Here is a 51,876-nt window from a genome sequence, read left to right as displayed (position 1 = left end):
TGCCCCCAACCCCGACACTCCAAGCGCGCGGCCTCGGTCCCCAAAGACTGGGGCCGTACCTTTTGGGGTGACCGCGGTGTCCAGTGATCGCGCCGGTGCACGGGGGTGCTTCACAGCAGTGCCTTGCATGCAACGCGCGGTTGCCAATCGATCTTGGAACACAACTTCATTCTTTCAAAAGCGCGAGCATTCGCACATGCTCAATGAGCCTTCCGGGGGTAAGGGGCTTTCATCTCGAAATCATTTCATTTCCCGGACGAGAGGCCGCGCGGATCAAACCGGCGGCCTTTCCGATTCCTGGAAGAGAAGAGGAGCCGCCCACGGGGCTGGGGCTAGGCGGCTCCTCTCTGACACGAGACCGCAGTTGCCCCCACGCGGCCCCGTCCCGGTATCAGGATGAGCACGAGATGCGGGGCGGTTAGGGCAGCAATCGCAGGCGCCCGAGTTATCCACCGCTCGATCGGGCCAACTCACCAGCGGCCCGGCGAAAGTCACGGCGGGGCATCCGAGCGGGCCTGCGGAGGAGTCGACCGAGGCAGGCTTACACGCGCCGAATTCTCTCTTTCAGCTTGCGGTTGATCAGCATCTCGGCGCGGCGCCTTGCCAATTCGAGCAACCTCGTGCGCACGGTGCTTCGTATCGATTGATCATCCAACAGGATGATAATCTCGAACTGATCATCGTATTTGCGGGTCACGCTGAACGTGACGCCTTTATGGGTGAAGATCTCGGGCATGCGCGAGCGATATCAAATCGCTCGCTACGGTTGCACCGGGAAGGTACGGAAGATCGTCCCGCTTTCGGAATGGCTCTATGTCGCCCGGAACACCGTTCTTTCCCGGGGTAGGCTGTGCATAACCTCAGCATGAGAACGACGGCTCCAAACGACCCCCGGCGCTGGGGATAGGAAAGCGCCGAAGGTCGCCAACCCGTAGGGGGTTTTCTCTCGGTTAGGCTTTGGGGGCTGGGACCGAGAGCGAGGATTCGACTCTTGCAGTCACCGTCGGTTCCTCACTCTCCCAATTACTTTCGCCGCGAACTCAGATCCGTCGATATGTGTTGGGATCGATAGTGCTCGACGCCGAGGTGAACGCTCCAGACGCCGAAGAACAGCGCGCCTGCGATACATGCGGCCACAAAGGCCAAATCACGTTTTTTCATCTGGACGAACGGCCGGGCCTACATGCCAGCAGAAATGTCGATTCCATATCGCGCAAAGGCGACGGAGATCGTCAGGCCTACGAGGCTGAAGATCACGACAATTGCCAAGCTCGAGGCCGGAGAAACAGCGCGGGCCTCTGCGGCGGCCTTCAAAGCTGCAATCATTTGAAACCTCCCCGAGGTGATGAAACGCAGTAAGCGTAACGCGCAATCGTTGCGGGCGGATTTCGCGAATTGTTTCCGCTCTGCTTCACAGGAACCCGGCTTGAACGCACGCTCGGGATGCCTGAAGCGATAGCCGGCGCTGCTGCCTAGGTGGTAGGAAGGTGGGAAGCTGCACGCCTCAAGCAAGCAGCTAGAGGCACCCCACCCGGGATTGAACGCGAGAGAATGATCCGCCGGGCACGGCAGGCTGAGACTGCCTCTCAGATTAGTGAATGGCTTTCCTCGCCCCGCCTAAGGGCTCCGACGTGATGCACACATTCAGCGATAACTACACCTTGGGCAAGTTCAACCCGCCCTCCTACGCGAGCTGGCTCGCCGAACTTCGCGCCCTGTTTCCGGTCCCGGATGAATTCCTTCTGGCGGATGCGATCTTCAGTTTCGAAAGCGCATTCAAGGAAGGAAAGACGCCGCAACAGGCTTACGAGGTGTTCGATATTTTCGTCAGCGCGGAGGCTTGAACATAACGGCAACAGCCGTAGGCCGCCTCGTCATCGCCTCGGCGATCTCGGATGTCGCTCGCGCGGACCGGCGCGAACTGTTCAGGAAGAGGGCCTGCCAACGTGCGAGCGCAGAGCGAGCGCGCTCCAGGTTGGTGGTCAGTGCTGGCATGATCGCGACGATGGTTGCGGCGGCATCAGGAACTTGTGCCCACGCCACCCGTTGGGCTCGGGTAAATCATAAATTTCGGGAGGAAATGATGTTGAAGCTGGCCGCGGCGCTAGTGCTGCTCTCATCGTCGGCATTTGCGCAAGACAAAGTTGTTGACCCCACTGCACTTCAGGACTGCGCTCCGATCGGGCAATCCGCGAAGGCTGAATTGATCTACGGAATGGATTGCAAGGCACTCAAGCCGGAGAACCGGATGGAAGTGCTAGCGACCATGCCACCAACAAATATGAAGGACACCGTCATTCCAAAGTCTGGCGGGGTACAAAATCCGGATACGACGCCGACGAAAGGCGAGACGAAGTAGTCCTCGCCAGAAGCCACTTCCTGGGAGTTTAAGTGCCAGGCACCGATGAAACGCTAGGAGGCCTAACATGGCGTACCGGGTCGGAACGGTGCACCTCTCCGTGCGCTGGTCGGCGCGACATTGGCGTTGATGATGAGCCCGGCTGCAATATTCGCGGCAGCTCGTCACTTCGTGTGAATGCAGGTGCGGGTGCGCTCGCTGCACTTTTGATTGCGACGGCGTAAGGGTCCGAAGAGACGCGACCCGCGGTATGGCCGGCCGCCTCAGGCGGCCGGCCACGTAGGGGTCACTCTACAATTTGGACGATCCGGTGTGTGCGAGGATCGACCAGCACCGTCCGCCCGTTGACCACGGTGTAACGATAATCATGCGTGCCATATTCCGGCGGCACGTCGTAATAGGTCACGCCGTCGCCCGGAAGATCGGCGCCAACCCTCACTTCGCCGTCGTATGTATAGGAGGGGTGGTGACGCTCGACCACATAACTGTGGAAGCGAGGCCGCTGGTCGATGCCCAGCACTCCGTTCACGCCTCCAACGACCCCTCCGATTGTGCCGCCAACGATCGCGCCGACCGGCCCCGCAGCCCGTTCGCCTTCCCGAGATCCGCGTTCAATGCCGCCGGGTACGCCTTGCGCGGTGGCAGCAGCGGGGAGCAAAGCAACAGTAGCAAACGCTGCCGCGAGCAGGTAACTTCTCTTCATTGAAAAACCTCGTTGTTGGAGAGCCCACAACAAGCCGAGGGATGCTCAATAGTTCCTGAATGGATTCACGGGGCGCAGGTCGAGTGCCGCAGGCTCACTTGACACGGCGCCCTTTGAAAAACCCTGCGTTGGTCGTGTTCTGCTTGATGTTGGCCGTTTCACCCTGTTCAGCTGAATTCTGGATGTCGTGATGACCTTTTGACGTGTCTCGCTCGTCCTCGGCGTTCTGCTTCGGGCCTTTGGTGCTCTGATTGCCCTTTGGGATGGGTGGCATTTTGCTCATGTTGAAGACCCTCGTTTGAGTTCAATCACGCGGAGCATAGGGAGTTTCTCGTGTCGCAGTGAGGGAAACATTTCCGTGTGATGCTTGGTTGCGGCGGAACCCATGGCGTCATGGCCGACTTGGTTCGCGCTGGGAGCGAATGACAAGGAACCGACCATGGCACGAGACGAGCACAACAAGGCTGCTGAGCATCACGAGACTGCAGCCAAGGCACACCGTTCCGCTGCGGAACATCACGGCAAGGGCGATCACGCCAAGGGCAAGGAGCACGCCTCCGCTGCAAAGCAACATTCTCAGACCGCCAATCAGCACAGCGATCAGGCGCACTCGAAGAGCCAGCAGCAGAAGTAACTGCATCAAGGAGGCTTGGCGGAAGCTGGGCCTCGCGTCACGCCTTTGAATGACACTCGAAGGCACGCCTCGCATTTGTGCACACGGACCCGGAACGAGATCAGGTCTGTTTCATTGAATCGTTGCGGTGACGGAATCTACGCGAGGAGCGGGACAGTCCCACCAAAGGCCATGAGGAGTAACGCCCACATGGCCTTTGTTCTGTCTGAGCGAAAGCAGCACTTTGCCATAAAAAAGCCCCGGGCGATGCCGGGGCTTTGAGTACGCTGGAGAGAGACCTCAGTATTTCGCGACCAGCGGTCCGTCCCAGTGGAATTTGTAGTTGATGCCGAACTGGACGGTTTCCGCAGTCTGCTTCACGTTCAGGACCTCGCCGATCGCTGTGCCCGGGGCTACGAAATGCTGGCCCGAGGTGTCTTCGATCCACATGTAGTTCCATTCCAGGAATGCCGACCAATTCGGCGCGAACATATACTCGCCACCAACGCCGACGGTCATGCCGGGCAGCGTGAAGCTTGCCGATTCGAGCAGCGCGCCGCCGGGGGTGAAGACTTCGTTCTTGTTGCGCAGGAACGCCATGCCGCCCTTCACGTAGCCGAGGAATTGCGGCGTCCAGAGGTAGCCGATCCTGCCGGTCGCGGTGCCGACCGATCGGAAATTGTTGGTTTCCGAGAAGGTCGGGAAGTCCGTCAGCGCGTGTTGGCCCTTGACGCTGCCGAAATCGAACATGCCCTGCACGCCGAACACCAGATCCCTGCCTGCCAAGAAGTCGCAGCCGGCCTGAGCGCCGCCGATAAAGCCGCTATCGTTTTCTCGGCCGTAGTTTCCGGTGGCGGGGATGCCTGGATCGATCACCGACTGAGTCGTCGTCATCCGGCTCCAGCCGCCGCCGACGTTGCCGCCGATGTAGCAGCCCTGCCAATTGTAGATCGGGGCTACGACCGGCCGGGCCTTGACGGCCATGTCGGCCGCCGAGGCGACGCCGGCAGCTCCGGATGTCCACGCAATACAAGCAGCCAAAATCAATTTCATCTGTCGACGCATGTCATCCCCCTGCGCGGCCGCGCTGCCACGATTTCATCAACCTGAAACAAAACTAGTTTGAAGAAAAAATTTGTGCGACTGCGAATTGCGGCTCGGCGCTGTTGCAAGAGCATTTTCCAATCGCGCGTTGCGCGTCTGCGGCATCGAAAAGCTTTTCGAAAAATAGCGAAAGAATATCCACGCTTCGATTGAAGCGATCGGACGAGGTTGGGCGTTTTGCAACGTTGATCGATGCGACGGACAATGAAATTGCCGTTTTGCGAGGCTGCTTGGCAGGCTGATCGATCGCATCGGCTGCATATTTCTGCGTTAGATCAGCAAAAAGCCCGTCCGAAGCTGGAATTCGGACGGGCTCACTTAGCGCTCACGTGGAGTAAACACGAAGCCTTGTTCAAGGGCGTCGCAAGCCAATGCTAACACCACCGCAGCGCAAACCGCGTCTTCTAAAATTATGCAGGTGGCGATTACGCGGAGGGCGTTGTGCCCGATTGTTGCGCGGGCCGTCGAAGGCAATGGCTGACAAAATGACGGTCAACATCGGGTTTTGCCGCTGAAAGCGATCAAACTGAAATCATCGGTGAGGACCTGCATTGACCCCAAAGTTCCATAATTTGTGCAGAGTGCGGATTTTCGAGACCGAAGTATATTATTTCGCAACCATCGGTCAGCGGCAGCCGATCGCGGCGCGGCGAGCCGGTTTGAACGTTACCCGTACGAGCCGGTCTCAAGGCGGGAGTGCAGGCGATAGCCGACACCCGGTTCGGTGACCAGAAGCCGGGGGGTGTTCGGATCGGTTTCGATCTTCTGACGGAGCTTGCGAACCAGGGTTCGCAGATACTGGATATTGTCGCGCTGGTTGCCGCTCCATATTTCCGCGAGCAACTGGTCGTGCGTCACGACCAGGCCGACATGCGTCGCCAGGATGTGGAGCAGGCGATACTCCTTTCGCGTCAGTCGGATCTTGGTCTGGTTGAGGGAAACGGTTCGGCTGGCGAGTTCGATCGACAGCGGTCCGGCCACGATCACGGAGTTCTCGGTCGCACGCCTGAAATAGCGCCGCAAGGCGGCTTCGCCACGCGCGAGCAGTTCGGCGATGCCGAACGGCTTGACCACGTAATCGTCGGCGCCTGCCTGCAGCAGCCGGACCTTTTCGTCCTCGTTCGATGTGACGGATAGAATGATCACCGGAACGTTTGACCACGAGCGGAGCCGCTCGAGCACCTCCACCCCGTGCATATCAGGCAGAGCCAGATCAAGGATGATGAGATCCGGCGGGTTGAACGTTGCGGTTTTCAATCCGGCCGCGGCGCTTTCGGCCTCGAGCACGGAGAAGCCGTGAATCTCGAAGCCTGCGCGAAGAAACCGTCTGATTTTCGCCTCGTCCTCGATCAGCAGAACGACATTGCCTGGTTTACTCATCGATCAGGGCGGTCAGTTCGGAAGGCTTCATGGGATCAGGCTGAAGTTGAGATCCCGCTCAAACAGGAGAGGGCCGCGGTGACCAGCCGGACGCGCTGCGGTTGAATGACCGAAGAGTTTCAGGTTTGCGGCACCATCCCGCGCGCGGCGGTTGACCTGCACCTTTGCCTCACGATGCGCGAACAAATCTGTTCAATGCGTAAGCATAGCGAGGTGCGGCATATATCTTCGATGCACAAGGTAGGCCGCGTTCATAAAAAAAATGTAGTCGCGCGTCCGTGCGATGTTTGTTGGCCGGAATGAATCGGCTGTAAGCCTCGCGTCATGTAGCGGAAAAGACACATCACGACACAAACAGCAGCGGTTTGTTCGCGTTTTTCTTGGAATTGTCGTGTTTCTCGCCGGATCTTTGAGCAAATCGACGTGCAATTGGCGCTTCCGAATGCAGACGACGTGAAAGATTTCGATTCAGCTATTTTTTTTCTATGGAAACGCGCGGCAAGCCGTATCGATTTTTACCAGCCTCACAACGAAAGATCGCTCCGAGGGTTAACGCTGCATCGCGAAAGCGAATGTACCTGTGACCGCAATGTGGGGCAAGATTATGAAAAGAATTCTTCTGGCGGGCGTCTCATTGGCCGCATTCGGTCTGAGCAGTGCAGCCCAAGCGGCAGATCAATCGAAGGGGCCATGCCCGTACGGCGGCGATCCCTACAAGAATTACAGCTGTCTCGACCCGTATCTCGGCAGCGACTTCTTCTCTCGCTTCATCAATTACTATCGCCTCGAGTGGGGACACGATGCCGCGCCGGCTGATCCGAAGGCGCCTGCGTCACGCCGCCCTGAATATCCGCCCGCGCCTGCGTCCACGCCGCCTTATCCGTTCACCGAATGGCCGTATGGCGGCACGACCAGCCTTGGCGTGACGCGGCCGAGTTCGATCGACAGCCCCCTGATGGTTGCGCTCGGGAATACGCCGGCCGGCCAGTGGCTGAACGATGCGCACATCCAGATTTACGGCTGGGTCGATCCCGGCGGCAACCTCTCGACCAACACGGTGCGCGGCGGCAACGCGCCGGCCGCCTACAGCTACAATCCGAACACGGTGCAGCTCGATCAGGCCGTGCTCTACATTGAGCGCCTTCCGGACACGGTCCAGAAGGATCACGTCGACTGGGGCTTCCGCATCGCGCCGATCTACGGCGAGAATTACCGTTACACGACGGCGTTCGGACTCTGGAGCTACCAGCTCCTGAACCAGAACAAGAACAACGGCTACGACATGCCGATGGCCTATGGCGAAGTGTTCATTCCGCAGGTGCTGGACGGCTTGATGGTCCGGTTCGGACGGTTCATCTCGATCCCGGATATCGAAGCCCAGCTTGCGCCGAACAATTACATGTACTCGCACTCGATGACCTACACGTTCGACAACTATACCAACACCGGTGTTCAGGCGTCCCTCGCGCTGAGCAAGAACTGGATCTTGCAGACCGGCTTGGTTGCCGGCACCGAAGCAATGCCCTGGCATGTTGGCGCCACGATCCCGAATCCACTCCCGAACGCGCTCTATCCCGGAACCACCATGCCGAAGGATCCGGGCGCGACGCCGAGCGTCACCCTCGGCATCCGCTGGACCAGCGATAGCGGAAACGACGACGTCAACCTCGTCGCCGACGGTATCAACGGCGGCCAGTTTGGTTACAACAACCTGCAATGGTACGGCTTCACGTACTATCACAAGTTCAACGATCAGTGGCACATCTCGATCGAGTCCTATAACGAGCACCAGAACAACGTTCCGAACCTGCTCAACCCGACGACGCTCGCGATCATCGCGGCCGGCGGCACGCCGTTCTCGCCGCAATACATGCCGTTCAACGCTCCCGGCGGCGCGATCTGCAAGAGCGCGACCCCGCTGTCGTGCACCGCGGAGTTCCAGACGGCCTTGATGTACCTGAACTACAAGGCATCGCCGCTCGACAATATCTCGTACCGCCTGGAGTACGTTAACGACTTCCAGGGACAGCGGACCGGCGTCAAGACGCAGTACGTCGAGACGGGTATCGGCTGGCAGCACTGGTTCTCGCCCCAGATCGAGATCAGGCCTGAGGTTTCGTACTACAGGTCGCTGGATGCGAATGCCTTCAACGGCAATGCGAACCTGGGCATCGCGCCGAACAAGAATTACGCGATCATCGGCTCGGCGGACATCATCATTCACTTCTGAGGCGGGGAAGGTCGTGGCGGCGTATGCCGCCCGACATTCGATCAGATAAATTCGACAGGGGCTAACAATGAAGCGAATTCTTTTCACCGCGGTCTCGCTTGGGGTGCTTGGGCTGGTGTCACCGGCGCTCGCGGCGGATTTGCCGGCCTACACCAAGGCTCCGGCGCTCGCCTCGCCAACGTATGACTGGTCCGGCTTCTACGTCGGCGTCTACGGCGGCGGCGGCTACGGCAATCACAATCTCAACAACGCGCTCGGGCCGGCCGGCTTCGCCGACTATACGATCAACTATAGTTCGACGGGCGGCGTCGCCGGCGGCGAGGCCGGCTACAACGTCCAAAGCGGCAACATGGTCGGTGGTATCGAAGTCGGCGGGTTCTGGTCCGGCATCAAGGGCAGCGATATCTCCCAGTTCAACGCCGGCACGCTCCCGATTGCCTCGATTGACGCAACCAGTCTTCGGAGCGGTGTGACGGTTCTTGCGCGAGGCGGTATCGCCGTCGATCGCTTGCTGCTGTTCTTCACCGGTGGCTGGGCTTACGGCAATCTCCAGCATACCAACACCGATCCGGTGTTTGGCGTCGACCAGTTCAGCGCGAACCGAAGCGGCCTCGCGGCCGGTGGCGGCATCGCCTACGCAATCACCAATAACCTGATCGGCAAGTTCGAATATCGCTATTACGACTTCGGCAGGTACGAGCGTCTCGCTCCGACCAACGGCCAGATTCCCTACACCGTGGACAATACCTATTCGGTCGTGACGATCGGCCTGGATTACAAGTTCGGCGGGCCGGTCGTCGCCAAATACTGATGAAGTACTGACGCAACGCAGGCGGAACGGCGTTGCCGCAAGCGCGGCGCGCCGGTCTGCAGAACAGGAGCGGCAGTGAGCGGTTTTGCACTGGTCCAAAGAATCCGGGTCGTGGTCGCCGTTGCAGTGCTCTGTGCGGGCAGTGCCGGATGCGCCGTCGATCTCGGAAACACCAGGTCCGAGCCAGCCGATGGCAATGCGCAGATGAGATACTACGGAGGCCCGAAGTCTCCGATGTGGTCAGGCCAGTAGTTTAACCGGGATTGATTGGAGGCTGATGATGACCGGCATTGTTGCCAGGATTGCGCGGTGGGGCTTTGCGATTCTGTTCGGCGCGCTGCTGACATCAGTTGTCAGCGGCGAGGCGTCTGCAAGGCACCGCAACGGGCATCTGCATGCTCACCTTCACGCGCACCACGCGTTCGCCAACAGCCACGCGGAGCTTGTCTCACCGCAGCCGGCCCAGCTTGGGGCGATGCGTTATTATGGCGGACCGAAATCCCCGATGTGGCGCGGTCCGGCCGACAATGAGGCCTCACGAGGTAGCGTGCAGGGATCGTCAAAGGCGGCGATGCTTGTGCGGCAGCAGCCGGCTCAGCTTGGACCGATGCGCTATTACGGCGGTCCGAAATCCCCGATGTGGCGCGGGCCAGCCGAAAACTAGACGACCGGAAGCTGGCCGGTATGCGCTGAGAAGCCGAGTCAGGTTGCGTCCGATCATCGAGAACAGGAACGCAGATGATGGGACGAGCGAAAGCGATCAAGACGCTGGCGGTTGCGGTCACGATCATTTCATCGTTGATCGTTCCGGCAGATGCTCAGATCGGCCAGAAGGGCGGGGGATACCGCGGTCCTCCCACTGAAGACCATCCGAAGATCGACGAAAAGGCCTACAAGGCCGCTCTCGATCGCATCCCTGAGCCGAGCAAGAAGTACGATCCGTGGGGCGTCGCCCGCCCAACGGAGCCCGCCAAGAGCGCGAAGTAAGACCCTCCGAACGGAAGGGATGATGGCGGAGCGGATGCGGCGCCGAATCTCGTGTGGCAGTGCGAGATAGAGTCTTTCATTACGTGAATCTGACGAGCTGCTGCTTCTTTCACCGCTCAGAGGGTTTTGCTGATCTTTCGCCCAACGCCTGACGGTTCCTTGCGCTTTGTTGGCATCGGGATCATCATCGCTTGAAGGGACGACAAGACGCCGAACGGGGCCGTCGACAGGAAACGTTTGGGCTCGTTCGGTTTGAGTTGTCTCGAACCGAATGGAGGCTGTCATGCCCAAACTCGTTGCCACCATTTCTGGAACACTCGCGGCGGCTGCCGTCGCACTGCTGGTAAGCCAACCGGCCCAGGCTGGAGCGTCGGCCAGTGCGGCCTCAAAATACTCTGCCACCAGGCCGCGACCTCGCACGTCACGCGGATGGCGCGCAATCGTGACGTCGGGATTACGGAATATTCGTCGTCGGCGGCGAAGAATCCATCGCGGACGCACGGTTATCGCTAGCCGGCCCCGACGACCCCGTGGTTTGCGCGGTGGTTGACTGAAGCAACGCGCCGGTCTTGCCGCGCACGCCGGATGGTTGTTGGTTTTCCGGGGCGTGTGCCGGATTGACGTTGCTGATCCATGTCCGCACCGCCGGCAGGACCTCGGGCAGGACACCCGCGACCTCTTCCTTGGTCATCCCGGCGCGAATGCGCGGGTCGTAGAGGATGTTGAGAAGATACTGATCGTAAACGTCGAAGAAGCCCATCTGGACGTCGTCGTTGAACATGGTCCAGGGGATGGAAGCGTCGTCATTGATCGCGCCGAGTGCTTGCAGCAATTCCTCATACGCACAATCGTAGAAGGTGAACTCGCCGGCATCGACCGGCACGATCACTTCGGCGCGCCTGATACGATAGAGCTTGTCCTTGCCGATGCCCGACAGGCATTCGGGATTGAGCGATTGCTGGATGCGCGTTGCCTTGCGGCTGCCGTAGCGCGAGCGAATGGTCCGCTTCAGATCGCGCTCGGAGACAAGGACGACCGTGAAGTTGGCAGCCTGACGGTCGTTCGTCACCGCCACATCGAGATTGTTCACACGGGAACGGATGTCGGCGACGATTGTCGAAATTTCCGAACGGCGATCGGGGAGACCATTGCTGTCTACGAAGATCCTGACCGGTTCATCGAACTTGCGGACGCGGTTGACAGGGCCGTCCAGTTGCAGTTCGGCCTTCAGCGCGATCTTGAAGAAGCCGTCCTTGATCTCGTCATTGGTGAACTCCGTGCGCTCGGAAGCCCGCCGGCTGCTGATGTCGGGGTTCTCCGCATTCGCAGCGCTGCTGCCGATGAACGCCAGCATCATCGCGAATAGAATTCGGATTCCGGGCATCTTGCGAAACATCATCGGAGTCCTCGGCTGGGCTTTTGCCCCACTCGCGGTGTCACGGATTTTCAAGCAAGACTCGTACCGATACCGCGCGCGGGGTGCCGCTCACGCGCGAACCCGCAGCTCGCCTGTGCATCTGCCGCAAGCGCAAACATAGCCCTCCCGGCATAGGAATTCGGCCGGGCCGGAGAGGGCTTGTTATAGGGATTTCGTAAAGGGCCGGAGTTCCGCGAAAGGCGGACTAATCAATGAAACCTGTCTCGCGGCCGCTCGACCGGGCCTTGGGGGCCCTTTGGCGCGTTTGCCGCTTTCATTTCGTCGCCGGTGACGCGACAGTCACCGTTGCGGTCGAAGCGCAGGATGAATGCGTTCGGCTTCTCGACGAACTCCTTGCGCGTGATCTTGCCGTCCTGGTTCTCGTCGAAATAGCCGAAATCGGCGTCCGCCAGACTGGGATCGATTTTCTGGACGATGGCGAATTCGGATGGGTCGAGCTTGCCGTCGCGGTTGCGATCTGCCGAGGTAAAGATCCGGTCGGCAAAACTCTTCCATTCATCGCAGGTGTAGACGCCGTCGTGATTTGCGTCCCAGGCTGGCGGCCCGCTTTTGAGCATGCCGTCCTGGGCGGGCTGAGGCGTGGATTGGGCGAGAGCAGAAGCGGTGCTCGTCAGAAGCAGTCCGACAGCCGCCGCGATCCTGCAAATCGACTTTCTGCGAGACAAATCCTTCTCCTGTTTCCGGCCCGCGGCCAAGGCTGGCCGCCGGAATTGGTTCGGATCATCTGCTGAAATTGGCGTAACAAATCGATGTGGATCTGCGGTGCCTTTCATAGCAAAATAATAGTGGCTACGGCCGTCACATGGCCAGCCGGGGGGGGCGCTATCGGAGTCCCGGCTTACAGTCGCGGCCTCAAAGAGTGTAATTCAGCGCGACCGTCAGACACGCCTTTTCGAGGCGGCTGTTGAGCGTGGCGAGCTTGGCCGTGAACGCCGCCAGCTCCTTCTCGCTGAACTCCGAGAAGACGCATGTCCTGAACGACTTGTACTCTTCGGCGAGACTCGCCAAGTGCTTCCTGGTTTTGTCGGTCAGCGCCAACCGGACCACCCTCGCATCGTCAGGCGAGGGCCCGCGGCGCAGCAGCTCTTTCTGCTCCAGGATCTTCGACTGGGTGGTCACGAACGACGGATCGACGTGAAGCAGTTTCGACACCAAGTTGACCGGCACGCCGCCGTCCTTGTCGAGATCGGACACCGCCATCAGGATCATCCATTGCGGACCGGTGATGCCGAGCGTCTTTCCCCAGAACTGGCGGACCTCTTCGAGGTGACAGTTCATGGAGGAAATTTCCAAGGTGAAGCGCTTGATGATGTCGAGATTTTCGATGGCGCGTTGCCGCGTAGCATCCTTCCTGGTCACTGACACAGCTGTCCCTTCCTCGTCGCCGGCAGACAGCTTTGCGCTGATTGATTCTTGTTTGGCTCGCCGCAGGTATAATGTTCTCGTAACTGTGCCACGAACGCAAGTGTACGCAAACAAATTATGATGTTTGCATGACGAACGTACTTTTTCGCCTGCGACAGATTTTCCCGTGCAAGCAATGGGGTACCGGCAGCGTTGCTGGCGAGACACAGTGCGGCCCCATTCGTATAGCTGACTTTATAAACTATTTTGATTAGCAAACCCGCGCATGCATATTGGACCTCGGCGGTAGGGGAATCTCGATCGACCCGTTGCGTTGACTGCTCGCATCCATCGCGCTCCTGCAGATCGTTCTGAGGACCGACTTGGCCAGGCGGTCTTCGAATAAGCGGGGGATCAAGGGACGCGATCGCGGCCTGGACTCTCCGCATATGAGCAACTTGGAGGTTTATTATGAATTTGGTGAAGAGCCTTATCCTGGGCTCGGCGGCTGCGCTCGTCGCGGTCGGCGGAGCTCAGGCGGCCGATCTTCCCGTCAAGGCCAAAGCGGTCGAGTACGTGAAGGTTTGCTCCCTGTATGGTCCCGGCTTCTACTACATCCCCGGCACCGACACCTGCATCAAGCTGGGCGGCTACCTGCGCGCTGACGTGCTGGCGAACACGAACACTGTCTCCGGCCCGAACTACAACGGCGCCAACGGTGCCAACAACCGCTTCACGAACGGCTACACCTGGCGCTCGCGTGAAGACTTCAACATCGACACCCGTACCGCCACCGAATACGGCGTGGTCCGTACCTACTTCGACGCGGTGTTCACCTGGACGTCGGACGCCTACGGCGCCAACACTGCTACTCCGGGCGCGACCATCTACGCGCCGCTCGGCACGTCCTCCGCGCCGGGCAACGCGAGTGGCGGCAACGTCGCCGGCGGTGCGCTCGGCGTCTATTACGCCTTCATCCAGTTCGCTGGCTTCACCATCGGCAAGTCGGTCTCGCAGTTCGCTGCTCCTTGGAACGGCTATCCGGGCAACAACTACGACGGTCTCGTCGGTGGCGTGAACACGACCACCGGTGTGAACCAGTTCAGCTACACTGCGCAGTTCGGTAATGGCTCGACGTTTACTCTGTCCGCGCAGGACCAGACGGCGTACTCGCAGGCTGGCACGAACAACCTCGCCGCTGGTGGTGCTTACGGCTCCAGCGACCTGGCCGGCACGATCGCGCCGGACTTGATCGCTTCGTTCAAGGTCGAGCAGGCCTGGGGTCTGTTCCAGGCGTCGTTCGCGGCGCATGACAACCACGCGGCCTACTACGGCGCCACTGAGGTCTCCGGTCATCCGGACGACAAGTGGGGCTGGGCCGGTGCGCTGGCCTTGTCGATCAAGAACATCCCGACCGGCGCTGGCGACACGATCAACGTCCAGGGCGTCTATACGGATGGTGCAACCCGTTACAACATCCAGGACCTCGCCAGCCAGGCCAGCTCGATCGCGATCTACAGCGGTTCGAGCCTGCCGGGCGTCTATGGCAGCGTCGGCTTCGGTACGGCACCTGACACGGTGTTCATCGCCGGCGGTCAGCAGCAGACCATCAGGACCTGGGGTATGCGCGGTGCGTTCACCCACAACTGGAATCCCTACTGGAACACCAGCCTCTACGGTGCTTATGCCGCGATCATGTATAACGACACGGCTAAGTCCTACATCTGCGGCGTTGGTGGTGTGGGCGGCACGTTCCGTACCGCATTCGCCGGCGGCGCTGGCGTGACCTCCTGCAACCCCGACTACAACATTGCGCAGCTCGGTCTGATCACCCGGTGGACCCCGGTCAAGAACCTGACCTTCTCGGCAGACGTGACCTACAGCCACATCGATCAGAAGTACGCGGGCACGATCACCACGTCCGCCGCTGCGATCGGCAAGCCGACCGCGACCTACGAGCTGAAGGATCAGGACACTGTGATGCTGCTCCTCCGCGCTCAGCGCAACTGGTAAACACCGGTTGATCTGATCACGATCCAACAGAACCCCGGCAGGAAACTGCCGGGTTTTTTTTATGGCGAGAATAAGCGGCGATCGCAGGTGCGACGCTTTGATCCACGCGAATGGCGAAGATTAGCCATGCGATTCACTGGTCCGCAAACTTATTTACTTACCTGATTTACTAAACTACATAAGCAGTAGCCAACACATTCAATGATGGCTCTTAGCTTGCTGCTAAGCCTCCCGAACCTCCGGCAATGCCCTGCCGGAGGTTTTTGATTCAGGGATTCGCGGCTTCATTTCCTGTTGGCGGCGGAGAACTGCGAATAGATGATTTTCAGATTCGCAAACGCCGACGGCATCGAGTTGGCGTCGACATACGGCGTGTACTGGTACAGGAACAGCAGATTGTCATCGATGTAGGTGACGACGAACAGCGCAAGCATCGTCGAGAGATCGCCGGCCTTCGTCTTCACCTTCTGCAGCGTCGCGACATAGCAGACCTCGCCCTTGGTTTCGTCGAGCACGCCGAGCGCCTTGGCATCGACGGCGGAATTCCCGTTGGCGTAGTCCTCGGCCGCCTTCGTCAGCTTGACCTTGTCTTCGGCTGAATACTCCCGCGTCTTCAGCTCGTCGCAGGTCTCGGACACGGTCTTTGACGATGACTTTCCGATCGCGGCGGTGGCCGCGGTCACGTAGAACTTGGTCTGCATGAACTGGTTGGTCTTGCGCATTTGCGCCAGCTCCTTGCAGTCGGGAAACGCAGCAATGACGGTGACCCCGGCGGTGTTCATCAGGTTGATCACACTGGTGAGCCAACCGGCGTCGTGCTTGTTGGATTTGTCGACTTCGCAGAACCCGGCCGGTGGCGAGACACTGAGCGTCTTGTCTCCGATCTTGGCCTGCCGTGCTTCGGCGGCCACTGCGGACAGCAAGGTGATGACGACGAATGCGAGGCTCAGGACGCGCATGAATATCCCCCCAAAAGAAAACACTTAACGATCAATTCGCTTCAGCGAGGCTGGAAGCATCGCGCACAGATTGCGTGCGTTTCCTTCGCTTTTCAAGAAACGGACTATTACGGGCCCGACGAGCCGGACGGTGGTCCGAAGACGGAGATAAACGGAAACAGAAACAGAAACAGAACGCCCTTGGCGGGAGCCGGCGGCCGAGATCGTTCGATGGGTCCGCAGCTGCCGCCGCTACCGATTCGACGCCGTCAAGATTTGACGGAATCGATCCGTAATGCATTCTCGCGGTCCATGGGGCGCTTCAGGAACAGCCGCCTGGCTCGTATGAGCAGCGGTCAGTATTGCTTGATACGGGATCTCGGGCTGGTGAAAGGCGGCAAGGGGCTGCGGCACCACGAGGTGGTCCTCGATTTCTCGTGGCGCGGCCTGCTCAGGCTGTTCATTCCGCCGCGCGGACGTCCTGCGGCGATTGCGCGGCGGGTGCCGTTGATGGGCGATGACTCCGTGATGTAGTGTGCATCGGCCAAACGGTTGGGATTGCGATCCGCGCTTCAACCGGAACAAAAACAAGCAGGGAAGAAACGGATCTCAGATGAAGGATTTTGCCGGAAAGATTGCCGTGATCACGGGTGGTGGCACGGGCATGGGGCGTGAACTGGCGCGCCAGCTGGTCGCAGAAGGCTGCAATGTCGCGATGTGCGACGTCTTGGCCGAGGCGATGGCGGAGACCAAGCGGCTCTGCGAGGTCGAGAAGTTGCCGCAGGGCCTGCGCATCACGACCCACATCGCCGACGTCTCGATCGAGGATCACTACAAGCGGTTTCGCGACGAGCTGATCGAGCAGCAGGCCACCGACAAGATCCATCTGTTGTTCAACAATGCCGGCATCGGCGGCGGCGGCAGCCTGTTCACCAACACGCGCGAGCAATGGGAGCGCACCTTCAACATCTGCTGGGGCGGCGTCTATCTCGGCGTCCGCACCTTCCTGCCGCTGCTGGTGAAGGCCGACGAGGCCCACATCGTCAACACCTCGAGCGTCAACGGCTTCTGGGCCTCGGTCGGCATGGGCGTGTCGCACACTGCCTATAGCGCCGCGAAATTCGCGGTGAAGGGCTTTACGGAGGCGCTGATCAACGATCTTCGCCTCAACGCGCCGCACGTCAAATGTTCGGTGGTGATGCCCGGCCATATCGGTACCTCGATCGTGTCGAACTCGCGCAAGGTGCAGCTCGGCACCGAGTCCAACCAGCTCACCGTCGACGAGCTGACCCAGGCACGCCAGCGCCTGAAGGGGCAGGGCATCGACGTCGCAAAGATGTCGGACGCGGAAATCCAGCAGCTTGCGCTCGATCGCGACCGCATCTTCCGCGACGAGGCGCCGACCACGGCGGCGGCCGCCGCTAAAATTATCCTCGACGGCGTCAAGGCCGACCGCTGGCGCATCCTGGTCGGCAACGACGCGCATCTGCTCGACGAGCGCGTGCGCAAGACGCCCGAGCAGGCCTATACGCCGGAGTTCTATCAGAGCATCGTGGCGGCGACCGGCTGGAAGGTCGGCTGATTAACCGCGTGCTGCGCGTTGGCGTGAGCCCGTCTGGTAGGCGAGGCGGGAGTGCCCTGAGCAATAGGGCATGCCACCGAGCGGCGTGTTGCCGCAGAAGCAGAAGTCGTGGGCACCCGGCGTGCTGATCGGCCAGCGGCAGCGCTGCTCGCTCAGTTCGAACAGCGAGCAGCTGTTTGAGCTGACGATCGGCACAGCGCCATGGGGCTGTTCGTAGACGGCCTGCAGCAATTGCAGTTGTTGCTTTGCCCTCGTCTTGGGTGCTGTGGGGACGGTGGACTTCTTCCGCCGGGCTCGGCGCTCGTCGGGCGTCGCGTGCGTGAGGTTCAGTCGGGAGAGCTTGCCGATCACGGCGTTGCGGCTGACGCCGATATTGACGGCGATGTCGCGGCAGGAGAGGCCGGCTTCAAAATAGCTTCTGAGCTGTTCGACGCGCTCGGGCGTCCAGGTTGGTTCGATCATCTGACGGTTCCACGTTCTGTGAACCGCCGCGCCGGTGCGTGCTCCCTCAGGGCGCGCGGCCGTTGTCGCGGATTGCAAGCAACCCGTCCTTGATGGCGAGCCGAATGCCTTCCTCGATCAATGTCCGTGCAACGCCCGGGACGCTCGTGCCGTGGGTGCCCTGTCTCACCAGCCTCTCAAGATATCCGATGGTCGAGAGCGCCAACGTGACCGGTACGCGGTCGGTTTCGGCCTTTTCCGTAGCCATGAGAGAACGCTAACTCTGAACGCGTGTACTGAAAAGTATCTATTTAGAGTCTATTTAGGAATAGGGCACGAAGTCAAGGCGGATGCATCGGGCTGCGCTTCACCGGCCACGCGCGACCATCCCGCCGCTTCGGCGGGGCCTTCGGTGAGCTCAGAATCTCAAATCTGGATAAGGGGTTAGGGGCGTAATTCGACCTTGACCTGGAACTTCTTGAGCAACCGCTCAGCGGTTTCCGCCTTGTCCGGCGTCGCGGTCACGCTGAGGTACAGCCCGCGGGACGGGTCGGTGATCGCCTCCACGCTGACCTCTCCAGACAGCCCCTCCAGCGCCAGCAGCTCGCGCGCGGCTTCGCCGGCGGCGATCTCGCGGAGCTTGGGCTTGAAGATCTTGCCGACGGGGGTGACTGGCATCTCGGCGATGACCGAAACCGCGCGCGGCCGCGCCGGCGGCTCGGGGATGTTGTCCTGGACGAAGGCCGCGAGCGCCTGCGCATCGATGTGGACGCCAGGCTGTGCCGAGACGAACAGCATCGGCACTTCACCGGCATAGGCGTCGGGACGGCCGACCGCGGCGGCGAGCGCGACACCCGGGAATTGCAGCGCCGCGTCCTCGATCGCGCGCGGATCGATATTGTGGCCGCCGCGGATGATGACGTCCTTGGCGCGGCCCAGGATGTAGACGAAGCCATCGGCATCGATCCGGCAGATGTCGCCGGTGTGCAACCAGCCGTCGCGGAAGGCTTCCTCGGTCTGCTGCTTGTCGACGTAGCCCGCGAACACCTGCGGCCCCCTGGTGAGGAGTTCGCCGACCGGCGACGGCCATGGTCCGGTGTGCAATTGGCCACCCTCGAGGATCGCAAGCTCGACCAGAGGATTGCGGGTGCCGACGCTCTCGGCACGCGGCTTCACGCCGTGCACGTCGTGGGTGATGGCGCCGGCGAGCTCGGTCATGCCGTAGAGCTGCTGGATGCAGGGGCCGCCCCAGGCGGCGAGATAACGCCGCTCGATTTCCGGTGGGCAGACCGAGGCGCCGATGGCGGTGACGCGCAGGCTCGAGATGTCGCTGTCGCCGACCGGGACGTCGGCGATCGCGCCGAGCGTGGTCGGCACGCCGCCGGCGATATTGACGCGGTATGTCTCGACAATGTTCCAGAAGTGCCTGATCAGTGTAGGATCGCGCGCGCCGGCCGGGCCGGGGATGAACATGGTCGTGCCGGCCGCGAGAGCATTGGCCGAGGTGCAAAAAAGTCCGCCGACATGGAACAGCGGCATCGTGATCATCGCACGTTCGCCACGATGGAAGTCGAGCGCCATCCGCGAGGAGACGGTGGAGGCGACCATCGCGCGGTTCGTCAGCCGCGCCACCTTGGGATGCCCGGTGGTACCGCCGGTCGGCAGCATCACCGCGACGCGGTCGGCCTCGCTGATGTCCTTTGACTTGCCGTAGTCGTCGCGCCAGGCTGGATCTGATAGCAGCACCTCGCCATCGAATGCGATTGAGCCGTCGAGCGGCACGATCACGATACGCTTGAGGCTCGGCACCTCGCGCTGCAGGCCCTCGATCTTCTCATAGAGCCCGCCCGGCGTGCCCGGCGGCGGCGCCAGCAACAGTTTTGCCTTGATGGCATTGAGCTGCGCTATGATCGCCTCGCGCGTGAACAGCAGATTGAGCGGCTCGGCGATACCGCAGGCGGCCGCACCGAAGATCGCGATCATGGTCGCGGGACAGACCGGCAGCAGGATCGCCACCGCGTCGTCCTTGCCGATGCCGTGCCTACGGAAGTAGGTCTCGGCCGCCTTGATGCAGCCCATCAGATGATCGTTCGAGATCACGACCGGGTTCGGATCGAGCGGCGAGCGTAGATAGATCGCGGCTTCGGCCTCCGGCGCGCCGAGCGGGCCGCGGGCAATCAGGTCGAGAATGCGCGGGCAGGCGGCCAGCGTCTCCCGCATCTCCTTGTCGCGCGCTGCCTCGTCGGCCGGCGAAAGCCTGTCCTTCAGCATGTCCGTCCCTGTCGTTTTTGTTCGTTGGGACAGGGAGTGTACCGAGTGCGTGTCGCCAAGCACAAGTGCGGCGATTTATCACCCGGTCATTCCGGTGCTCGCGTAGCGAGAACCCGGAATCTCGAGATTGGCTTGCACGCTTACCAATCTCGAGATTCCGGGTTCGATGCTGCGCATCGCCCCGGAATGACGCAGGTGGTCGGTCACCCGTGCACGACCGATTTGGCGATCATGCAGTGAATGCCCTTCGAGCCGTTCACGGTCTGCGTCACGCGCAGGTCGGCGGCGAGGCTGCACAGCATGTAGGCGTCCTCGCGGGAGAGATTACGCTTCTCGCCGAGCAGGACGATCATGTCGCGCAGCGCCCGCACCACGCACTGGTCGAGGTCGGGATCCATCGCCATCGTCATGTAGTGATCGGCGGTCTCGGCGCGCGGATAGGCAAGCTTGATGTCCTTGCGCAAGGTGAAGCGGAAGCGGCCGGTCAGCGCGGTCTCGATCGCGGTGACGCAGACTTCGCCGTCGCCCTGCACGCCATGGCCGTCGCCGCAGGAAAACAGCGCGCCCGGCACGAACACCGGCAGATAGAGTTTGGCGCCGGGCCCCAATTCCTTGTTGTCGAGATTGCCGCCCATCGCGCGCGGGATCAGCGAGGAGATGCGGCCCCAGGCCGGCGGCGGCGACACGCCCATCACGCCGAAGAACGGTTTTAACGGCAGGTCGAGGCCCCAGGGCATGCGGCCGACCATGCGTTCGCGATCGAGCGGGATGTTGACGAGGCGCGGCTCATGGAAATCGTCGGGCAGGGTGCCCGACAACGGCTTGATCAGATTGTAGCCCCAGTCCTGCCGGAGCTGGACATCGAGGATGTCGACCTCGAGCACGTCGTCGGGTTCGGCACCCCTTACCGCGATCGGGCCGGTGAGGATGTGCCCCGGCAGCATCCGTTCCACCTTGGCGTGGATGTCGGCCAATTCCGGCGGGACGTGAAACTGTTTCCGATCGGGCACCACGTCGGCACCGCCGCTGATGGTTTCGATCGTGACCTCGTCGCCGCTCGCAATCGTCAGGACCGGCTTCAGCCTGGCTTCAAAAAAACCCCAATGACAGGTTTCGGGACTGGATTTCAGCTGATGATGGGTCATCTGACGTCTTTCGATTGCGCTTCCGGCAGCGTATGACGCTGTGGCAGAACTTCCCAGAGGCTTCCCTTGTTTTTTGTACTCTCCAAAACGCTCGGCATCATGCTGCTGCCGGTGAATCTGTTGATCGGCGTCGGCTTGCTGGGCGCTGCCCTGATGCCGACGCGGTTTGCGGCGCTCGGTCGCAGGTTGGTGGTCGCTGCTTCCGTGCTGCTTGCGGTGATCGCCTTTTCGCCGGTCGGCAACCTCCTGATCTATTCGCTGGAGCAGCGCTTCCCGCCCTGGACTCCCGCGCGCGGCGCGCCTGACGGCATCATCATTCTTGGCGGATCGGTCGATCCGGATATCTCATTCGCGCATAAGATTCCAGTGGTGCGACAGGCTCCGGACCGCGTGATCGTCGCGGCGGAGCTGGCGCGGCAATATCCTGACGCGCGCATCGTGTTTACCGGCGGCAATGCCAACCTGGTTTCGAACGATGCCAAGGAAGGCGACTATGCAGGCGAGGTGCTGGAGGGCCTTGGCGTTGACAAGTCTCGCCTGACGATTGAACGGCAGTCGCGCAACACGGTGGAGAACGCCGAATTCTCCAAGGCGCTGGTCAATCCGAAGCCGGGCGAGCGCTGGCTTTTGATCACGTCGGCCTATCACATGCCGCGCTCGGTCGGGTTGTTCCGCAAGGCGGGATTTGCGGTCGAACCCTATCCGGTCGACTGGCGCGTCGGCCGGCTGGGCGATCTGTTCGTCGCCAATTTCGCGATGGACGGGCTGTCGCGCACCGAGATCGCCGTTCGCGAATGGCTCGGGCTCGTCGCTTACAGGCTGAACGGCAAGACCGATACGCTGTTCCCGGGGCCGTAAGGCGCCCTGACGCGCGACGGGATTGTCGCCTCCGCTCGCTTATCCGGCTAGCATCACAACAGGCGGCACGAAGCCGCCGATCACGGGAGTTCACGCCATGCAACAGCAGACACCGCCGGAACAGTTCGACTTCGCCGCTGTCGTGGCTGATCTCAACAATCTGCTGCGGCTGAAGACCACGGTGATCGGCATCAAGATGTTCCCCCGCGTCGAGGACATGGAGGCGATCCCGAAAATCCGCCGGCCGCAGGCCATCCACACCACCGACCAGATCGTCAGCATGGCGTCGCGGCTCGGCTGGACCGTCGGCATCACCGGCGACGATCTGGTCGGCGCGCAGTGCCGCGCGGTGATCGGGCTCGCTCCGCAGGATGAGAAATGGCTCGCCGGTGAAAATTATGTCGGCGTCTGGCACGGCACAGCGGAGGATGCGCGCAAGCGCCAGGAGGCGCTCGACGTCGTGCCTTATGGCCAGTACCAGGCGATGGCGGTGAGCCCGCTGACCAGCGGCCGGCTCAATCCGCCTGACATCTGCCTCGTCTATGCGACGCCGGGACAGATGATCATCCTGATCAACGGACTGCAGTATGTTGGTTATAAGAAGTTCGAATGGGGCGTTGTCGGCGAGACCGCCTGCGCGGATTCCTGGGGCCGCGCATTGAAGACCGGCGAGCCGAGCCTTTCGCTGCCGTGCTTTGCCGAACGCCGCTATGGCGGCGTGCCCGACGAGGAAATGCTGATGGCGTTGCCACCGGCCTATCTGGTGAAGGCGATTGCGGGCATGAAGCAACTCGCCAAGAACGGCCTGCGCTATCCGATCGCGCCCTATGGCATTCAGGCCGATGTCCGCGCCGGGATGGGCGTGTCGTACGCGAAGAAGTAGCCGGGATTGCTTCCGTCGTCATTGCGAGGAGCGATAGCGACGAAGCAATCCACTGTCCCCGCGGAGGGAGATATGGATTGCTTCGCTGCGCTCGCAATGACAAAAGGGGCCAAATCCGCCCTATAGGAAACCTTGATTATGGCCTCGTCGAAATTCGACATTGTCGTCTATGGTGCTACCGGTTTCACCGGCCAGCTTGTCGCCGAGTATCTTGCCTCGCATTACAGCGACGGCAGCCTGACATGGGCAATGGCCGGACGCAGCAAGGACAAGCTCGCGTCGGTTCGTGATGCGATCGGCGCGCCGGCCGATACGCCGCTGATCGTCGCCGATGCCAGCGACGTTGCCTCGCTAAAGGCGATGGTGGCCCAAACCAAATCGGTGATCTCGACGGTCGGTCCGTATCAGCACTACGGCAATGAGCTGATCGCGGCCTGCGTGGAGACCGGTACTGACTATCTCGATCTCTGCGGTGAGCCGGTCTGGATGCGCCAGATGATCGACAAGCACGAGGCGACCGCGAAGGCGAGCGGCGCGCGCATCGTGTTCTCCTGCGGATTCGACTCGGTGCCGTTCGAGCTCGGCACCCTCTTCGTGCAGGAGGAAGCCAAGCGCGTGTTCGGCGCGCCGGCGCTGCGCGTCAAGGGCCGCGTGCGCGACATGCGCGGCACGCTGTCTGGCGGCACCGCGGCGAGCGCCAAGGCAACCTTCGATGCGATCGCGAAGGATCTCAGCCTTGTCGCGATCCTGAACAATCCGTTCGCGCTCACGCCGGAATTCGAAGGCCCGAAGCAGCCGCGCGGCAACAAGCCGGTCTTCGAGGACGATCTGCAATCCTGGGCCGCGCCGTTCATGATGGCGCTGATCAACACGCGTAACGTCCATCGCTCCAACATGCTGATGGGTTTTCCGTACGGCAAGGAATTCACCTACGACGAGATGGTGCTGACTGGTCCCGGTGAGAAAGGCGAGGAGAACGCGAAACGCGTGATGGCGCTCAATGCCGGCAAGACCGGCCCGAGCGCGCCGAAGCCGGGCGAGGGACCGTCGAAGGAAGAGCGAGAGAACGGACTCTACGATCTGCTCTATGTCGCTATCGCGCCCGACGGTCGCCAGGTCCGTGTCGCGATCAAGGGCGACCGCGATCCCGGCTACGGCTCGACCTCGAAGATGATCTCGGAATGCGCGATCTGCCTGCTGCGTGATACGCCCGAAGTCGCGGCGGGGTTCTGGACGCCGGGAGCCGCGATGCAGAGCAAGCTCATCAAGCGGCTGGTCGACAATGCTGGGTTGATGTTTAAGGTGGAATCGTAGGGTGGGCAAAGGCGCTCTTGCGCCGTGCCCACCATGTTTCCAAGCGTGCTCGCGAAGGTGGGCACGCTTGGCTTTGTCCACCCTGCGCACTCTTTGCGCGGCGCCTACGCCCCCCGCGGATCGTAGGCGTACATGAAATCCATTCCCTTGGCGGATAGCGGCAGCAGCAGCTTGATCATGTGATCGCGGATCCAGGCGCCGGTCGGGCTGAATTCGCGCTTGCTGTTGCCGTTGCGGCGGGCAATCGCCACGATCTTTTCGGCGCGCGGACGCCGCTCGTGCTCGAAGGCCTGGAAGGTCAGGCTGAGCTCCTGGCCGTCAAGCATCAACAGCCCGAGCCGCATTGCGTCTTCCAGCGCCAGCGATGCTCCCTGTCCGGCGTGCGGGCTGGTGGCATGCGCGGCGTCGCCGATCAAAAGCGTCCGCTTGCGTGACCAGGTTGGCAGGGTTGCGACGTCGAGCGTGTCTGTGACCACGATGTTCTCGGCTGCCTCGATGATGTCAGGGATCGGATCGTGCCAGCCGGCATGGAAGTCGCGCAAATGCTGCTTGAGCGCATCCTGGCTCATCATGCGGTAGGCTGCCGCCGTCATGCCGTGCGACGGCTGCGTGCTCCACCACATCGCGCCGTCATCGGGATCGGGGCTGCAGAAGCCGTAGCCGAAGAAGCCGCTTTGCCCGAACGTGGTTTCCAAGCGCTGTCCGATCGGCCGGTTTGCGAACACGGCGCGCGGTACGAAGCCGCCGAAGCCGATCAGCCCGGTATCGAACGGCGTCGGTCCGTCCGGGACCACATGCTGCCGCACCGCGGAATGCACGCCATCGGCGCCGATCACGAAATCGCCTTCGGCAGTCGAGCCGTCGGCGAAGGTGGCGATGACGGGTTGGTCGCCGCGGTCCTCGATCTTCACCAATCGCTTCTCGAAGAACACCCCGACGCTCGCGGACCAGGCCTTGTCGATCAGCGTCTCGCTCAAGGTGGCGCGGCACATGTTAACCGCGGGCTGGCCGAATCGCTCGCGCATGTTGCGATTGAGCGAGCCGAGCTTCTTGCCGGCTTGCGAGTAGAAGTCGAAGGATTCGGCAATCGAGCCGCGGCTGATCAGCTCGTCGGCGAGGCCGAGCTCTGCCAGCACGTGCATGCCGTTCGGAGAGATCTGGAGGCCGCCGCCGATGCCGGTGGCGTAGGGCCAGGCTTCATAGAGTTCGGCTTCGATGCCGGCGCGCCTCAAGAACATCGCGGTGACCGGACCTGCGATGCCGGCGCCGATGATCAGGGCTTTACGAGGACGTTGGGTCATGCCTTGCTCCGTGCATCCGTGTGGGTTAGGAAAGGTCAGTAGCTAATATTCTTAGTTACTAAGATAATCGGGGACTAAGATATGAAATCGGCTTTGTCAAGCCCGACCGCTCGTGATGCCTTGCTTCAGGAACTCGAGGAGGCGATGCGGCGGTCGTCCGCCCAGGGCGTGATGTACGGCCAAGCCGTTGCGAACATGGCCGGAATTTCCAACTCCGACATGGAATGCATGGACTTCCTCAACCTCGAGGGGCGGGTGACTGCCGGGCGTCTCGCCGAGGTGACCGGGCTGACCACGGGCGCCATCACCGGCGTGGTGGATCGTCTGGAGAAGGCGGGCTACGTGCGCCGCGAGCGGGACGAAAGCGATCGCCGCAAGGTCTTCATCTCGGTGGTGGAGGAGAAGGGCGCCGAGATCGGCAAGTTCTACGTGCCGATGCAACAAGCAATGCACAAGCTCTGGAGCCGCTACAGCGACGAGGAGTTGCGGTTGCTGCTGCGCTTCGCCAATGACGGTTACAAAGGCGTGCTGGAAGCAACCGAAGCATTGAAGACGGTGATCGAGATGCCGCCCGAGCAGCGCGCCAGTCTCAAGATGCCGCCGAAGTCCCAGCGCTGACCGGCGGTGCCGAATTGGCGCGGTAGCGCTCGGCCGCGGCGTACATGCCCCACATCGTGCCCAGCATCATCCAGAAGTGCCGCCAGTGGTCGGTATCGATGATGAAGCTTTCGCCGACGGTGCCGAGAAAGGCCGAGAACATCGCCAGATAGCTGCGCTGCCAGGGCACCCGCACGAAGACGTAGCGGAAACCCATGATCACGCTGACGAAGACCAGCGCCGGATAGCAGACGCCCGAGATCCAGCCGCCCGACATGAAGGCGTTGAGGTAGGAATTGTGGGTGTCTTCGGGGAAATAGGTGTGGAATTGCAGCGGCCCGATGCCGAACGGCATCTCGAGCGCCATCTGGGCGCCGAGGATGTGGCGGCCAAACCGGCCGAACCGCCCTTCGTCGTAGCTCTGGTCGAAGCTCGCGCGCTGCTTGAACATCTCCGCGATCGAATCGAATGACAGCAGCACGGCCAGCAGGGCCGCCGCGAGGATCACGGCGATCAGCGCCATCACGATGATGCGCGAGCGCTCTTTCGGCGAACGGCTGGTCAGCACCATCAGCGCCAGCATGAACGCCGCGGTGATCACCAGGCCGCCCCAGGCGGCGCGCGAAAACGCCAGCAGCACCGCGAGCGCCATGATGCAAAAGGCGATTGCGTTGCGGAATGCCTTGCCGAACCGGTCGGAGACGACGCTCTGCAACGCGAACAGCGCCGGCAGAATCAGGAACGCGCCGAGCACGTTCGGATCCTTGAAGGTGCCGCGGGCGCGGTCGTACAGGGTCAGCAGGTCATAGCCGCCGGGTACCAGGTGGAAATAGCCGGCGACACCCGAGATCGAGGCGATCATCGCGCCGACGATCAAGCCGCGGCGCAGCATGTCGAGGCGCGCTTCGGTGTCTTCCGAGATCACCATCGCGAAGAAGATGACGGTGATTGCCATGTACCAGGAGGTGAAGATCCAGTTCATCACCTCCGGCCTGTCGAGGAACGGAATGGCGCCGATGCTGTAGCCGATATTGAGCAGGATCAGCGCGAACAACAGCGGCATGAAGACGAGCCGCATCCGCACGCCCGTTCCGAAGAACACGACGCAGGCAGTCAGCGTGACGAGTTCGTACGGGCTCGGCTCGATGAACACGATGGCACCGGTCGCGCCGGCCAGCCACACCAGCGCCCGCTGCAACGCCAGCACGCCCGGCGGAGCCGTGACCGGCTGATAGGACGTCCCGGCTGCCGCCGCATAGGCCATCGGATACTCACGCAACGCAACACTAAGACACGCTCACTCCCGTCATTGCGAGGAGCGAAGCGACGAAGCAATCCATCTGCTCTTCAGCGCGTCATGGATTGCTTCGCTGCGCTCGCAATGACGGCAATTACTTTCGGCTTTCAGTACGCGTTCTCGTTCTTGGTCAGCAACGCGAACGGCGTCTTCAGGAGAATGTAGAGGTCGAACAGCACGGACCAGTTCTCGATGTAATAGAGATCGAATTCGACGCGCTTCTGGATCTTCTCGTCGGTGTCGACCTCACCGCGCCAGCCGTTGACCTGCGCCCAGCCGGTGATGCCGGGCTTGACGCGGTGACGGGCGAAGTAGCCATCGACGGCCTCGTCGAACAGGCGGTTCTGCAGCTTGCCCTGCACCGCGTGCGGGCGCGGCCCGACCAGCGAGAGATTGCCCTCCAGCACGACGTTGAACAGTTGCGGCAGCTCGTCGAGCGAGGTCTTGCGGATGAAGCGGCCGACGCGGGTGACACGCGGATCGTTCTTCGTGACCACCTTCGAGGCCGTGGGATCGGCCTGATGATGATAGAGCGAGCGGAACTTGTAGACGTCGATCCGCTCGTTGTTGAAGCCGAAGCGCTTCTGCCGGAACAGCACGGGACCCGGGCTGTCGAGCCGGACCGCGAGCGCCACCAGTCCCATCACGGGGAGTGCGGCGAGCAGGATCAGTCCGCCCACCACGTGGTCGAACAGCCATTTCATCACCAGGTCCCAGTCGGTGATCGGCGCCTCGAACACATCGAGCGTCGGTACCTTGCCGAGATAGGAGTAGGAGCGGGGGCGGAAGCGCAGCTTGTTGGTGTGGGCCGAGAGGCGAATGTCGACCGGCAGCACCCACAGCTTCTTCAGCATTTCCAGGATGCGCGTCTCCGCCGAGATCGGCAGCGCGAACAGCACGAGATCGACGCGGGTCCGGCGGGCGAATTCGACGATGTCGTCGACCTTGCCGAGCTTGGGGCTGCCGGCGCAGGTGTCCATGGCGCGGGCGTCATTGCGATCGTCGAACACGCCGAGCATGTGGATGTCGGAATCTTCCTGGATCTTGAGCGCTTCGACGAGCTGTTCGCCGTTCTGGTCGGCGCCGACGATGATGGTGCGGCGGTCGAGACGGCCGTCGCGCGCCCAGGCGCGCACCATCGCGCGGAGCGCGAGCCGTTCGACGATCAGCGCGGCGAGGCCAATGAAGAAGAACGACGACAGCCAGACCCGCGACACCTCGCCGCCAAGCTTGGACAGGAAGGAGACGCCGATGAACAGCAGAAACACGAACGACCATGACGAGATCATCAGCCTCATCTGGCGAAGCTGGCCGCGGAAGACCTGGACCTGATAGATGTCGGCGGCCTGGAAGCAGATCACCGCGGACAGAGCCATGGCGACGATCGCGGCGATGTATTCCCAGTGAAGGTTGGCGTGCGGCACCACATAGGCGAAGTAGATGCCAATGCCGATCAGGCTCAGCAGCAGGAAGTCGGCGAGGCGGACCACGCCCGTGATCACGATCGGCGAATAGGCGCCGCGAACCTTCTGGTTGGCGACGGTGAGCGCGGCCGGCGACAGACGCCGTCGTCGTTCGACCTGCGGCTGTCCGGCCGCCGATTGACCGATCGTTGCCGCCGCGGCGGAATCCAGCATCGAGCGTGCGTTGAGCGGTTCCACGTGTCCACGTCCATTCCTGCGCATGCAGATAGGCATGCGGGCGCAGGGGCGAATATCCCCAAGGCTGACTTAACGGGACAAATCAGAAGAAACGGTTACACGGGTAAGAAATGGTTAACGTTCGGCAAATGCGTCGCGGTAGCCGGACAGCACGCCTTCGACCATCGCGCTTTGCGAGAAATGCTCGGAGATCCGCTCGCGTAGCTTTTGTGCCCGCGCTGCGGTCGCCGAGGGATCGTCGAGTGCGGCCTTGATGGCGTCAGCCATCGCGGCGACGTTGCTGGGGGCGAACAGGGCGTCGGTGTGGCTATCGAAGATCTCCGGGATCCCGCCGACATTGGCCGCGATCATCGGAACGCCGGCCGCGGCGGCCTCGATCACCACATAAGGCATCGAATCGCCGCGCGACGGGACGACCAGCAGGCTGCCCTTGGAGAAGCCGTAACGGGCCTTGACGTGGCCGATGAAGCGGACGGCGTCACCGAGCGACAGCCGCTTGACCTGCGCCTTCAGCGTTTCGGTTTCCTCGCCGTCGCCGCCCAAGGTCAGCGTCACCGGCTTTCCGTCGGCCCGCAGCTTGGCCACCGCGTCGATCAGGAGGTCGGCGCCCTTGATGTGCCTGAACTCGCCGACATAAACGATGTCGGTGGCATCGTCGGCCTTGGGTACCGGCTCGAATTCTTCCGCGGTGACGCCGTTGAACACGCAACGCACCAGCCCAGAAGGCACGCCGACCGTGCGCTGATAGGTGTTGCGGGCAAACGCGCTCTCGAACAGGAACAGGTCGGTGCTGTCCTTCAGCGTGCGCTCGAGCTGGCTGTAGAATTTGCCTTTCAGCGTGTCGAGCGGGTAGTGCAGCGATCCGCCATGCGGCGTGTAGACCCGGATGGTCTTTTTCGAGCGCGGCCGCAGCCGGACATAGGCGCCGGCCTTGGCGCCGTGGCCATGCAGGACATCGGGTTTCAGCTTCCAGATCAGGCCGATGATGCTCGCCCAGACCGTGACATCGGCGAAACGCGGCTCGCGGCGGATTGCGACGCGGTGGACGCCGAGCTTGAGGCGGGGCGCGATTTCGGCGAGCGCCGCATCCGCGCGCGTGCCGCCGGTGAGGCTGTCGGCGACGATTCCGACATAATGACCGCGCTCGATCTGGCCATTCGCAACGTCGAGGATGTGGCGAAAGATGCCGCCGACCGGGGCGCGGACGACATGCAGAATGCGAAGCGGCCGTTCCTGAGTTTGATCTTGCGCCATATCTTGCGTCACGGCTCAGAACCAGCGTTCGGCGACGAACACGGTGTCGCCCGGGCCAATCGGCGTCCCCGGCGGAACGATAAAGCGGCCCGAACCGGACGCGTCGGTGTGGGTGACGGTGACCGCATCGCGCTTGGCGCGCGGCGAGAATCCGCCGGCGATCGCCACCGCGCTCTCCACCGTCATGTTGGGCACGTAAGGATATTGGCCGGGGGCTGCGACTTCACCGAGGATGAAGAAGGGGCGGTAGGCGTCGATCTCGACTGCGACCGAAGGTTCGCGGATGTAGCCGTTGCGCAGCCGCGCGGCGATCTCGCCGGCGAGCCCGGCCGGGGTACGGCCGCGCGCCGGCACCGAGCCGATCAGCGGCATGGTGATCGAACCGGCGGCATCGATCGCATAGGTGTTGGTGAGGCCTTCCTGGCCGTAGACCACGACGCGCAGCTTGTCGCCGGCGTCGAGATGATAAGCGCTGTCGATACGCACTGGTACGGGCTCGGCATAGCCAATCGGGGCCGGCGCGACGGCGACCGGACCGGTCGTGCTCATGCAGCCCGTCAGCGCGAGCGCAGCAATCAGACAAACAATGGGGGCGCGCAGCTCGCGCATCGCTAAGGAATCCCGCAGAAAATATCCGTCTCGATTAACGGTGCTCATGGTTAACAAATAATGACCGTGGACGTGGCGGGCCTGCGCGTTTTGCCTTGGCCTGGCGGCCGATTAACCCAGCGGCAACCTTAATGGAGTGTAATCGCCCTGGTTGAGGTGGAGTCGCGGCGTCCGCGGGAGTGTGTGATGCGGTTTGCGTTTTGGCGTAAAGGCAAGGAAGAGACGGTCGTGCAACGGGCGTTGCCGAAGCCAGCGCCCGTTGCCCTCAAGGCTGCCGCCAAGCCGGCTTCCGTCAAGCCTGGCGGGACATCGGAGGCGGGCGATCTCGATCTGCATGCGCTTGGCAAGGCGCTGGGGCGCAAGCGCAGCTGGATCATCGTTCCAACGGTGCTCGCCCTTACGCTGTCACTGGTCGCCGTCAATCTGGTCACGCCGCGCTACAAGTCCGAAGCGCGCATCCTGATCGATGGCCGCGAGAACTCCTTCCTGCGGCCGAACGGCGAGCAGAACCAAGAGCGCACCGCGCTCGACGCGGAGGCGGTGACCAGTCAGGTACAGCTGTTGCTGTCGCGCGATCTGGCGCGCGAGATCATCAAGAAGAACAAGCTCGCGGAGCGCCCGGAGTTCGATCCGGTGCTGCAGGGCTTCTCGCCGCTGAAGTCGCTGCTGGCGCTGTTCGGTATCGGCCGTGACCCATTCAGCCTGACCCCGGAAGAGCGGGTGCTCGATGCCTATTACGAGCGCTTCAGCGCCTATGCGGTCGACAAATCCCGCGTGATGGTGATTGAGTTTCAGTCCCAGGATCCCGATCTGGCCGCGCGCGTCGCCAACTCGATCGCCGACGGTTATCTCGTGCTGCAGCAGTCGGCGCGACAGGAGCAGGCCAAATCCGCCAGCACCTGGCTCTCGGGCGAGATCGACAGTCTGCGCAAGAAGGTCTCGGATTCCGAATCGCGCGCCGACGATTTCCGCTCGAAATCGAGCCTGTTCGTCGGCACCAACAACACCACGCTGTCCAACCAGCAGATGGGCGAGCTGAACACGCAGCTCAACAATGCCCGCGCGCAGAAGGCGGATACCGAGACCAAGGCGCGCCTGATCCGCGAAATGATCCAGGGCAACAAGCCGATCGAGGCGTCTGAGGTGCTGAATTCCGAGCTGATCCGCAGGCTGTCCGAGCAGCGCGTGACGCTGCGCGCGCAGCTTGCCGAGCAGTCCTCGACGCTGCTCGACAACCATCCGCGCATCAAGGAACTGAAGGCGCAGCTCGCCGATCTCGATCGGCAGTTGCGCGAAGAGGCGAGCAAGGTGTCGCGCTCGCTGGACAATGATGCCCGTGTTGCCGGCGGCCGGGTCGAGGCGCTGTCCACGAGCCTCGACCAGGTGAAGAAGCAGGCGACGTCGAGCAACGGCCAGGATGTGCAACTCCGCGCGCTCGAGCGTGAGGCCAAGGCGCAGCGCGACCTGCTGGAATCCTATCTCGCCAAGTACCGCGAGGCGACCGCCCGCGAGAATATCGATGGCGCGCCGACCGACGGCCGCATCATCTCGCGCGCCACGGTCTCCAATACACCGGCCTATCCGAAGAAGCTGCCGATCGTGCTGATCACGACGCTGGCGGCGCTGCTGCTGTCCTCCGGCATCATCATCACAGGCGAACTGCTGCGCGTGTCGACGCCGGCTGCAGTCGCCCGCGCGTTCGCGCCGGTCGCTGCAACGGTTCGACGCCGCGAGCCGGTCATGGAGACCATCGTCGAGGATCAGCCGGAACCGGAACCGGAATTGGTGCTGGCACCCGAACTTGCGCCGGAGCCCGAATTGCCTCTGGAGCCCCCGCTTTCTTCAGAGCGTATCGCCGCGCCCGAACGCGCGATCAGCGAGCCGCCACCGTCGCGTGCCGCGTCGGCCGGCGAAATCGACGATGTCGCGACGCGTTTGGTCGAAGCCGGTGCCGCCGCGCACAAGGTCACGATCCTCGGCACAGCTTCCGGCGAGAGCGTCACGCTGACCGCGCTCACGCTCGCCCGCCTGATCGCCCGTCAGGCCAAGGTCGTGCTGGTCGATCTCGTCGCGTCTTCGCCGACGATGCTGGCCGCCTCGGTCGATCCGGCGTCGCCGGGGCTTGCCGAGCTGATGCAGGGCGAGGCGACGTTTGCGCAGATCATCACCAAGGACCGGCAGTCCCGCGTTCAGCTTGTCAGCGCCGGTCGTCCGGGCTTCGACCGCACGCAGCTGCAGTCGCCCCGGCTGACGCTTGCGATCGATGCGTTGCTCAGGGTTTACGACCACGTTCTGCTCGACGCCGGTTCGGCCGTCGATCTGCCCGCCGACCTCTTGACCAAGCAGGCGCAGGCCGTCGTCGTGCCCGACGCCGCGATGGCGCAGGATGCACGCCGGCTGATGGTCGACCAGCTCAGGGCCGTCGGGTTCTCCGAGGTGACGATGCTGAGCAAGCCGTGTCAGCCGTCGGAGGTCGCCGTGCCGCCACGGGTGGCGGCGGCATGACTGGCTCGTTCAAGGTTTAATGCGCCAATACGGGTTCGCGGGCGCTCCGCTCGAGCACCGGCTCGATCCGCAGCCTGATCGCGATCACGGCGCCGACCAGTCCCACCGCCGCGAGCAACAATAGCCCCGCGGTAAATCCGCCCGTGAGATCCTTCAGATATCCCATGGCGAAGGGGCCGGCGAAGCCCGACAGGTTGCCGAGCGAGTTGATCGCGGCAATTCCTGCGGCGGCCGAGGCGCCAGTCAGCATGCCTGCGGGCATCGGCCAGAACATCGGTGGCACCGCCGAGACGCCGATCTGGGCGAGGCAAAGCAGGCCGATGACCAACACCGGGTTTGACACCAGTCCGGCGAGGCCGATCCCGACGGCGGCCAGCACCAGCGCTCCGGCGACATGCATCTTCCTCTCGCCGGTCTGGTCGGAATGACGTCCGAGCAGCACCATGCCGACGGCGCCGAACACGAAGGGGAGTGCCGCGATCAGTCCGGTCTGGGTATCGGTGACGCCGAACGCCTTGATGATGGTGGGCAGGAAGAACGCGACGCCGTAACTGGCGGCATTGAGGCAGAAGTAGACGGCGGCGCAGGCCAGAATTCGCGGGTCGGTCAGCGACTGCAGAACCGAAATATGCTCATTCTGCACCGTTCGCTGGCGTTCGAATTCGAGGGTGTTCTGGATCCAGCTGACCTCGTCCGGCTTCAGCCACGTCGCCTGGCGCGGGAAGTCAGGCAGGAACATCAGGACGGCGAAGCCGACCAGGACGGACGGCAACGCTTCGCAGACGAACAGCCACTGCCAGCCTTGCAGGCCCATCCCCGACAGGTTGAGCAGCAGTCCCGATATCGGTGAGCCGACGATGCTCGAGATCGGGATCGCGAGCATGAACAGGCTGATGACGCGGGCGCGGTACACCGAGGGAAACCAGAGCGTCAGATAGAAGATGATGCCGGGAAAGAATCCGGCTTCGCAGGCGCCGAGCAGCAGGCGGAGGAAGTAGAAGATCCACTCGCTCGATACGCCGCTTGCCGCAGACATCGATGGAATGAAGGCAAATGCCGCTGATACGATGCCCCAGCTGATCATGATGCGGGCGATCCAGCGCCGCGCACCGAAACGTTCCAGCAGGATGTTGGAGGGCACTTCGAAGAAGAAGTAGCCGATGAAGAACAGACCGGCGCCCAGCCCGAACGCAGCCTCGCTCAAGCCGAGCGACGTGTTCATGTGCAGCTTGGCGAAGCCGACATTGACGCGATCGAGATAGGCCACGAAGTAACACAGGATCAGGAACGGGATCAGCCGCCGCATGATCTTGCCGATGGCGCGCTTTTCTACGGTGTCGGTCATTGTTCCCATCCCTGCAGTTTTTGGCTCGGCACGCGGTGAGGCTACGGCCGCATTTTGCTTTCGCTTGCAAGCTACGCGTTCCTCGGTGGGTAGTCGACAGGCGTGCGATCAATGGCAGTTGGGAACGCAGCCACGGTGCAACCGTCATGATGCAGCGCGGCATGAATGTTGGAACCTGGCGGGGCAGGATGGCGAAAAGCCGTGGCCATGTCTGTCAAACTGCCCAGCCCAAGGCGTGCCGAACGGCCGATCGACGTCGATCGGCTCGTCCTAAGGCTCAACGCTCAATGAGGGCGTTCGGCAGATCGTCGCCTGAGCCGAACTTGCCGGAGCTTCAGCGGAACATGCTGCGCAGGTTCTGTGCGATCTCGAGCAGGGCCGGGTTGTGCTTGACGGAACGCTTGGCGCGATTGAAGCCCGAAAACGCGCCCGCTGCCAGTTTTCCCCGCAGGCTGAGCGGAATGAAGCTGTCGAAGATCGCTTCGTCATCCTTGCAGAACAGCCGCTTGTACTCGTCCGAGCCGATGCCGAGGTCGAAGCCGCGGTAATCCTCGCCGGCATGGCGATCGATCATGTCGCGCATCAGGATCAGGCCCGGGCTGAATTTCGAATTGGCCGACATCGTGTAGGTGTTGAACATCATCGAGAACCGATGACCATCGGCGACACCGGCGAAGATCGCGATCACCTCATCGTCGCATTCCAGCGCATGGATGTCGATTGCATGGCGATCGCCGTCAGCGAGCGGCGTCAAGCAGGCGGCGCGGATGAATTGCTCGATGCCGGGCTCGGCGAACACGTCCGGCAGCTTCTGCTCGGCCATCCGCAGTGGCTTGACACGGAAGAACCAGTCGAGCAGGCGGCTGATGTCGGCGCTCTCGGTTGCAACGTGATAGCGGTAGCCGGGCAGCGCCTGCAGCTTGCGTGCCTTGCCCTTCAGCCGGCTGCGGAACGAATTGCTGATCAGCGCTGTGGGCGCCGCGCCCGCTTCCATCACGAGCAGCGGGCAATCGTTGACCGAGGGCTGGTGCGGTAGCAGCGCCAGCGGGTTCGGCAGGTCCTGCCAGCGCAGCGGCTGCTGATGCAGCGCCAGCGCATCGACGCGGGATCGCTCCGCGATCGAAGTGATCAGCGCGGTCATATCCGCTTCGGTCGCGTTGGCGGCGAAATCCTTGTCGCACAGCGGCATGTTGAAGGTCGCGTGCTTGCCGCCCATGAAACTCGCGCACCGCGCGCCCAGGCGCCGTTCGATGGCAAGCGGCAGCAGCATCAGCGGCCGGCGTTCGGCGTCATGGGCGACGACGACGAACGGGCGCAGGCCCTCGCGCTCGCCGACCTGCCGTTGCCAGGCGGCGAGGAAGTCAAAGCGCTGATAGGGAGTGAAGGATTGCCGCGACGTCTCGAAGCCGCGCCAGATCGGCTCGGCAGCAGTGAGATCATGGAAAACGTCGACGCCGGCGATGCGGCTTGCTGTCGACCACGCCCGTGAATCCGCCCTCTGGCCCTCGACCGCAGCAGCCATCGTCATCCCGGAACCCGTTCTTGGCAGGTATCTATTTACAGTTCTGGGGCGGGACCTTCGCAGGGAAATGTCAACAAAGAGTAATAACAATGCGGCAGCCGGCGCGCGGGAACCGCCGGACGGGGGCGGGACCTTGGCGTCGGAAAACAGGCTTTTGCGGCGGGCGCAGATGGAGCTCGCCTATTTCAGCGGCGCCTTCCGGCTGCGGCAGCGCGAGGTCGGCGGCGCCGGCGTGATCCTGCGCTTCGAGCGGGTTCGGCCGGCGAGAACCGCCCGGTTCCAGCCGCTCAAGTCTCGGGAGGTCACGCCAAAATTCCTCCATCGCACGATCCACGCGCTGAAGCGCTGGAACTACGACATCGTCGGGATCGACGAGGCGTGTCGGCGTGCCGTGGCGTTGCCCGAGCGGCGGCGCTTTGCCTGCCTGACATTCGATGGCGGCACCAAGGATTTCATCAGGCATGCCTATCCCGTGCTGGCCGGCCACGACGTCCCCTTCACGTTGTATCTGCCGACGGCCTTTCCCGACGGCGTTGGCGAGGCCTGGTGGCTGGCGCTTGAGGACGTTATCGCACGGGAGAGCCGCATCAGCCTGATGATCGAGGGCAGGGAACAGCACTTTCTGGTCCCGAAGGCGTCCGACAAATACGAGCTGTTCGACGTCCTGTTCAACTGGATGCGCAAGCTGCCGCCGCCGGACCTGTCGTTTGCGATCAACGATCTCGCCCAGCGCTATTCGGTCGACCTCGCGCTATTGTCGCGCGGGATGTCGCTGGATTGGAAGGATCTGGCGAAGCTTGTCGCGGATCCGAAGGTGACGTTCGGCTGCGCCACCGTGAATTATCCGGCGCTGTCGAACCTCAGGGAGTCAGACGCGCGGCGCGAAATGGCGATGGGGAAGGCGGTGGCGGAGACTGCGTTCCGGCGCGACGTCAGGCATTTCGCCTTTCCCTTCGGCGATCGTGAGTCGTTTCGTCGCCAACACGTGGTGATGGCGGAGGAGGCCGGCTTTGCCAGCGCCGTGTCGACCATATCAGGCGTTGTCAAAGCACAGGGACGCACCAACCTCCATGCGCTGCCACGCATTGCCTGGGACGGGCGGGTGCGCTCGTTGCGGATGATGCGGGTGCTGCTGTCGGGCGTCATGTTCGCGCCGGTGCAGCCGACGCGCACTGCGCGGGACTGAGTCCCGTTCTATTGCGCGGTGCTGTTCTCGACCAGCCAACATATAAAAGAATAGCTGGGCACATTTTGTGCATCGTTTTCGCCATGGGGCGGAACGGGGCGGAAGTGCAATGACCGAGGAGGGCCGGCCGACGACGGGTTCGGACGCCGTCCCGCGTGGCGTCGTTCCACCACCCGACCAGCCCCGGCCCGGATCGTGCGAGCCGCGCGGCCCGACCGCGGCCGCGCCAGTCCGCCGCGTGCACAACCCACGCATGGCCGGGCTATTCGACTCGCCGGTGCGCAACATCATCGCGGTCATCGCCTATACGCTTCTGGTGATGGCGATCGCCACCGGTGCCTACATGCGCGTCGGCTGGAGCTTTCGCGACGCCATCTACATGGTGGTCGTGACCGTCTACACCGTCGGTTACAACGAAGTGCGGCCGATCAACACGCCGGCGCTCAACGTCATCACCATCGGCCTGATCGTGTTCGGCTGCACCGGGATCATCTTCCTCACCGGCGCGCTGGTGCAACTGATCACCCAAAGCCAGATCAACCGAACCATAGGTCTGAAGCGCATGAACTCGCAAATCGACGACCTCAAGGACCACGTCATCGTCTGCGGCTTCGGGCGGCTCGGTGCGGTACTGGCGCGCTCGCTGCGAGCCTCCAGCACCGGCTTCGTGCTGATCGAGGAGGGCGAGGCGCGCGCGGCGGAGGCCCGTGCGCAGGGTTACCTCTGCATCCACGGTGACGCCTCCTCGGAGACGGTGCTGCAGGCCGCCGGCGTGATGCGGGCCGCGGCGCTCGCCACCGTGCTCTCCAACCACGCGGTCAACGTCTTCATCACGCTGAGCGCGCGGGCGCTCAACCAGAACCTGTCAATCGTGGCGCGGCGAACGCGCCTCCACCGAGAGCAAACTGCTGCAGGCCGGCGCCGACAAGGTGGTGTTGCCGACCCAAATCGGCGCGGAGCGCATTGCCGAGGTGATCCTGCACGAGGAATCGGCGCGCTTCATCGAGGGGCTGGAGCGCTCGCAGGGCTTTCAACGCACGCTGCACAATTTCGGCATCGAGCTGGAAATGGTCACCGCCGCGCCGCAGAGTGCCGCGGTGCGGATGACGGTTGCGGCGCTGGAGCGCCAGGCCAAGGGCGCGTTCTTCATCGTCCAGATCAACCGCCCTGACGGCGACGTGTTTACCGCGCCGCCGGATACCACCATCATCAACGAGGGCGACGGCGTGGTTCTGATCGGCCGACCCAACCGCGCGGCGCTGTTGACCTCGCTTTTCGAGTCGCGGGTGCGCGGTACGCGCGGGTGAGGGCAGCGATCAGTTCGGGACGCGGTCGGGCCGCAACATCCAGGATATGATCGGCATTGCCGGCAGTACCCAGCCGAGCCCGGCGACAACGTAGAAGATTGCCTGCAGCAGTCCAGAATTGGCGAGCCATGGCGTTTGCGCAATCGTCATGCCGAGCAGCGACCACACCACGACCAGGATGAGCAGGAAAATGGTTCCGAGCAGTTTGCGGGTGCGTAGGGCCATGGTCTGTATACGTAACTCGTGATCTCGGCGGTGCTTGCGCCGCTGGGAGGGCGGACTATAAGGGTCCCGAAAATCCAATCAAGTCAGGGCGAAATGGCCGGTATTTCCGCAAAGCCACCGCAGCTCCGCGCCGTCAGGATCTGGCTGTTCTCGGTCGCCGCGCTGATCGCGTTGATGGTGCTGGTCGGCGGCGCCACGCGGCTGACCGAGTCGGGCCTCTCAATCGTCGAATGGAAGCCGGTCAGCGGCTCGTTGCCACCCCTGACCGAGGCGCAATGGACCGAGGCGTTCGAGGGCTACAAGACCATCCCGCAATATCGCGAGCTCAACGCCGGGATGACGCTTCCTGAGTTCAAGACGATCTTCTGGTGGGAGTGGAGCCACCGGCTGCTCGGCCGCGTAATCGGCGTCGCCTATCTGCTGCCGTTCCTGTATTTCCTGTGGCGTGGTGCGGTACGCGGCGAGCTGGGTCGGCGGTTGTGGCTGATCTTCGGGCTCGGCGCGCTGCAGGGCGCCGTCGGCTGGTGGATGGTCGCATCAGGCCTGTCGCAGCGCGTCGAGGTGTCGCAGTATCGGCTCGCGACCCATCTGGTGCTGGCGCTGCTGATCTTCGCCGCCATCGTCTGGACGCTGCGGCGATTGTCGGACCGAGTGCCCGCGATCGCTTCTATCAGGTTGAGGATCACCAGCGCGGTGCTGCTCGTGCTCACCTTCGTGCAGCTCTATTTTGGCGCGCTGGTCGCAGGCCTGCGTGCGGGCAGGGTCTACAATACCTGGCCCGAAATCGACGGCGCGTTGATTCCGTCGGCGGACCGGCTGTGGTTCGAGACGCCGTGGTGGCGCAATTTGTTCGACAACACGCTGACTGTGCAGTTCGAGCATCGCATGACCGCCTATCTGCTGTTCGCGCTGGCGATCGCGCACGCCATCGATGCCGTGCGATCGCGCGCTGGAAGCGGCGTGATCGCGGGCGCGTGGTGGCTGGTCGCCGCCATCACGGTGCAGGCGACGCTCGGCATCCTGACGCTGCTGCATCAGGTGCCGATCGATCTGGCGTTGACGCACCAGGCGGTTGCGATCGTCGTGCTGACGTTCGCGGTGCTGCAGGTGGAGCGGCTCGGTGTGCGCCGGACCGAGCGGGAACAGCCGAAGCTCGTTCCCGTCGGCCAGCCCGGCTGATCCGCTACGACAGGTAATCCAGCCCGATATCGAGCGCGGCCGAGCTGTGGGTCACCCAGCCGACCGAGATCAGGTCGACGCCCGTTGCGGCGATCGCGGCCGCAGTTGCTGCGGTGATGCGGCCGGAGGCCTCGGTGATCGCTTTGCCGCGTGCCATCTCGACCGCCCGCGTGAGCTGCTCGGTCGTCATGTTGTCGAGCAACACGGCATCGACGCCAAGCGTTAGCGCCTCTTCGAGCTGCGACAATGTATCGACCTCAACCTCGACCTTGACCATATGGCCTGTGTTCGCCTTGGCGCGCTCGATCGCGTTACGGATGCCGCCAGCGAGCGCGATGTGGTTGTCCTTGATCAGCACGGCATCGTCGAGCGCGAAGCGGTGATTGCCGCCGCCGCCAGCGCGCACCGCATATTTCTCCAGCGCCCGCAATCCCGGGGTCGTCTTGCGGGTGCAGACGATTTGCGCGCGCGTACCTTTGACGGCCTTGACGAGGGTCGCAGTCGCCGTCGCAACGCCGCTGAGATGGCAGAGGAAATTCAGTGCGGTCCGTTCGGCGGTTAAGAGGCTGCGCGCCGGGCCATCGATGATCGCGATGACCTGGTCGGGCTCGACGGCACTGCCGTCCGGCTGCTCGGCGCGAAGCTCGATTGCCGGCGACACCATCTGAAAGGCAGAGCGCGCAATGTCGAGCCCGGCGACCACGCCGGGCTGGCGTGCCCGCATCACCAACCGGGTCTGCTGGTTGGCAGGCACGATCGCGTCGGCGGTGATATCACCGGCGCGGCCGAGATCCTCGCGGAGCGCAGTCTGCACGATCGGCTCATAGATCAGCGGCAGCAGGGGATTGAGGGTCATGATTTGGCACTCCTGACGGATGGCGTGGATTCGACGATGTCGCGCGCGGCAGCGAGCGCGTCGGTGCGGGTGAAGGATGACGGCACGGCCGACGGAGCGGTGTCCGGAAAATCGGTGCGGAAATGGCCGCCGCGGCTTTCCTCGCGCCTGACCGCGGCAACGGCGATCATCAGGCCGACCAATGCCGCATCGGATGTCGCACCCTGGCCGCGCGCGAGCGGATAGAGCCCGCGGATCGTACGTTCGATCCCGTCCCGATCGCGCAACACGCCAAGCCCCTGGGTGAGGATCGGACGCACGTACGCGGGATCGGCAGCCGGCGGAATTGTCTCGGCGCGCGGCATCGCCGGCGTGCCTTCGCGCGTGCCGGCGACGCTTGCTGCGACCCATTGCGCGCAAACGATCGCTTCCATCAGCGAGTTGCTCGCCAGCCGGTTCGCCCCGTGCAGCCCGGTTCGCGCCGCTTCGCCGCAGGCCCACAATCCCTGCACCGTGCTGCGTCCTTCGCCGTCCACGGCGATACCGCCCATGTGATAGTGGACCGCCGGCCGGATCGGGATCGGATCACGAGCGGGATCGATGCCGGCCATCTTGCAGAACGCGCTGATCACGGGATAGCGCTGCGCGAAGTCCGCGCCGGGATTCTTGCGGGCATCGAGGAAGGTGCGATGTCCGTCGGCGCGGTGGTGCCACACGGCGCGCGCGACGATGTCGCGGGGTGCAAGCTCGGCGCCGGGTTGATCCGCCATGAAGCGCGCTCCGGTCTCGTCGATCAGAACAGCACCGTCGCCGCGGATTGCCTCGGTCAATAGCGGCATCGGTCGCGACGGCCCGTCGAAGGCGGTCGGATGAAACTGGACGAATTCGAGATCAGAGAGTTTTGCGCCGGCATGTGCGGCGAGCGCGAGTCCCTGGCCGAAACATCCGTCCGGATTGGTGCTGTCGGCGAACAGTCCACCGATTCCGCCGGTCGCGATCACGACGCGGTTGCTGACGATTGTCAGCGCGCCGCGGTCGCTCGCCGCCAGCACGCCCCTGACTGCGTTGTCCTCGACCAGAATCCGTCGCGCCTCGACGCCCTCCAGCAAGGTGATCGATGGCGTGCGCCGGACCTCGGCGATCAATGCGCGCATGATCTCGCGGCCGGTGCCGTCGCCGGTGGCGTGCACGATGCGGTTGCGGCCATGCGCGGCTTCCAGCCCGAGGCGCCAGTCGCCGTCGGGCCGGCGGTCGAAGGCGACGCCAAGCTTGGCGAGGCGCTCGACGGCGCCGGGCGCGCCATGGACGATCCGGCTTGCGGCGGCCTCATCACAAAGGCCTGCACCGGCCGCGATCGTATCAGTGAGATGGAGGGCAGGGGCGTCGTCCTCGCCGACAGCAGCGGCAAGGCCGCCCTGCGCCCACATGCTGGAGGCCTCCGCGCCTAGCGGCGACTTCGACAGCAGCACGACCGGCTCGGATGCGAGTGCGAGGGCAGTCATGAGCCCGGCGGCGCCGCCGCCGATGATGACGGGGCGGCCAATCAGATCGGACATATCAGTGCTCATAACGCCAGCATCCTTTCGACGGAACGTCGCGCGCGGTCGGCGATCGCGGGATCGATCGTGACCTCGTGCTGATTGGTTTCCAGCGCGTGACGGATGTTCTTCAGCGTGATCCGCTTCATGTGCGGACAGAGATTGCAGGGGCGGACGAACTCGACATCCGGGTGCAGGGCGGCGATATTGTCGCTCATCGAGCACTCCGTCAGCAGCACCACGCGCGGCGGGCGTTTGGTCTCCACGAACGACTGCATTGCGGCGGTCGAGCCCGAATAATCTGCTTCGGCCACGACCTCGGGCGGGCACTCCGGATGCGCCAGGATGGTGATCCCAGGATGATCCTCGCGAAGCTGGCGGACGTCGTCTGCGGTGAAGAGCTCATGCACCTCGCAATGGCCCTTCCAGGCGATGATTTTCGTCGTCGTCTGCTTGGCGATGTTCTGCGCCAGATATTCATCGGGCAGCATGATGACGCGCTCGACGCCGAGCGATTCCACGACCTTGAGCGCATTGCCCGAGGTGCAGCAAATGTCGGACTCGGCCTTCACCGCGGTCGACGTGTTGACATAGGCGATGACGGGCGCGTCCGGATACCGCGTGCGCATCAGCCGCACGTCTTGCGCCGTGATGGAATCCGCAAGCGAGCAGCCGGCCCTGAGATCGGGGATCAGCACGGTTTTGGCCGGATTCAACAGTTTGGCCGTTTCGGCCATGAAGTGCACGCCGGCGAGCACGATGATGTCGGCGTCGACGTTGGTGGCTTCGCGCGCGAGCAGCAGGCTGTCGCCGACGATATCGGCGACGCCGTGGAAGATTTCCGGCGTCTGGTAGTTGTGCGCCAGCACCACCGCGTTGCGGCGACGTTTCAGGTCGAGGATCGCGTCGACGTCCTCGGCGAAGGTCGCCCATTCGAACGGCGGGATGACCCGTTTGACCCGCTCATAGAGCGGCGCGGTGCGGGCGAGCAGTGCGGTATTGAGGGAAACCATTTATACTCTCCTTGAGCATAAGATGGCTTATACTTAGCCTGAGCATAAGGTCTGTCAAGTGCGCGAAAGCGGGAGCTTGGTGCCGATGACGGCTCGTTCGGCCAGCACGGCGTGACGGAACCGGAACAGCTTGGCCGGCCGCCCGACGGTATCAGCGGCGATTGCGCCAGTTTCTTCAACGAGTTCCTGCTGCTCGATGAGGCGGCGGAAGTTCTGCTTGTGGACCAGCCGGCCTGCAAGCGCCTCAACACTGCGTTGCAGCTGTAGCAGGGTGAACTCGGCCGGCAGGAGCTCGAACACGACGGGACGGTATTTGATCTTGGCGCGCAGCCGCGCGATTCCGGTGGCGAGGATGCGGCGATGATCGGAGGTCATCGGCTTGCCCGGCACGATCGATGCCCCGCGGCCATTCTCCCGTCCGGCTTCCGGGATAAGCGCCGCCTCGTAGAGCAGCTCGTAGCGCTGCAGCACCAGTTCCTCGTTCCAGTCGCGATCGTCGAGACCGAAGGTGATGGCGCAGCGCTGCCAACGCTCGCGCTGCAGCGCCGGTGACGACGCGGATTTTGCCCACACCCTCAGCTTCGGCCCCAGCATCTTGGTGAGGAACACCGGCACGCCCGCGCGATGATCCTCCCACGGGAAATAATCGTACCAGCCGGTCCAATGCGCCTCAAATCCTTCGCCGACCCTGTCCTCCCGCGTGAGGCCGAGATAGCTGATCGAGATGCTGTGCGGGGTCTTGGCGTTGCCGGACCGGCCGCGGTCGGCGAAGGTGTACAACTGCTCGACATAGCCGAGCGGGTGGCCGGTCTGCGCCTCGACCCAGGCCCGCAAGGCGGTCTGCAGCGAGCGGTGGGCGAACTCGAACGGGCCGCTCGGCAGCGCCGATCCGCCTGCGATGGTCATGATCTTCGGTGTGCCGTCGGTGACGGCGACCAGCACCGCGACGAGGTCGGCGGTGGCTGCGTTCCCCGAAGCTGAGGTGCCGGTTTTCTGCGGCGATCTTGCCACGCGATCGTCCCTCGCTAGCAGTAGCCGTAGATGCCGCAGGCGTAGGGCAGGCGATCCCAGTAATCCACATAGGCGCCGCCGTAATAGGGGCCCCCGTAGCTGTAGGAATGACCGTTGCCGTAATAGCCGGGCAGCGAGGACGATCCCGGCAGCAGCGGTTCACCGGGCGCGATTACGAGGACAGGCTTTGAGTTGAGCGGGATCACTTCCGGTTCGACGATCACGAGCTGGCGTCCGCGCCGCACAAAGGTCGGCGGTGCCACCGTGGTGCGATAGCCGTAGTGTGCGTGGGGCAGGCCGGGCGGAAGCTGCCGCGCGGCGCGTTTGGTCGCGACAATGCTATCGGCGGCGTCGGCGGGCGCTATCGCTGATAGCGTGACCGCGAGCGGCAATATCCAGCGCAGCATCAATGCTCTCCCGAATCATCTGGAGCCAATTAATGCCACTTTATGCCGGAATCGGCGTTAACGAGAGGCTTGCCGTTTCCTGCGAATTCGCCGGAGCGGTGCAGGGCACCGCCCCGGAATTGGGGGGCGATCAGGCGTTCAGAGCCTGGTCGAGGTCGGCGAACAGGTCTTCCTTGTCCTCGATGCCGATCGAGAGCCGCACCACGTCGGGCGCCGCGCCGGATTTCACCTTGGCGGCATCGTCGAGCTGGCTGTGCGTGGTAGAGGCCGGGTGGATCACCAGCGAGCGGGTGTCGCCGACATTGGCCAGATGCGAAAACAGCTTCAGGTTCGACACCAGATTGACGCCGGCATCGTAGCCGCCCTTCAGGCTGAAGGTGAACACCGCGCCGGCGCCCTTCGGCGCATATTTGCGCTGCAGACTGTTGTACTTGTCGCCGGGGAGGCCGGCATAATTCACCGCCGAGACCGCGGCATGGGTGGAGAGGAATTCCGCCACCGCCTTGGCGTTGTCGCAGTGCTTCTGCATGCGCAGCGGCAGCGTCTCGATACCGGTCAGGATCATGAAGGCGTTGAACGGCGATAGCGCCGGGCCGAGATCGCGCAGGCCGAGCACGCGGCAGGCGATCGCGAAGGCGAAATTGCCAAAGGTCTCCTGGAGCTTGATGCCGTGATATTCCGGCCGTGGCTCGCTCAGCATCGGATATTTGTTGTCCTTCGCCCAATCGAATGTGCCGGCATCGACGATGATGCCGCCGAGCGAGTTGCCGTGACCGCCGAGAAATTTGGTCAGCGAGTGCACGACGATGTCGGCGCCGTGATCGATCGGCTTGATCAGATAGGGCGAGGCCAGCGTGTTGTCGACGATCAGCGGCACGCCAGCCTTGCGCGCTACGGCTGCGATCGCCTCGATGTCGGTGATGCTGCCGGAGGGATTGGCGATCGACTCGATGAAGATCGCCTTGGTGTGCGGCGTCACCGCGTGCTCGAAGCTTGCGATGTCGTCGGGATCGGCCCAGGCCACGTTCCAGCCGAACGCCTTGAAGGCGTGGGTGAACTGGTTGATCGAGCCGCCATAGAGCTTGCGCGCCGCAATGATCTCGTCACCGGGCCGCATCAGCTGCTGCAGCACCACGAGCTGCGCTGCGTGGCCGGAGGCGACCGCGAGCGCCGCGGTGCCGCCTTCGAGCGCGGCGACGCGCTCCTCAAGCACCGCATTGGTCGGGTTGCCGATGCGGGTATAGATGTTGCCGAAGGCCTGCAGGCCGAACAGCGAGGCGGCATGGTCGGCGTCATTGAAGACGAATGACGTGGTCTGGTAGATCGGCGTCGCCCGCGCGCCGGTGGTGGGATCAGGTTGCGCGCCGGCGTGGACGGCGAGGGTGGAAAATCCCGGAAGGCGATCGGTCATTCTTTGTGTCCTGTTGTGGCCTGGTCGAGAACGCCGGGCATGCTGATGGCGGCGATGTCTGCCGTCAAGGCAGGTTGGCGAGCGTGCTTCGCTATACTATTTGCACGCGACGATTGTTCCGCTGATGCGTCAGGTCGTCTCGGTTCGGTTTTTTGCAGCGCGGTCGGAGGCCGCAGTCTGGCCGCCGCCAAAACTCGTGCGGTTGAGCGACAGCCGCATGCCCTGCGTCGGGACCGGTGCGCGCTTGGAGCTCAGCGTGCGCGAGTTGACGCCCATCCAGGAGATCTCCGACGACAGCCGGCCATACTCGATCTTCGGGCAGCGGTTCATCACGACCTTGAGGCCGGCGGCTTCCGCCTTCTCGGCGGCGGCATCGTCGCGCGCGCCGAGTTGCATCCAGATCACCTTCGGCGGCGGCGACAATGCCAGAGCCTCTTCGACCACCGGCATGATGTGGCTGGAATTGCGGAAGATGTCGATCATGTCGATCGGACGGCCGATGTCGGCGAGCGAGGCCACGAACGGCTTCCCCATCAGCGCCTTGCCGACATGGCCGGGGTTGACCGGGATCATGTCGTAGCCGCGCTGCGCCAGATATTTGAACGCGAAATAGCTCGGCCGCACATTGACCGGCGAGGCGCCGACCATCGCGATCGACTTCACGCTGTTGAGGATGCTGCGGATGTAATCGTCGTCGTAGGCGTCGTGGTTCATTTTTCTTCCGGTTTGTCATTCCGGGGCGATGCGGAGCATCGAACCCGGAATCTCGAGATTCCGGGTTCTCGCTTCGCGAGCCCCGGAATGACGACGCGGGAGTTGCGTCGTCATTTGTCCCGCCATTTCGGCTCGCGCTTCTCGATGAAGGCGCCGATGCCTTCTTCGGCGTCGCGCGCCATCATGTTCTCGGTCATGACCTCGGCGGCATAGCGATAGGCGTCGGCGAGGCTCATCTCGGCCTGGCGATAGAACGCCTCCTTGCCGAGCTTGACGGTGTAGGCCGATTTCAGCGCGACCTGTTGCGCCAGCGCGATCGCGGCATCACGCTCGGTGCCTGCGGGCACCACGCGATTGATCAGCCCGATGCTTTGCGCGGTGGCAGCCGTGATTGGCTCGCCGGTGAGCAGCATCTCCATCGCCTGCTTGCGCGGCACGTTGCGCGAGAGTGCCACCATCGGCGTCGAGCAGAACAGGCCGATGTCAACGCCCGGCGTCGCGAACGTCGCGATCTCGGAGGCGACAGCGAGATCGCAGCTTGCGACGAGTTGGCAGCCGGCCGCGGTGGCAATGCCCTGGACCGCAGCGACCACCGGCTTCGGCAGCTGCACGACAGTCTGCATCATCATGCTGCACGCGGTCATGATCTCCGCGAAATAGGCACGGCCGCGATCGGGATCGGTGCGGCGCGCGGTCAGTTCCTTCATGTCGTGGCCGGCGGAGAAGGCAGCGCCATTGGCGGCGATCACGACGCCACGGATCGACTTGTCGCCAGCGGTGTCCTTCAGCGCAGCGTGCAACTCGCCGATCAGTCCTTCAGACAGGCTGTTACGCGCGGCGGGGCGATTGAGCGTCAGTACCGCAATACTGCCCACGGTCTCGCGCAGCAGGATCGGGGTTTGTGGCGCTGGCGCGCGGGCGGCTTGGGCGGACATGGTTAAATTCCACTAGGGTCTATATGACAACTTAATGTAACAGGCAGGCTGAAGCGAGGGCAGGGGCGGCATGGCAATTGCGAAAATGAGCGTGGCCGAACTGGAGGAGTTCCTGCGCAGGGAGTTTCCGCAGGCGTTCGCCAGTGACGATATCAGGATCGAAAGCGCCGACGGCGAAACCTGTTTGCTGCGACAGCGCTTCAGCGAGCGCATGTTGCGGCCGGGCGGCACGGTGTCTGGACCCACGTTGATGGGGCTCGCCGATTTCGCGATGTACGTGGTGCTGCTGTCGGCGATAGGCCCGATCGGCCTCGCCGTGACAACCAATCTCAACATCAATTTCCTGCGCAAGGGCCTGCCGGGGCAGGATGTGCTCGCGGTGGCGAAGCTGCTCAAGCTCGGCAAGCGGCTTGCGGTCGGCGAGGTCAACCTGTTGTCCGGCACGTCGCCCGATCCGATTGCCCACGTCACGGCGACCTATTCCATTCCAAATACATAAGCATTTTGACGGTACTATTGCACCATATTTATAAGCTATTGAATTGGCTTGGCTAATTCTGAAGATGAAGCGTTGACGTGCGCGCGCGGCTTCTCTAGACATCCGCCCAGTTCGGCGCATACGGCGCCGATTTCTTTTTTCACGGATCCCAACATGAGCACGTTCTCGGCCAAGCCCGCCGATGTGACGAAGAAGTGGGTACTGATCGACGCCAAGGGTCTGGTCGTCGGCCGTCTCGCCACTCTCGTCGCCATGCGTCTGCGCGGCAAACACCTGCCCACCTACACCCCGCATGTCGATTGCGGCGACAACGTCATCATCGTCAACGCCGCCCATGTGGTGCTGACCGGTCGCAAGCGCGAGCAGAAGGTGTACTACAAGCACACCGGCTTCATCGGTGGCATCAAGGAGCGCACCGCGAAGCAGATCCTCGAGGGTCGTTTCCCCGAGCGCGTCGTCGAAAAGGCGATCGAGCGCATGATCCCGCGCGGCCCGCTCGGCCGCATGCAGATGGGCAATCTGCGCGTCTATCCCGGCGCCGAGCATCCGCATGAAGCGCAGACCCCCGAGAAGGTCGATATCGCTTCCCTGAACCGCAAGAACACGAGGGCCGCATAAATGTCCGATACGTTGCAGTCCCTCGATCAGCTTTCGCAGGTCAAGCCGGTCGCTCCCGAAGCGCCGAAATACATCAAGAAGGTCGACAAGCTCAACCGCGCCTACGCCACCGGCAAGCGCAAGGACGCGGTCGCCCGCGTCTGGATCAAGCCGGGTGCCGGCAAGATCTCCGTCAACACCCGCGATGTCGAAATCTACTTCGCCCGTCCGGTGCTGCGCATGATGATCCAGCAGCCGCTGGTCGCAGCCGCGCGCAACGGCCAGTACGACGTGATCTGCACCGTCGCCGGCGGCGGTCTCTCCGGCCAGGCCGGTGCCGTCAGACACGGCATCTCGAAGGCGTTGACGAACTTCGAACCCGAACTGCGCGGCGTGCTCAAGAAGGGCGGCTTCCTGACCCGTGACTCCCGCGTGGTCGAGCGCAAGAAGTACGGCAAGGCCAAGGCGCGCAAGTCGTTCCAGTTCTCGAAGCGCTAATTCGAGTCCTAAAATTCGCGGCAATTGCCGCAAACATCGATCGGAAGAGGGCGCTGGGAAGCGCCCTTTTTCTTTGGGTGCGCCAGGCATGGCGCGGAGCGGCGTGACTGGGGCGATTTGGTCGGAGTGGTGTCTGACCGATGACTTGGAGGTGAGAGTCCTCTACGGACCCTGGTGATAGGAACCGTTAGCCTAACAGCAAGGGCGTCGTCGCGAGGCGGGGTCTGAAGGAAGCTGTAAGCAAAGTGCCGGCCTGACGAACAGCAAGCGCATATGAGGCGTCCGCACCTGGGCGAGGGAGCCCAAAAGCCCAAAGCCCGATATCACCCGGAAGGTGCGGCCGTAGATGCGACAGGTATATGGCACGAAGGTCATGCGTCTTACCCTGGGAGGTCTGTCGTGCTGCCCCCGGCAACGGGTGTGCTACCGGCGTCGCAAGGCGCCGGGATGGGACGGCAGAAGTCAGCCGAGGCTGTAGTAGCCGGCAGCACCAAGCCGGCGAAGGGCCGAACGTCGAGTACCGGAGGAGGCCGGTCTGTCGATGGTGCCAACAGATGCAGACGATGACGCTGAGATGCGTCGTGCCCATCCCGAGGGTAGCGGCCGGAAGCCGCCAGAGCAGGGAATGGGTGCATCAATCGCCACGGCGAGATCGCAACCTTCCGCTCCGGAGGTGGAAGTGCGGCTGATGGAGGAGATCGTCAGCCGAGCGAACATGATGGCGGCCTACCATCGGGTGATGGCGAACAAGGGCGCTGCGGGCATCGACAGGATGGCCGTGGAGCAGTTGCAGCCGCACCTGAAGGAGCACTGGCCGCGCATCAAGGAAGAACTGCTGGAAGGCCGCTACCGGCCGCAGCCGGTGCGCGGGGTGGAAATCCCCAAGCCCGGCGGAGGGATGCGCCAACTCGGCATCCCGACGGTGGTGGATCGGCTGATCCAGCAGGCGATGCATCAGGTGCTGATGCCGCTGTTCGATCCAGACTTCTCCGAGGCTTGGTACGGCTTCCGTCCGGGGCGCAGCGCGCACGGTGCGGTACTTGCCGCGCAGGCGCACGTGGCCGAGGGTCGGCGCTTCGTCGTCGACCTCGATCTGGAGAAGTTCTTCGACCGGGTGAACCATGACGTGCTGATGGCACGGGTGGCGCGCCGGGTTGCGGACAAACGGGTGCTGCGGCTGATCCGCCGCTACCTGCAGGCTGGATTGATGACGGGCGGGATTACGCCGGCGCGGAGCGAAGGCACGCCACAAGGCGGACCTCTGTCGCCACTGCTGTCGAATATCCTGCTCGACGATCTGGACAAGGAACTCGAACGACGAGGCCATGCCTTCTGCCGTTACGCTGACGACTGCAACATCTATGTTCGGACGCGGCGGGCCGGCGAGCGGGTGATGGCATCGATCACGCGATTCCTGACCGGGCGACTGCGGCTCAAGGTCAACGCAGCGAAAAGCGCGGTTGACCGTCCCTGGGTGCGGACCTTCCTCGGCTTTACCATGACCGCCCACCAGCAACCGCGCCTTCGGGTGGCGGTCAAGAGCGTGAAGCGGTTGCGGAGCAAGCTGAGGACGACACTGCGCCAAGGGCGTGGACGAACTCTGGCATCGACCGTCAAAACCTTAACCCCCATCCTGCGCGGCTGGCTGCAATACTTCCGGCTGGCGGAGGCCAAAGGGGTGTTCGAGGAGCTTGACGGCTGGATGCGGCGCAAATTGCGCTGCGTCCTCTGGCGCCAGTGGAAACGACCTCGGACACGCCTCAGACGCTTGATGCAACGTGGGCTCGATCCGGAGCGGGCATGGCGGTCGGCCTCCAATGGCCGCGGTCCTTGGTGGAATGCCGGGGCCAGCCACATGAACGATGCCTATCGCGCCGCCTTCTTTGCGCAACTCGGTCTTCCGTCCCTCATCGGATTGCACCGCCACCTCAATCGTGCCTGACGAACCGCCGTATACGGGACCGTACGTACAGTGGTGTGGGAGGGGGAAGCCGCAAGGCTTCCTCCTACCCGATC

Annotated in this window: 53 protein-coding genes; 23 read left to right on the top strand and 30 right to left on the bottom strand. The window is 63.0% G+C overall.

Translation table 11 applies throughout. The features are described from left to right. Positions 1-541: 541 nt before the first annotated feature. Positions 542-736 carry a hypothetical protein gene (locus UP10_RS32135; protein WP_044588241.1) on the bottom strand — a complete coding sequence of 65 codons (195 nt, stop codon included), beginning with the start codon at positions 734-736 and terminating at the stop codon, positions 542-544. Positions 737-1,179: 443 nt separating this feature from the next. Further along, entirely contained in the window at positions 1,180-1,326 is a 147-nt protein-coding gene (locus tag UP10_RS44690) for a hypothetical protein (protein ID WP_156180414.1), read from the bottom strand. Between the two features lie 272 nt (positions 1,327-1,598). Here UP10_RS44690 and UP10_RS32130 point away from each other — a divergent pair, with 272 nt between their 5' ends. Together UP10_RS32130 and UP10_RS44685 are read left to right on the top strand one after the other, a co-directional pair. Then, positions 1,599-1,844 carry a hypothetical protein gene (locus tag UP10_RS32130; protein WP_044591208.1) on the top strand — a complete coding sequence of 82 codons (246 nt, stop codon included), beginning with the start codon at positions 1,599-1,601 and terminating at the stop codon, positions 1,842-1,844. A gap of 239 nt (positions 1,845-2,083) precedes the next feature. After that, positions 2,084-2,359, top strand: a complete 276-nt coding sequence (locus tag UP10_RS44685) for a hypothetical protein (RefSeq protein ID WP_156164895.1) — start codon at positions 2,084-2,086, stop codon at positions 2,357-2,359. 286 nt (positions 2,360-2,645) lie between these two features. Here the strand turns inward: UP10_RS44685 and UP10_RS32120 are convergent, their stop codons facing one another. Further along, positions 2,646-3,062, bottom strand: a complete 417-nt coding sequence (locus UP10_RS32120; RefSeq protein WP_044591206.1) for a DUF1236 domain-containing protein — start codon at positions 3,060-3,062, stop codon at positions 2,646-2,648. Positions 3,063-3,156: 94 nt separating this feature from the next. Beyond that, the gene (locus UP10_RS32115; RefSeq protein WP_044542491.1) at positions 3,157-3,345 is read right to left on the bottom strand and encodes a hypothetical protein; all 189 of its coding nucleotides are present in this window, start codon (positions 3,343-3,345) and stop codon (positions 3,157-3,159) included. 102 nt (positions 3,346-3,447) lie between these two features. Here UP10_RS32115 and UP10_RS32110 point away from each other — a divergent pair, with 102 nt between their 5' ends. Next, positions 3,448-3,696, top strand: coding sequence for a hypothetical protein (locus UP10_RS32110; RefSeq protein WP_197086950.1), 249 nt, complete (start codon positions 3,448-3,450; stop codon positions 3,694-3,696). 279 nt (positions 3,697-3,975) lie between these two features. Here UP10_RS32110 and UP10_RS42275 read toward each other — a convergent pair whose 3' ends face one another. Together UP10_RS42275 and UP10_RS32100 are read right to left on the bottom strand one after the other, a co-directional pair. Then, positions 3,976-4,659: an outer membrane protein gene (locus tag UP10_RS42275; protein ID WP_050043881.1), complete on the bottom strand. Its 684-nt coding sequence runs from the start codon at positions 4,657-4,659 to the stop codon at positions 3,976-3,978. A 786-nt stretch (positions 4,660-5,445) separates the two neighbouring features. Continuing rightward, the gene (locus tag UP10_RS32100) at positions 5,446-6,159 is read right to left on the bottom strand and encodes a response regulator (RefSeq protein ID WP_044591205.1); all 714 of its coding nucleotides are present in this window, start codon (positions 6,157-6,159) and stop codon (positions 5,446-5,448) included. A 604-nt stretch (positions 6,160-6,763) separates the two neighbouring features. Here UP10_RS32100 and UP10_RS32095 point away from each other — a divergent pair. The 4 genes from UP10_RS32095 (at position 6,764) to UP10_RS32080 (ending at position 10,187) form a co-directional block, all read left to right on the top strand. Further along, complete coding sequence (locus UP10_RS32095; RefSeq protein ID WP_082077354.1) at positions 6,764-8,389, top strand: outer membrane beta-barrel protein; 1,626 nt, start codon at positions 6,764-6,766, stop codon at positions 8,387-8,389. A 67-nt stretch (positions 8,390-8,456) separates the two neighbouring features. Then, positions 8,457-9,200: an outer membrane protein gene (locus UP10_RS32090; protein ID WP_050043880.1), complete on the top strand. Its 744-nt coding sequence runs from the start codon at positions 8,457-8,459 to the stop codon at positions 9,198-9,200. Positions 9,201-9,480: 280 nt separating this feature from the next. Next, positions 9,481-9,864, top strand: a complete 384-nt coding sequence (locus UP10_RS32085) for a hypothetical protein (protein ID WP_156180412.1) — start codon at positions 9,481-9,483, stop codon at positions 9,862-9,864. A gap of 77 nt (positions 9,865-9,941) precedes the next feature. Beyond that, positions 9,942-10,187: a hypothetical protein gene (locus UP10_RS32080; protein WP_245322008.1), complete on the top strand. Its 246-nt coding sequence runs from the start codon at positions 9,942-9,944 to the stop codon at positions 10,185-10,187. A gap of 454 nt (positions 10,188-10,641) precedes the next feature. Here UP10_RS32080 and UP10_RS32075 read toward each other — a convergent pair whose 3' ends face one another. From UP10_RS32075 to UP10_RS32065, 3 genes are all read right to left on the bottom strand, one after another. Then, a complete protein-coding gene (locus UP10_RS32075) occupies positions 10,642-11,586 on the bottom strand; it encodes a DUF2927 domain-containing protein (protein ID WP_063775405.1) in 945 nt (314 codons plus the stop codon). 227 nt (positions 11,587-11,813) lie between these two features. Further along, complete coding sequence (locus UP10_RS43410) at positions 11,814-12,290, bottom strand: EF-hand domain-containing protein (protein WP_197086949.1); 477 nt, start codon at positions 12,288-12,290, stop codon at positions 11,814-11,816. Positions 12,291-12,477: 187 nt separating this feature from the next. Then, positions 12,478-12,990, bottom strand: coding sequence for a MarR family winged helix-turn-helix transcriptional regulator (locus tag UP10_RS32065; RefSeq protein WP_044591202.1), 513 nt, complete (start codon positions 12,988-12,990; stop codon positions 12,478-12,480). A 450-nt stretch (positions 12,991-13,440) separates the two neighbouring features. On the opposite strand from UP10_RS32065, the gene UP10_RS32060 reads away from it, so the two are divergent. Further along, complete coding sequence (locus tag UP10_RS32060; RefSeq protein WP_044591201.1) at positions 13,441-14,982, top strand: porin; 1,542 nt, start codon at positions 13,441-13,443, stop codon at positions 14,980-14,982. Between the two features lie 284 nt (positions 14,983-15,266). Here UP10_RS32060 and UP10_RS32055 read toward each other — a convergent pair whose 3' ends face one another. Then, positions 15,267-15,941 (bottom strand): hypothetical protein, encoded by a 675-nt coding sequence (locus UP10_RS32055; RefSeq protein WP_044591200.1) that lies wholly within the window; start codon positions 15,939-15,941, stop codon positions 15,267-15,269. A 210-nt stretch (positions 15,942-16,151) separates the two neighbouring features. Here UP10_RS32055 and UP10_RS46755 point away from each other — a divergent pair, with 210 nt between their 5' ends. After that, the gene (locus UP10_RS46755; protein WP_245322005.1) at positions 16,152-16,454 is read left to right on the top strand and encodes a hypothetical protein; all 303 of its coding nucleotides are present in this window, start codon (positions 16,152-16,154) and stop codon (positions 16,452-16,454) included. Positions 16,455-16,533: 79 nt separating this feature from the next. Continuing rightward, positions 16,534-17,502 carry an SDR family NAD(P)-dependent oxidoreductase gene (locus UP10_RS32050; protein WP_044591199.1) on the top strand — a complete coding sequence of 323 codons (969 nt, stop codon included), beginning with the start codon at positions 16,534-16,536 and terminating at the stop codon, positions 17,500-17,502. Here the strand turns inward: UP10_RS32050 and UP10_RS32045 are convergent, their stop codons facing one another. The 4 genes from UP10_RS32045 to UP10_RS32030 all read right to left on the bottom strand — a co-directional run bounded on the left by UP10_RS32045 (position 17,503) and on the right by UP10_RS32030 (position 21,359). After that, positions 17,503-17,964, bottom strand: coding sequence for a GcrA family cell cycle regulator (locus UP10_RS32045; RefSeq protein WP_044591198.1), 462 nt, complete (start codon positions 17,962-17,964; stop codon positions 17,503-17,505). It lies immediately after the preceding gene. Positions 17,965-18,010: 46 nt separating this feature from the next. Further along, a complete protein-coding gene (locus UP10_RS32040) occupies positions 18,011-18,211 on the bottom strand; it encodes a hypothetical protein (protein WP_044542480.1) in 201 nt (66 codons plus the stop codon). A gap of 176 nt (positions 18,212-18,387) precedes the next feature. After that, the gene (locus UP10_RS32035; RefSeq protein ID WP_044591197.1) at positions 18,388-20,214 is read right to left on the bottom strand and encodes an AMP-binding protein; all 1,827 of its coding nucleotides are present in this window, start codon (positions 20,212-20,214) and stop codon (positions 18,388-18,390) included. 203 nt (positions 20,215-20,417) lie between these two features. Next, positions 20,418-21,359, bottom strand: coding sequence for an acetamidase/formamidase family protein (locus tag UP10_RS32030; protein ID WP_044591196.1), 942 nt, complete (start codon positions 21,357-21,359; stop codon positions 20,418-20,420). Positions 21,360-21,425: 66 nt separating this feature from the next. Here UP10_RS32030 and UP10_RS32025 point away from each other — a divergent pair, with 66 nt between their 5' ends. From UP10_RS32025 to UP10_RS32015, 3 genes are all read left to right on the top strand, one after another. After that, on the top strand, positions 21,426-22,217 hold the full coding sequence (locus tag UP10_RS32025) for a YdcF family protein (RefSeq protein WP_082077347.1): 792 nt from the start codon (positions 21,426-21,428) through the stop codon (positions 22,215-22,217). Positions 22,218-22,314: 97 nt separating this feature from the next. After that, positions 22,315-23,100: a DUF169 domain-containing protein gene (locus UP10_RS32020; protein WP_044591195.1), complete on the top strand. Its 786-nt coding sequence runs from the start codon at positions 22,315-22,317 to the stop codon at positions 23,098-23,100. 138 nt (positions 23,101-23,238) lie between these two features. Further along, positions 23,239-24,414 carry a saccharopine dehydrogenase family protein gene (locus tag UP10_RS32015; RefSeq protein ID WP_044591194.1) on the top strand — a complete coding sequence of 392 codons (1,176 nt, stop codon included), beginning with the start codon at positions 23,239-23,241 and terminating at the stop codon, positions 24,412-24,414. Positions 24,415-24,518: 104 nt separating this feature from the next. Here the strand turns inward: UP10_RS32015 and UP10_RS32010 are convergent, their stop codons facing one another. Then, positions 24,519-25,715: an FAD-dependent oxidoreductase gene (locus UP10_RS32010; protein ID WP_044591193.1), complete on the bottom strand. Its 1,197-nt coding sequence runs from the start codon at positions 25,713-25,715 to the stop codon at positions 24,519-24,521. 81 nt (positions 25,716-25,796) lie between these two features. Here UP10_RS32010 and UP10_RS32005 point away from each other — a divergent pair, with 81 nt between their 5' ends. Next, on the top strand, positions 25,797-26,333 hold the full coding sequence (locus UP10_RS32005) for a MarR family winged helix-turn-helix transcriptional regulator (protein ID WP_156180410.1): 537 nt from the start codon (positions 25,797-25,799) through the stop codon (positions 26,331-26,333). On the opposite strand, the gene UP10_RS32000 is transcribed toward UP10_RS32005, so the two are convergent. The 4 genes from UP10_RS32000 to UP10_RS31985 form a co-directional block, all read right to left on the bottom strand. Then, on the bottom strand, positions 26,305-27,576 hold the full coding sequence (locus tag UP10_RS32000; protein WP_044591192.1) for an O-antigen ligase family protein: 1,272 nt from the start codon (positions 27,574-27,576) through the stop codon (positions 26,305-26,307). The two genes, UP10_RS32005 and UP10_RS32000, sit on opposite strands and share 29 nt — an antisense overlap. Before the next feature lie 140 nt (positions 27,577-27,716). Continuing rightward, the gene (locus UP10_RS31995; protein WP_044591191.1) at positions 27,717-29,270 is read right to left on the bottom strand and encodes an undecaprenyl-phosphate glucose phosphotransferase; all 1,554 of its coding nucleotides are present in this window, start codon (positions 29,268-29,270) and stop codon (positions 27,717-27,719) included. A gap of 114 nt (positions 29,271-29,384) precedes the next feature. Further along, positions 29,385-30,524 carry a glycosyltransferase family 4 protein gene (locus UP10_RS31990; protein ID WP_044591190.1) on the bottom strand — a complete coding sequence of 380 codons (1,140 nt, stop codon included), beginning with the start codon at positions 30,522-30,524 and terminating at the stop codon, positions 29,385-29,387. Positions 30,525-30,539: 15 nt separating this feature from the next. Then, positions 30,540-31,073, bottom strand: coding sequence for a polysaccharide biosynthesis/export family protein (locus UP10_RS31985; protein ID WP_245322003.1), 534 nt, complete (start codon positions 31,071-31,073; stop codon positions 30,540-30,542). Positions 31,074-31,319: 246 nt separating this feature from the next. On the opposite strand from UP10_RS31985, the gene UP10_RS31980 reads away from it, so the two are divergent. Continuing rightward, positions 31,320-33,638 carry a GumC family protein gene (locus UP10_RS31980; RefSeq protein ID WP_044591188.1) on the top strand — a complete coding sequence of 773 codons (2,319 nt, stop codon included), beginning with the start codon at positions 31,320-31,322 and terminating at the stop codon, positions 33,636-33,638. A gap of 16 nt (positions 33,639-33,654) precedes the next feature. On the opposite strand, the gene UP10_RS31975 is transcribed toward UP10_RS31980, so the two are convergent. Beyond that, positions 33,655-34,992, bottom strand: coding sequence for an MFS transporter (locus tag UP10_RS31975; RefSeq protein ID WP_050043878.1), 1,338 nt, complete (start codon positions 34,990-34,992; stop codon positions 33,655-33,657). Positions 34,993-35,317: 325 nt separating this feature from the next. Beyond that, positions 35,318-36,511: a GNAT family N-acetyltransferase gene (locus UP10_RS31970; RefSeq protein WP_044591186.1), complete on the bottom strand. Its 1,194-nt coding sequence runs from the start codon at positions 36,509-36,511 to the stop codon at positions 35,318-35,320. Positions 36,512-36,638: 127 nt separating this feature from the next. On the opposite strand from UP10_RS31970, the gene UP10_RS31965 reads away from it, so the two are divergent. The 3 genes from UP10_RS31965 to UP10_RS45485 all read left to right on the top strand — a co-directional run bounded on the left by UP10_RS31965 (position 36,639) and on the right by UP10_RS45485 (position 38,998). Continuing rightward, entirely contained in the window at positions 36,639-37,691 is a 1,053-nt protein-coding gene (locus UP10_RS31965; RefSeq protein WP_082077352.1) for a polysaccharide deacetylase family protein, read from the top strand. A 109-nt stretch (positions 37,692-37,800) separates the two neighbouring features. Further along, positions 37,801-38,862: a potassium channel family protein gene (locus UP10_RS31960; RefSeq protein ID WP_050043877.1), complete on the top strand. Its 1,062-nt coding sequence runs from the start codon at positions 37,801-37,803 to the stop codon at positions 38,860-38,862. Then, complete coding sequence (locus UP10_RS45485) at positions 38,795-38,998, top strand: TrkA C-terminal domain-containing protein (RefSeq protein ID WP_050043876.1); 204 nt, start codon at positions 38,795-38,797, stop codon at positions 38,996-38,998. The genes UP10_RS31960 and UP10_RS45485 overlap by 68 nt, the downstream gene beginning before the upstream one ends. Positions 38,999-39,007: 9 nt before the next feature. On the opposite strand, the gene UP10_RS31955 is transcribed toward UP10_RS45485, so the two are convergent. Then, the gene (locus UP10_RS31955; RefSeq protein WP_044591184.1) at positions 39,008-39,223 is read right to left on the bottom strand and encodes a DUF2842 domain-containing protein; all 216 of its coding nucleotides are present in this window, start codon (positions 39,221-39,223) and stop codon (positions 39,008-39,010) included. A 93-nt stretch (positions 39,224-39,316) separates the two neighbouring features. Between UP10_RS31955 and UP10_RS31950 the strand changes: the two genes are divergently transcribed. Further along, complete coding sequence (locus UP10_RS31950; RefSeq protein ID WP_044591183.1) at positions 39,317-40,402, top strand: COX15/CtaA family protein; 1,086 nt, start codon at positions 39,317-39,319, stop codon at positions 40,400-40,402. Positions 40,403-40,406: 4 nt separating this feature from the next. Here UP10_RS31950 and nadC read toward each other — a convergent pair whose 3' ends face one another. From nadC to UP10_RS31910, 8 genes are all read right to left on the bottom strand, one after another. Further along, a complete protein-coding gene (gene nadC / locus UP10_RS31945; RefSeq protein WP_044591182.1) occupies positions 40,407-41,258 on the bottom strand; it encodes a carboxylating nicotinate-nucleotide diphosphorylase in 852 nt (283 codons plus the stop codon). Continuing rightward, the gene (locus UP10_RS31940) at positions 41,255-42,805 is read right to left on the bottom strand and encodes an L-aspartate oxidase (protein WP_044591181.1); all 1,551 of its coding nucleotides are present in this window, start codon (positions 42,803-42,805) and stop codon (positions 41,255-41,257) included. The genes nadC and UP10_RS31940 overlap by 4 nt, the downstream gene beginning before the upstream one ends. After that, the gene (gene nadA / locus UP10_RS31935) at positions 42,802-43,788 is read right to left on the bottom strand and encodes a quinolinate synthase NadA (RefSeq protein WP_044591180.1); all 987 of its coding nucleotides are present in this window, start codon (positions 43,786-43,788) and stop codon (positions 42,802-42,804) included. Before nadA ends, UP10_RS31940 begins: the two co-directional genes overlap by 4 nt. 54 nt (positions 43,789-43,842) lie before the next feature. Further along, a complete protein-coding gene (locus UP10_RS31930; protein WP_044591179.1) occupies positions 43,843-44,799 on the bottom strand; it encodes an NUDIX hydrolase in 957 nt (318 codons plus the stop codon). A 14-nt stretch (positions 44,800-44,813) separates the two neighbouring features. Further along, a complete protein-coding gene (locus UP10_RS31925) occupies positions 44,814-45,206 on the bottom strand; it encodes a hypothetical protein (protein WP_044591178.1) in 393 nt (130 codons plus the stop codon). A gap of 130 nt (positions 45,207-45,336) precedes the next feature. Then, positions 45,337-46,617 carry an O-acetylhomoserine aminocarboxypropyltransferase gene (locus UP10_RS31920; RefSeq protein WP_044591177.1) on the bottom strand — a complete coding sequence of 427 codons (1,281 nt, stop codon included), beginning with the start codon at positions 46,615-46,617 and terminating at the stop codon, positions 45,337-45,339. A 129-nt stretch (positions 46,618-46,746) separates the two neighbouring features. Continuing rightward, positions 46,747-47,331 carry a CoA-binding protein gene (locus UP10_RS31915; RefSeq protein ID WP_044591176.1) on the bottom strand — a complete coding sequence of 195 codons (585 nt, stop codon included), beginning with the start codon at positions 47,329-47,331 and terminating at the stop codon, positions 46,747-46,749. 110 nt (positions 47,332-47,441) lie between these two features. Next, positions 47,442-48,266 (bottom strand): enoyl-CoA hydratase, encoded by an 825-nt coding sequence (locus tag UP10_RS31910; protein WP_044591175.1) that lies wholly within the window; start codon positions 48,264-48,266, stop codon positions 47,442-47,444. A gap of 70 nt (positions 48,267-48,336) precedes the next feature. On the opposite strand from UP10_RS31910, the gene UP10_RS31905 reads away from it, so the two are divergent. The 4 genes from UP10_RS31905 (at position 48,337) to ltrA (ending at position 51,802) form a co-directional block, all read left to right on the top strand. Next, positions 48,337-48,765: a PaaI family thioesterase gene (locus UP10_RS31905; protein WP_044591174.1), complete on the top strand. Its 429-nt coding sequence runs from the start codon at positions 48,337-48,339 to the stop codon at positions 48,763-48,765. Positions 48,766-48,918: 153 nt separating this feature from the next. Beyond that, positions 48,919-49,383 carry a 50S ribosomal protein L13 gene (rplM, locus tag UP10_RS31900; protein ID WP_044542458.1) on the top strand — a complete coding sequence of 155 codons (465 nt, stop codon included), beginning with the start codon at positions 48,919-48,921 and terminating at the stop codon, positions 49,381-49,383. Further along, positions 49,384-49,860 (top strand): 30S ribosomal protein S9, encoded by a 477-nt coding sequence (gene rpsI / locus UP10_RS31895; protein WP_044591173.1) that lies wholly within the window; start codon positions 49,384-49,386, stop codon positions 49,858-49,860. It abuts the gene before it with no gap. 688 nt (positions 49,861-50,548) lie between these two features. Continuing rightward, positions 50,549-51,802, top strand: a complete 1,254-nt coding sequence (gene ltrA / locus UP10_RS31890; RefSeq protein ID WP_245321761.1) for a group II intron reverse transcriptase/maturase — start codon at positions 50,549-50,551, stop codon at positions 51,800-51,802. The last annotated feature ends 74 nt before the right edge of the window (positions 51,803-51,876 follow it).

It is taken from the genome of Bradyrhizobium sp. LTSPM299, from assembly GCF_000938235.1.
Classification (GTDB): domain Bacteria; phylum Pseudomonadota; class Alphaproteobacteria; order Rhizobiales; family Xanthobacteraceae; genus Bradyrhizobium.
Note: the sequence above shows the minus strand (reverse complement) of the source record. Positions and strands in the feature narration are given on the sequence as shown.

Coding starts and splice junctions, on each gene's coding strand:
- UP10_RS32135 (WP_044588241.1), bottom strand. CDS start 736: ATGCCCGAGATCTTCACCCATAAAGGCGTCACGTTCAGCGTGACCCGC.
- UP10_RS44690 (WP_156180414.1), bottom strand. CDS start 1,326: ATGATTGCAGCTTTGAAGGCCGCCGCAGAGGCCCGCGCTGTTTCTCCG.
- UP10_RS32130 (WP_044591208.1), top strand. CDS start 1,599: ATGGCTTTCCTCGCCCCGCCTAAGGGCTCCGACGTGATGCACACATTC.
- UP10_RS44685 (WP_156164895.1), top strand. CDS start 2,084: ATGTTGAAGCTGGCCGCGGCGCTAGTGCTGCTCTCATCGTCGGCATTT.
- UP10_RS32120 (WP_044591206.1), bottom strand. CDS start 3,062: ATGAAGAGAAGTTACCTGCTCGCGGCAGCGTTTGCTACTGTTGCTTTG.
- UP10_RS32115 (WP_044542491.1), bottom strand. CDS start 3,345: ATGAGCAAAATGCCACCCATCCCAAAGGGCAATCAGAGCACCAAAGGC.
- UP10_RS32110 (WP_197086950.1), top strand. CDS start 3,448: ATGGCGTCATGGCCGACTTGGTTCGCGCTGGGAGCGAATGACAAGGAA.
- UP10_RS42275 (WP_050043881.1), bottom strand. CDS start 4,659: ATGGCCGTCAAGGCCCGGCCGGTCGTAGCCCCGATCTACAATTGGCAG.
- UP10_RS32100 (WP_044591205.1), bottom strand. CDS start 6,159: ATGAGTAAACCAGGCAATGTCGTTCTGCTGATCGAGGACGAGGCGAAA.
- UP10_RS32095 (WP_082077354.1), top strand. CDS start 6,764: ATGAAAAGAATTCTTCTGGCGGGCGTCTCATTGGCCGCATTCGGTCTG.
- UP10_RS32090 (WP_050043880.1), top strand. CDS start 8,457: ATGAAGCGAATTCTTTTCACCGCGGTCTCGCTTGGGGTGCTTGGGCTG.
- UP10_RS32085 (WP_156180412.1), top strand. CDS start 9,481: ATGACCGGCATTGTTGCCAGGATTGCGCGGTGGGGCTTTGCGATTCTG.
- UP10_RS32080 (WP_245322008.1), top strand. CDS start 9,942: ATGGGACGAGCGAAAGCGATCAAGACGCTGGCGGTTGCGGTCACGATC.
- UP10_RS32075 (WP_063775405.1), bottom strand. CDS start 11,586: ATGATGTTTCGCAAGATGCCCGGAATCCGAATTCTATTCGCGATGATG.
- UP10_RS32060 (WP_044591201.1), top strand. CDS start 13,441: ATGAATTTGGTGAAGAGCCTTATCCTGGGCTCGGCGGCTGCGCTCGTC.
- UP10_RS32055 (WP_044591200.1), bottom strand. CDS start 15,941: ATGCGCGTCCTGAGCCTCGCATTCGTCGTCATCACCTTGCTGTCCGCA.
- UP10_RS46755 (WP_245322005.1), top strand. CDS start 16,152: ATGGGTCCGCAGCTGCCGCCGCTACCGATTCGACGCCGTCAAGATTTG.
- UP10_RS32050 (WP_044591199.1), top strand. CDS start 16,534: ATGAAGGATTTTGCCGGAAAGATTGCCGTGATCACGGGTGGTGGCACG.
- UP10_RS32045 (WP_044591198.1), bottom strand. CDS start 17,964: ATGATCGAACCAACCTGGACGCCCGAGCGCGTCGAACAGCTCAGAAGC.
- UP10_RS32040 (WP_044542480.1), bottom strand. CDS start 18,211: ATGGCTACGGAAAAGGCCGAAACCGACCGCGTACCGGTCACGTTGGCG.
- UP10_RS32035 (WP_044591197.1), bottom strand. CDS start 20,214: ATGCTGAAGGACAGGCTTTCGCCGGCCGACGAGGCAGCGCGCGACAAG.
- UP10_RS32030 (WP_044591196.1), bottom strand. CDS start 21,359: ATGACCCATCATCAGCTGAAATCCAGTCCCGAAACCTGTCATTGGGGT.
- UP10_RS32020 (WP_044591195.1), top strand. CDS start 22,315: ATGCAACAGCAGACACCGCCGGAACAGTTCGACTTCGCCGCTGTCGTG.
- UP10_RS32015 (WP_044591194.1), top strand. CDS start 23,239: ATGGCCTCGTCGAAATTCGACATTGTCGTCTATGGTGCTACCGGTTTC.
- UP10_RS32010 (WP_044591193.1), bottom strand. CDS start 25,715: ATGACCCAACGTCCTCGTAAAGCCCTGATCATCGGCGCCGGCATCGCA.
- UP10_RS32005 (WP_156180410.1), top strand. CDS start 25,797: ATGAAATCGGCTTTGTCAAGCCCGACCGCTCGTGATGCCTTGCTTCAG.
- UP10_RS32000 (WP_044591192.1), bottom strand. CDS start 27,576: ATGGCCTATGCGGCGGCAGCCGGGACGTCCTATCAGCCGGTCACGGCT.
- UP10_RS31990 (WP_044591190.1), bottom strand. CDS start 30,524: ATGGCGCAAGATCAAACTCAGGAACGGCCGCTTCGCATTCTGCATGTC.
- UP10_RS31985 (WP_245322003.1), bottom strand. CDS start 31,073: ATGAGCACGACCGGTCCGGTCGCCGTCGCGCCGGCCCCGATTGGCTAT.
- UP10_RS31980 (WP_044591188.1), top strand. CDS start 31,320: ATGCGGTTTGCGTTTTGGCGTAAAGGCAAGGAAGAGACGGTCGTGCAA.
- UP10_RS31975 (WP_050043878.1), bottom strand. CDS start 34,992: ATGGGAACAATGACCGACACCGTAGAAAAGCGCGCCATCGGCAAGATC.
- UP10_RS31970 (WP_044591186.1), bottom strand. CDS start 36,511: ATGACGATGGCTGCTGCGGTCGAGGGCCAGAGGGCGGATTCACGGGCG.
- UP10_RS31960 (WP_050043877.1), top strand. CDS start 37,801: ATGACCGAGGAGGGCCGGCCGACGACGGGTTCGGACGCCGTCCCGCGT.
- UP10_RS45485 (WP_050043876.1), top strand. CDS start 38,795: ATGACGGTTGCGGCGCTGGAGCGCCAGGCCAAGGGCGCGTTCTTCATC.
- UP10_RS31955 (WP_044591184.1), bottom strand. CDS start 39,223: ATGGCCCTACGCACCCGCAAACTGCTCGGAACCATTTTCCTGCTCATC.
- UP10_RS31950 (WP_044591183.1), top strand. CDS start 39,317: ATGGCCGGTATTTCCGCAAAGCCACCGCAGCTCCGCGCCGTCAGGATC.
- nadC (WP_044591182.1), bottom strand. CDS start 41,258: ATGACCCTCAATCCCCTGCTGCCGCTGATCTATGAGCCGATCGTGCAG.
- UP10_RS31940 (WP_044591181.1), bottom strand. CDS start 42,805: ATGAGCACTGATATGTCCGATCTGATTGGCCGCCCCGTCATCATCGGC.
- nadA (WP_044591180.1), bottom strand. CDS start 43,788: ATGGTTTCCCTCAATACCGCACTGCTCGCCCGCACCGCGCCGCTCTAT.
- UP10_RS31925 (WP_044591178.1), bottom strand. CDS start 45,206: ATGCTGCGCTGGATATTGCCGCTCGCGGTCACGCTATCAGCGATAGCG.
- UP10_RS31920 (WP_044591177.1), bottom strand. CDS start 46,617: ATGACCGATCGCCTTCCGGGATTTTCCACCCTCGCCGTCCACGCCGGC.
- UP10_RS31915 (WP_044591176.1), bottom strand. CDS start 47,331: ATGAACCACGACGCCTACGACGACGATTACATCCGCAGCATCCTCAAC.
- UP10_RS31910 (WP_044591175.1), bottom strand. CDS start 48,266: ATGTCCGCCCAAGCCGCCCGCGCGCCAGCGCCACAAACCCCGATCCTG.
- UP10_RS31905 (WP_044591174.1), top strand. CDS start 48,337: ATGGCAATTGCGAAAATGAGCGTGGCCGAACTGGAGGAGTTCCTGCGC.
- rplM (WP_044542458.1), top strand. CDS start 48,919: ATGAGCACGTTCTCGGCCAAGCCCGCCGATGTGACGAAGAAGTGGGTA.
- rpsI (WP_044591173.1), top strand. CDS start 49,384: ATGTCCGATACGTTGCAGTCCCTCGATCAGCTTTCGCAGGTCAAGCCG.
- ltrA (WP_245321761.1), top strand. CDS start 50,549: ATGGAGGAGATCGTCAGCCGAGCGAACATGATGGCGGCCTACCATCGG.